At 72.7% G+C, this 57,671-nt stretch carries 49 protein-coding genes and 1 pseudogene (2 of these 50 running past the window's edge); 36 read left to right on the forward strand and 14 right to left on the reverse strand.

Annotation, left to right across the window (positions count from 1 at the left end; genetic code table 11):
* The 18 genes from ACTYVM_RS15890 to ACTYVM_RS15975 all read left to right on the forward strand — a co-directional run.
* Nucleotides 1-226: the 3' end of a DUF2617 family protein gene (locus ACTYVM_RS15890; RefSeq protein WP_445526496.1), read on the forward strand. 302 nt of this gene lie to the left of the window's left edge; only the last 226 of its 528 coding nucleotides appear in the window; its start codon lies beyond the left edge, outside the window; the stop codon is at nucleotides 224-226.
* A gap of 89 nt (nucleotides 227-315) precedes the next feature.
* The gene (locus ACTYVM_RS15895) at nucleotides 316-1,968 is read left to right on the forward strand and encodes a polyamine aminopropyltransferase (RefSeq protein ID WP_445526497.1); all 1,653 of its coding nucleotides are present in this window, start codon (nucleotides 316-318) and stop codon (nucleotides 1,966-1,968) included.
* Between the two features lie 200 nt (nucleotides 1,969-2,168).
* On the forward strand, nucleotides 2,169-3,182 hold the full coding sequence (locus tag ACTYVM_RS15900) for an SRPBCC domain-containing protein (protein ID WP_445526498.1): 1,014 nt from the start codon (nucleotides 2,169-2,171) through the stop codon (nucleotides 3,180-3,182).
* A gap of 316 nt (nucleotides 3,183-3,498) precedes the next feature.
* Nucleotides 3,499-4,296 (forward strand): aldose epimerase family protein, encoded by a 798-nt coding sequence (locus tag ACTYVM_RS15905; protein WP_445526499.1) that lies wholly within the window; start codon nucleotides 3,499-3,501, stop codon nucleotides 4,294-4,296.
* Between the two features lie 10 nt (nucleotides 4,297-4,306).
* Entirely contained in the window at nucleotides 4,307-4,855 is a 549-nt protein-coding gene (gene pyrE / locus ACTYVM_RS15910; protein WP_445526500.1) for an orotate phosphoribosyltransferase, read from the forward strand.
* 163 nt (nucleotides 4,856-5,018) lie between these two features.
* Entirely contained in the window at nucleotides 5,019-6,050 is a 1,032-nt protein-coding gene (fbaA, locus tag ACTYVM_RS15915; protein WP_445526501.1) for a class II fructose-bisphosphate aldolase, read from the forward strand.
* A 146-nt stretch (nucleotides 6,051-6,196) separates the two neighbouring features.
* Nucleotides 6,197-7,699, forward strand: coding sequence for an MFS transporter (locus ACTYVM_RS15920; RefSeq protein WP_445526502.1), 1,503 nt, complete (start codon nucleotides 6,197-6,199; stop codon nucleotides 7,697-7,699).
* 75 nt (nucleotides 7,700-7,774) lie between these two features.
* Nucleotides 7,775-8,188, forward strand: coding sequence for a DUF3151 domain-containing protein (locus ACTYVM_RS15925; RefSeq protein WP_445526503.1), 414 nt, complete (start codon nucleotides 7,775-7,777; stop codon nucleotides 8,186-8,188).
* 146 nt (nucleotides 8,189-8,334) lie between these two features.
* Nucleotides 8,335-9,192 carry a tryptophan 2,3-dioxygenase family protein gene (locus tag ACTYVM_RS15930; RefSeq protein WP_445526504.1) on the forward strand — a complete coding sequence of 286 codons (858 nt, stop codon included), beginning with the start codon at nucleotides 8,335-8,337 and terminating at the stop codon, nucleotides 9,190-9,192.
* Nucleotides 9,185-10,381, forward strand: a complete 1,197-nt coding sequence (gene kynU / locus ACTYVM_RS15935; RefSeq protein WP_445526505.1) for a kynureninase — start codon at nucleotides 9,185-9,187, stop codon at nucleotides 10,379-10,381. The genes ACTYVM_RS15930 and kynU overlap by 8 nt, the downstream gene beginning before the upstream one ends.
* Before the next feature lie 274 nt (nucleotides 10,382-10,655).
* Nucleotides 10,656-11,633 (forward strand): alpha/beta hydrolase, encoded by a 978-nt coding sequence (locus ACTYVM_RS15940; RefSeq protein WP_445526506.1) that lies wholly within the window; start codon nucleotides 10,656-10,658, stop codon nucleotides 11,631-11,633.
* Nucleotides 11,634-12,300: 667 nt separating this feature from the next.
* Complete coding sequence (locus ACTYVM_RS15945; protein ID WP_445526608.1) at nucleotides 12,301-13,200, forward strand: alpha/beta hydrolase; 900 nt, start codon at nucleotides 12,301-12,303, stop codon at nucleotides 13,198-13,200.
* 25 nt (nucleotides 13,201-13,225) lie between these two features.
* Nucleotides 13,226-14,410, forward strand: coding sequence for an acyltransferase family protein (locus ACTYVM_RS15950; RefSeq protein ID WP_445526609.1), 1,185 nt, complete (start codon nucleotides 13,226-13,228; stop codon nucleotides 14,408-14,410).
* Nucleotides 14,410-15,840, forward strand: a complete 1,431-nt coding sequence (locus ACTYVM_RS15955) for a sensor histidine kinase (RefSeq protein WP_445526610.1) — start codon at nucleotides 14,410-14,412, stop codon at nucleotides 15,838-15,840. Before ACTYVM_RS15950 ends, ACTYVM_RS15955 begins: the two co-directional genes overlap by 1 nt.
* Nucleotides 15,837-16,511 (forward strand): response regulator, encoded by a 675-nt coding sequence (locus ACTYVM_RS15960; RefSeq protein WP_445526507.1) that lies wholly within the window; start codon nucleotides 15,837-15,839, stop codon nucleotides 16,509-16,511. Before ACTYVM_RS15955 ends, ACTYVM_RS15960 begins: the two co-directional genes overlap by 4 nt.
* A 101-nt stretch (nucleotides 16,512-16,612) precedes the next feature.
* Nucleotides 16,613-17,980 (forward strand): sensor histidine kinase, encoded by a 1,368-nt coding sequence (locus tag ACTYVM_RS15965; protein WP_445526508.1) that lies wholly within the window; start codon nucleotides 16,613-16,615, stop codon nucleotides 17,978-17,980.
* Nucleotides 17,977-18,651 (forward strand): response regulator, encoded by a 675-nt coding sequence (locus ACTYVM_RS15970; RefSeq protein ID WP_445526509.1) that lies wholly within the window; start codon nucleotides 17,977-17,979, stop codon nucleotides 18,649-18,651. Before ACTYVM_RS15965 ends, ACTYVM_RS15970 begins: the two co-directional genes overlap by 4 nt.
* Before the next feature lie 106 nt (nucleotides 18,652-18,757).
* A complete protein-coding gene (locus tag ACTYVM_RS15975; protein WP_445526510.1) occupies nucleotides 18,758-19,978 on the forward strand; it encodes a cytochrome P450 in 1,221 nt (406 codons plus the stop codon).
* A 51-nt stretch (nucleotides 19,979-20,029) separates the two neighbouring features.
* Here ACTYVM_RS15975 and ACTYVM_RS15980 read toward each other — a convergent pair whose 3' ends face one another.
* Complete coding sequence (locus ACTYVM_RS15980; RefSeq protein WP_445526511.1) at nucleotides 20,030-21,646, reverse strand: ABC transporter permease; 1,617 nt, start codon at nucleotides 21,644-21,646, stop codon at nucleotides 20,030-20,032.
* A complete protein-coding gene (locus ACTYVM_RS15985) occupies nucleotides 21,643-22,596 on the reverse strand; it encodes an ABC transporter ATP-binding protein (RefSeq protein WP_445526512.1) in 954 nt (317 codons plus the stop codon). The genes ACTYVM_RS15980 and ACTYVM_RS15985 overlap by 4 nt, the downstream gene beginning before the upstream one ends.
* A gap of 112 nt (nucleotides 22,597-22,708) precedes the next feature.
* Here ACTYVM_RS15985 and ACTYVM_RS15990 point away from each other — a divergent pair, with 112 nt between their 5' ends.
* Entirely contained in the window at nucleotides 22,709-23,206 is a 498-nt protein-coding gene (locus ACTYVM_RS15990) for a GbsR/MarR family transcriptional regulator (protein WP_445526513.1), read from the forward strand.
* A gap of 31 nt (nucleotides 23,207-23,237) precedes the next feature.
* Here the strand turns inward: ACTYVM_RS15990 and ACTYVM_RS15995 are convergent, their stop codons facing one another.
* A complete protein-coding gene (locus ACTYVM_RS15995; protein WP_445526514.1) occupies nucleotides 23,238-24,101 on the reverse strand; it encodes a diacylglycerol kinase family protein in 864 nt (287 codons plus the stop codon).
* A gap of 197 nt (nucleotides 24,102-24,298) precedes the next feature.
* On the opposite strand from ACTYVM_RS15995, the gene ACTYVM_RS16000 reads away from it, so the two are divergent.
* Together ACTYVM_RS16000 and ACTYVM_RS16005 are read left to right on the forward strand one after the other, a co-directional pair.
* Nucleotides 24,299-25,582, forward strand: a complete 1,284-nt coding sequence (locus ACTYVM_RS16000) for an adenylosuccinate synthase (RefSeq protein ID WP_445526515.1) — start codon at nucleotides 24,299-24,301, stop codon at nucleotides 25,580-25,582.
* Between the two features lie 258 nt (nucleotides 25,583-25,840).
* Nucleotides 25,841-26,146 (forward strand): annotated as a pseudogene (locus ACTYVM_RS16005) (5'-nucleotidase C-terminal domain-containing protein); the annotation flags it as partial.
* 33 nt (nucleotides 26,147-26,179) lie between these two features.
* Here the strand turns inward: ACTYVM_RS16005 and ACTYVM_RS16010 are convergent.
* The 4 genes from ACTYVM_RS16010 to ACTYVM_RS16025 form a co-directional block, all read right to left on the reverse strand.
* Complete coding sequence (locus ACTYVM_RS16010) at nucleotides 26,180-26,830, reverse strand: putative DNA-mimic protein (RefSeq protein WP_445526516.1); 651 nt, start codon at nucleotides 26,828-26,830, stop codon at nucleotides 26,180-26,182.
* A gap of 80 nt (nucleotides 26,831-26,910) precedes the next feature.
* Nucleotides 26,911-29,340, reverse strand: a complete 2,430-nt coding sequence (locus tag ACTYVM_RS16015) for a glycosyltransferase (protein ID WP_445526517.1) — start codon at nucleotides 29,338-29,340, stop codon at nucleotides 26,911-26,913.
* Complete coding sequence (locus ACTYVM_RS16020) at nucleotides 29,337-30,038, reverse strand: GntR family transcriptional regulator (RefSeq protein WP_445526518.1); 702 nt, start codon at nucleotides 30,036-30,038, stop codon at nucleotides 29,337-29,339. The genes ACTYVM_RS16015 and ACTYVM_RS16020 overlap by 4 nt, the downstream gene beginning before the upstream one ends.
* 114 nt (nucleotides 30,039-30,152) lie before the next feature.
* Nucleotides 30,153-31,508, reverse strand: coding sequence for an aspartate aminotransferase family protein (locus ACTYVM_RS16025; protein ID WP_445526519.1), 1,356 nt, complete (start codon nucleotides 31,506-31,508; stop codon nucleotides 30,153-30,155).
* 256 nt (nucleotides 31,509-31,764) lie between these two features.
* Here ACTYVM_RS16025 and ACTYVM_RS16030 point away from each other — a divergent pair, with 256 nt between their 5' ends.
* Nucleotides 31,765-33,915 (forward strand): serine/threonine-protein kinase, encoded by a 2,151-nt coding sequence (locus tag ACTYVM_RS16030; protein ID WP_445526520.1) that lies wholly within the window; start codon nucleotides 31,765-31,767, stop codon nucleotides 33,913-33,915.
* A gap of 28 nt (nucleotides 33,916-33,943) precedes the next feature.
* Here ACTYVM_RS16030 and ACTYVM_RS16035 read toward each other — a convergent pair whose 3' ends face one another.
* Nucleotides 33,944-34,693: an SLATT domain-containing protein gene (locus ACTYVM_RS16035; RefSeq protein WP_445526521.1), complete on the reverse strand. Its 750-nt coding sequence runs from the start codon at nucleotides 34,691-34,693 to the stop codon at nucleotides 33,944-33,946.
* A gap of 257 nt (nucleotides 34,694-34,950) precedes the next feature.
* Here ACTYVM_RS16035 and ACTYVM_RS16040 point away from each other — a divergent pair, with 257 nt between their 5' ends.
* From ACTYVM_RS16040 to ACTYVM_RS16070, 7 genes are all read left to right on the forward strand, one after another.
* Nucleotides 34,951-35,295 carry a YbaB/EbfC family nucleoid-associated protein gene (locus tag ACTYVM_RS16040; protein WP_445526522.1) on the forward strand — a complete coding sequence of 115 codons (345 nt, stop codon included), beginning with the start codon at nucleotides 34,951-34,953 and terminating at the stop codon, nucleotides 35,293-35,295.
* A 58-nt stretch (nucleotides 35,296-35,353) separates the two neighbouring features.
* Nucleotides 35,354-35,953: a recombination mediator RecR gene (gene recR / locus ACTYVM_RS16045; protein ID WP_445526523.1), complete on the forward strand. Its 600-nt coding sequence runs from the start codon at nucleotides 35,354-35,356 to the stop codon at nucleotides 35,951-35,953.
* Nucleotides 35,946-36,605: a DUF5063 domain-containing protein gene (locus ACTYVM_RS16050; protein WP_445526524.1), complete on the forward strand. Its 660-nt coding sequence runs from the start codon at nucleotides 35,946-35,948 to the stop codon at nucleotides 36,603-36,605. The genes recR and ACTYVM_RS16050 overlap by 8 nt, the downstream gene beginning before the upstream one ends.
* A 191-nt stretch (nucleotides 36,606-36,796) precedes the next feature.
* A complete protein-coding gene (locus ACTYVM_RS16055) occupies nucleotides 36,797-38,074 on the forward strand; it encodes an aspartate kinase (protein WP_400030111.1) in 1,278 nt (425 codons plus the stop codon).
* Nucleotides 38,071-39,174: an aspartate-semialdehyde dehydrogenase gene (locus ACTYVM_RS16060; protein WP_445526525.1), complete on the forward strand. Its 1,104-nt coding sequence runs from the start codon at nucleotides 38,071-38,073 to the stop codon at nucleotides 39,172-39,174. The genes ACTYVM_RS16055 and ACTYVM_RS16060 overlap by 4 nt, the downstream gene beginning before the upstream one ends.
* Before the next feature lie 508 nt (nucleotides 39,175-39,682).
* Entirely contained in the window at nucleotides 39,683-40,258 is a 576-nt protein-coding gene (locus ACTYVM_RS16065) for a SigE family RNA polymerase sigma factor (RefSeq protein ID WP_400030796.1), read from the forward strand.
* On the forward strand, nucleotides 40,255-41,415 hold the full coding sequence (locus tag ACTYVM_RS16070) for a hypothetical protein (protein ID WP_445526526.1): 1,161 nt from the start codon (nucleotides 40,255-40,257) through the stop codon (nucleotides 41,413-41,415). Before ACTYVM_RS16065 ends, ACTYVM_RS16070 begins: the two co-directional genes overlap by 4 nt.
* Before the next feature lie 7 nt (nucleotides 41,416-41,422).
* Here the strand turns inward: ACTYVM_RS16070 and ACTYVM_RS16075 are convergent, their stop codons facing one another.
* Nucleotides 41,423-42,229, reverse strand: a complete 807-nt coding sequence (locus tag ACTYVM_RS16075; RefSeq protein WP_445526527.1) for an SURF1 family protein — start codon at nucleotides 42,227-42,229, stop codon at nucleotides 41,423-41,425.
* Between the two features lie 232 nt (nucleotides 42,230-42,461).
* On the opposite strand from ACTYVM_RS16075, the gene ACTYVM_RS16080 reads away from it, so the two are divergent.
* Nucleotides 42,462-44,294: a S9 family peptidase gene (locus tag ACTYVM_RS16080; RefSeq protein WP_445526528.1), complete on the forward strand. Its 1,833-nt coding sequence runs from the start codon at nucleotides 42,462-42,464 to the stop codon at nucleotides 44,292-44,294.
* A 101-nt stretch (nucleotides 44,295-44,395) separates the two neighbouring features.
* On the opposite strand, the gene ACTYVM_RS16085 is transcribed toward ACTYVM_RS16080, so the two are convergent.
* On the reverse strand, nucleotides 44,396-46,366 hold the full coding sequence (locus ACTYVM_RS16085; protein WP_445526611.1) for an NAD-binding protein: 1,971 nt from the start codon (nucleotides 46,364-46,366) through the stop codon (nucleotides 44,396-44,398).
* A 297-nt stretch (nucleotides 46,367-46,663) separates the two neighbouring features.
* Here ACTYVM_RS16085 and ACTYVM_RS16090 point away from each other — a divergent pair, with 297 nt between their 5' ends.
* A complete protein-coding gene (locus ACTYVM_RS16090) occupies nucleotides 46,664-47,251 on the forward strand; it encodes an RNA polymerase sigma factor (protein WP_400030101.1) in 588 nt (195 codons plus the stop codon).
* Complete coding sequence (locus ACTYVM_RS16095; RefSeq protein ID WP_445526529.1) at nucleotides 47,241-48,023, forward strand: hypothetical protein; 783 nt, start codon at nucleotides 47,241-47,243, stop codon at nucleotides 48,021-48,023. The genes ACTYVM_RS16090 and ACTYVM_RS16095 overlap by 11 nt, the downstream gene beginning before the upstream one ends.
* Before the next feature lie 23 nt (nucleotides 48,024-48,046).
* On the opposite strand, the gene ACTYVM_RS16100 is transcribed toward ACTYVM_RS16095, so the two are convergent.
* From ACTYVM_RS16100 to ACTYVM_RS16115, 4 genes are all read right to left on the reverse strand, one after another.
* Nucleotides 48,047-49,927 (reverse strand): ABC transporter ATP-binding protein, encoded by a 1,881-nt coding sequence (locus ACTYVM_RS16100; protein ID WP_445526530.1) that lies wholly within the window; start codon nucleotides 49,925-49,927, stop codon nucleotides 48,047-48,049.
* 14 nt (nucleotides 49,928-49,941) lie between these two features.
* Nucleotides 49,942-50,112 carry a hypothetical protein gene (locus tag ACTYVM_RS16105; RefSeq protein ID WP_445526531.1) on the reverse strand — a complete coding sequence of 57 codons (171 nt, stop codon included), beginning with the start codon at nucleotides 50,110-50,112 and terminating at the stop codon, nucleotides 49,942-49,944.
* A 209-nt stretch (nucleotides 50,113-50,321) separates the two neighbouring features.
* A complete protein-coding gene (locus ACTYVM_RS16110) occupies nucleotides 50,322-50,738 on the reverse strand; it encodes a YeeE/YedE thiosulfate transporter family protein (RefSeq protein WP_400030093.1) in 417 nt (138 codons plus the stop codon).
* The gene (locus ACTYVM_RS16115) at nucleotides 50,738-51,499 is read right to left on the reverse strand and encodes a YeeE/YedE family protein (RefSeq protein ID WP_445526532.1); all 762 of its coding nucleotides are present in this window, start codon (nucleotides 51,497-51,499) and stop codon (nucleotides 50,738-50,740) included. The genes ACTYVM_RS16110 and ACTYVM_RS16115 overlap by 1 nt, the downstream gene beginning before the upstream one ends.
* A gap of 1,401 nt (nucleotides 51,500-52,900) precedes the next feature.
* Between ACTYVM_RS16115 and ACTYVM_RS16120 the strand changes: the two genes are divergently transcribed.
* From ACTYVM_RS16120 to ACTYVM_RS16135, 4 genes are all read left to right on the forward strand, one after another.
* Nucleotides 52,901-53,614, forward strand: coding sequence for a Crp/Fnr family transcriptional regulator (locus ACTYVM_RS16120; RefSeq protein ID WP_445526533.1), 714 nt, complete (start codon nucleotides 52,901-52,903; stop codon nucleotides 53,612-53,614).
* 135 nt (nucleotides 53,615-53,749) lie between these two features.
* Entirely contained in the window at nucleotides 53,750-54,517 is a 768-nt protein-coding gene (locus ACTYVM_RS16125; RefSeq protein ID WP_445526534.1) for a hypothetical protein, read from the forward strand.
* Nucleotides 54,510-56,786, forward strand: coding sequence for a hypothetical protein (locus tag ACTYVM_RS16130; RefSeq protein ID WP_445526535.1), 2,277 nt, complete (start codon nucleotides 54,510-54,512; stop codon nucleotides 56,784-56,786). The genes ACTYVM_RS16125 and ACTYVM_RS16130 overlap by 8 nt, the downstream gene beginning before the upstream one ends.
* Nucleotides 56,783-57,671, forward strand: partial view of an SPFH domain-containing protein gene (locus ACTYVM_RS16135; protein ID WP_445526536.1) — the 5' portion only. It continues 185 nt past the right edge of the window; 889 of the gene's 1,074 nt are visible here — the first part of the coding sequence; its start codon is at nucleotides 56,783-56,785; the stop codon falls past the right edge of the window. The genes ACTYVM_RS16130 and ACTYVM_RS16135 overlap by 4 nt, the downstream gene beginning before the upstream one ends.

The following is a 57,671-nucleotide window of genomic DNA, read 5'->3' on the forward strand; positions in this document are numbered from 1 at the left end:
GTTCACCGGTCGCGCCCAGGAGCTGCTGGCCCTCGTCTCCGAGCATCCGCACGGTCTGGCGGGTGTCTTCCCGGGCAGCCCGAACGCGTTCACCGCGATGCTGGCGCAGTGGCGCGACGGCCAGGTGCACTGGCGGACCTGGCACGCCTACCCGCAGGACGGCCAGTTGGTGGCCACCCGGACCAGGGTGGGGGTGCGCCGTTCCGCGCCGGCCGGAGCGAGGTGAGCGCGGGTAAACACGCGCGGCGCGACGACATCCCTTTCCACACATGTGGGTGACGAAGCGTCCCACTTCTGTGACGTAACGTCACGGGTGTGATCGAATCGCACGCCCCGGCCCCGCCCGGCGCGGCGCCGCCCTTCAACGGCCCCGCGCGACTGCCCGTCCGGCCGGGAACCGGCCGGTTCCTCGTCCTCGCGGGTGTCTTCGTCTGCGCGGCCTGCGGACTCGTGTACGAGCTCGAACTCGTGGCGCTGGCCTCGTACCTGATCGGCGACTCGGTCACCCAGGCGTCGATCGTGCTGTCCGTCATGGTGTTCGCGATGGGCATCGGCTCGCTCGCCGCGAAGCGGCTGCGCCGGCACGCCGCCGTCGCCTTCGGCGCGATCGAGGCGGCGCTCGCGCTGGTGGGCGGGTGCAGCGCCATGGCGCTGTACGCGGTGTTCGCCTGGACCGGCGGCTGGGGCGGCGTGTGGGCGAACGGTCCGCGCTGCCTGCTGGTCGGCTTCTCCCTGGCCATCGGCCTGCTGATCGGCGCGGAGGTGCCGCTGCTGATGGAGCTGATCCAGCGGATCCGCCGCCAGGACGCGGGCGGTGCGGTCGCCGACCTGTTCGCGGCGGACTACGTGGGCGCGCTCGTCGGCGGACTCGCGTTCCCGTTCCTCCTGCTGCCGCTGCTGGGGCAGTTGACCGGAGCGCTGGTGACCGGCGCCGTCAACGCCGTGGCGGGCGGCGTCCTCGTGCTCGGCCTGTTCCCGCGGGACCTGACCCCACGCGGCCGCTGGCTGCTGCTCGTCGCCAACGTCGCCGTGCTCGGTCTGCTCGCCTCCCTCACCGCCCTGGTCGGCGACTTCGAACGGGCCGCGCGGCAGGCGATGTACGGCGCGGACGTCCGGGTGGCGCTGCGGACCGGCGAGCAGGAGGTCGTCCTCACCGGCGGCACCCGGGGCCGTCCGCCGCGCCTGTTCCTCGACGGGCGGCTGCGGGGCGGCGGCCGCGACGAGCGCCGCTACCACGAGGCGCTGGTCCACCCCGCGATGAGCGGGCCGCACGCGCGGGTGCTGATCCTCGGCGGCGGCGACGGCCTCGCCGCACGCGAGGTGCTGCGGCACCCCGGCGTCGAGCGGGTGGACGTCGTCGAGCGCGACCCGGCGCTCGTCCGGCTGGCGCGCGGTGACCCGGTACTGGCCGGACTGGGCGAGCACGCCTTCGACGACCGGCGCGTGCACGTGAGCACCGCCGACGCCTTCGACTGGCTGCGTGGGGCGCCGCCGGCGGCGTACGACGTGGTGATCGGTGACCTGCCCGATCCGGGCATCACGGCGAGCGCGAAGCTGTACACGCAGGAGTTCTACGGCCTGGCCCGGCGGGCCCTGGCACCCGGCGGCCGGCTGGTGGTGCACGCCGGACCGGTCGCCTCGCGGCCCCGGGAGTTCTGGACGGTGGAGGCCACGGTCAGGGCCGCCGGACTGCGCACCCTGCCGTACCGCGTGGACGGCCGCGACTCCGGCTCCGCCGCCGGGCCCGACCGCACGGCCGGTGCCTCGCACGCCTCCCGTGACCGGGGCGGTGACCGGGGTGACTGGGGCTTCGTCCTGGCCAGCCGCATGCCACCCGCCCTCCGCCTGGACCCGCGGGCCCCCGCCCCGCGTACGCTCACGCCGGAGTCGCTCGCGGCGGCCGCCCGCGCCGCGTCCCCTACCCGCGTCCCCGGCCTTCCGCCGTCGACGCTGGTCCACCCCCGGTAGACGGGCTGATCCGGGTCCGCCGCCAGTGTGTGCGGTACGTGGGGGCAGCGCGCGGATCGTGGTGGTCCGTGCCGTCCTGCGTGCCGTCCTGCTCGCTGGGAGCCACCCGGCGGCAAGGCCGAGCCCGGGGATGTCCCACGGGGACGGGTTGTGGCCGAGGGGAGGGTAATCGGGGGCGGCACTGGGTACCCTCGGCTGACATGGAGCACGAGGTGTTCGTTCCGGTTCCGGCTCGGCGGCTGCGAAGGGCGCTCGCCGATCCGGCGCGGGTTGCCCGGGCGGTTCCCGGGCTCCAGCAGGACGCGGGTGGCGGGCCCGTCAGCGGTCGGCTCAAGGTGCGGATCGGCAGCCACTCCATCACCTACCGCGGCACCCTGCGCGTCCGTGCGCTCGACGACGGCTCCTACGCCGTCGAGGGCGACGGGGCCGAGTCCCGAGGCACCGGTTCGGTGAAACTCACGCTCACGCTCCGCCTCCGCGACACCGACGGTGGCTCCACCCTCACCTTCGACGGCACCGCTCGTGCTGAGGGCCGCGTCACCGAGCTGTCCCCGGACGCCGTCCACACCGCCACGATCCGTCTCCTGAACCGCTTCGCGGAAAACCTGTCCACCCAGCCGCCCGCCCCCGAACCGGAGGCCCCCGAACCGGAGGCTGCAGACGCGGAGGCCCCTGAAGTGGAGGTGGCCGAACCGGAGGCCGCCGAAAAGTCGCAGTCCGGTGAAGCCGAGGCGCCTGGGGCCGATGGGGTCGTGGGGCTGGCCGAGGAGGCGACCGAGGACTTCGCCCCGTTGGCGAGTGGGGACTTCGAGGCCGCTCCGGACGCGGACGACGCGCCGGCGCCGCCGGTCGGGGACGAGGGCGAGGCGCACCCGGCCGGGCCGGGCGGGCGCGGTTCCGTCTTCGACGCCGAGGTGCCGCCCTCCTCCCTCGACCCGCTGGCCGACGAGGAGGACGAGGACGACGAGCCCCCCGTCTCCGAGGACTTCGCCGAGACCGCCGAGCCGCCCGCCGAGGCGGCGCACGCGCGGCGGACGATGATCGGGCGCAGCGCCGAGGAGGTCGACCACGCCCCGCCCCGAGGCCGTTACGCCCCCGTCCCCGCGCCGCTGACCGTCTCCGCCGGGTCCACCCTCCGTTGGGCGGTGCCCGCGGCGGCGTTGGTCGTGGCGTCGGTGATCGTCGCGGGCCGGGCTCTGAGGCGTCGCCGCTGAGCACCGCCCCTGTGGCGGCCCGCCGCCCCGGTACCCCGGTGGCGGCCCGGCTCCGGTCCTTCCCGCCCGGCGCTCGGCCCGGCTCCGTACCCTTCCCTGTTCGTCGCCTCCGCTCGGCCCGGCTCCGTACCGTTCCCTGTTCGTCGCCTCCGCTCGGCCCGGCTCCGTGCTTCTCCCTGTTCGTCGCCTCCGCTCGGCCCGGCTCCGTGCTTCTCCCTGCTCGCCCCCTCCGCTCGGCCCGCCCCTTGCCCGCGTTCGCGCCCCCGCTCGACCGCGACGCCGAACGTCTTCCTGATCGGCCAAGTAGCCTCGTGGGGTGAGGAACGAAGACATCACGCTGACCGCGGGTGACGCGGAAGCGGTCGTGCAGCCGGGCAACGGCGGGCGTATCGGCAGTCTGCGCGTCGGCGGCCTCGAACTGCTCCGCCAGGGAGAGCGTTTCGGCTGCTTCCCGATGGTCCCCTGGTGCGGCCGGATCCGCGAGGGCCGCTTCCGGGACGGTGCCGCCGTCCACCAGATGCCGCTCAACTCCCCACCGCACGCCATCCATGGCACCGCCCGCGACGGCGCCTGGCGCACCGCCCGCAGCTCCGCGGCCGAGGCGGTGATCACGTACGACCTCGTCGCCCCCTGGCCCTACCCCGGCCGTGTCACCCAGGCCGTCGCCCTGACCGAGGACGCGCTGACGCTGACCATGTCCGTGGAGACGTACGAGTCGTCCTTCCCCGCGCAGATCGGCTGGCACCCGTGGTTCAACCGCACCCTCGGGGGCGCCGGCGCCCAGGACGCCCGCGTCGACTTCCGGCCCGCCTGGCAGGAGGAGCGCGGCGACGACCACCTGCCCACCGGGCATCGCGTCGAGCCCCGGCCCGGCCCCTGGGACGACTGCTTCGGCATGCCCGGCGGCGTCGACGTCACGCTCACCTGGCCCGGGCAGCTGGAGCTGAGGGTGACCAGCCGCGAGGAATGGGTCGTCGTCTACGACGAGCAGCAGGCCGCCGTGTGCGTGGAGCCGCAGACCGGCCCGCCCGACGGTCTGAACACCCTCCCGCGCCTGGTCACCCCGCTGGAGCCGCTGGAGGCCTCGACGACCTGGACCTGGCACCGCGCTTAAGCTGGCTGTCATGAGCGACGTTCGTGGCGAGCTGCTGCAGCAGATCAAGGACAAGGCCGTGGTGCACGGCAGGGTGACGCTGTCGTCCGGCCTGGAGGCCGACTACTACATCGACCTGCGCCGCGTCACCCTCGACGGCGAGGCGGCGCCGCTGGTCGGGCAGGTGCTCCTGGACCTGACCGCCGACTTCGACTTCGACGCGGTGGGCGGCCTGACGATGGGCGCCGACCCCGTCGCGGCCTCCATGCTGCACGCCGCCGCCGCGCGCGGGCGCACACTGGACGCCTTCGTGGTCCGCAAGGCCGCCAAGGCCCACGGCATGCAACGGCGCGTGGAGGGCCCGGAGATCAAGGGCCGCCGCGTCCTGGTGGTGGAGGACACCTCCACCACGGGCGGCTCCCCGCTGACCGCCGTCGAGGCGGTGCGCGAGGCGGGCGCCGAGGTGGTCGCCGTGGCGACGATCGTCGACCGGGCCACCGGCGCGGCCGAGAAGATCAGTGAGGGCGCCGGGGTGCCGTACGTCTTCGCGTACTCGAAGGACGACCTCGGACTGGACTGAGGCGGGCCCGGGTCCGTAGCGCGTGACCCGGTCGTCCACCGGCCGGGCAGGGTGTCCGACACATCCGGCAACGTCTGCGAAGATGGGGCCGACGATGACGTCACTCCCTAGGTCAGGGCCGTAAGTACGCAGAACGCACCCCGCACATACAAGGAGCGGACAGATGCCCATCGCAACCCCCGAGGTCTACAACGAGATGCTCGACCGGGCGAAGGCAGGCAAGTTCGCCTACCCGGCCATCAACGTCACCTCCTCCCAGACCCTGAACGCGGCCCTGCGCGGCTTCGCGGAGGCGGAGAGCGACGGCATCGTCCAGATCTCCACGGGTGGTGCGGAGTTCCTGGGTGGCCAGTACAGCAAGGACATGGTCACCGGGGCCGTCGCCCTGGCCGAGTACGCGCACATCCTCGCCGAGAAGTACCCGGTCAACATCGCGCTGCACACCGACCACTGCCCGAAGGACAAGCTCGACGGGTACGTGCGTCCGCTGCTCGCGATCTCCGAGGAGCGCGTCAAGAGCGGCCGCAACCCGCTGTTCCAGTCCCACATGTGGGACGGCTCCGCGGAGACCCTCGCCGACAACCTGGCGATCGCTCAGGAACTGCTCGTCCGCACCGCTGCCGCCCGGATCATCCTCGAGGTGGAGATCACCCCGACCGGTGGCGAGGAGGACGGCGTCACCCACGAGATCAACGACAAGCTGTACACCACGGTCGAGGACGCGATCCGCACCGCCGAGGCCCTGGGCCTGGGCGACAAGGGCCGCTACCTGCTGGCCGCCTCCTTCGGCAACGTGCACGGCGTGTACAAGCCGGGCAACGTCGTGCTCCGCCCCGACCTGCTGAAGGAGCTGAACGAGGGCGTCGCGGCGAAGTACGGCCGCCCGGCCGGCAGCCAGCCGTTCGACTTCGTCTTCCACGGCGGCTCCGGCTCCACGGAGGAGGAGATCCGCACGGCGCTGGAGAACGGCGTGGTGAAGATGAACATCGACACCGACACCCAGTACGCCTTCACGCGTCCTGTGGCCGACCACATGTTCAAGAACTACGACGGCGTCCTCAAGGTCGACGGCGAGGTCGGCTCCAAGAAGACCTACGACCCGCGCACCTGGGGCAAGCTGGCCGAGGCGTCGATGGCCAAGCGCGTGGTGGAGGCCTGTGGCAACCTCCGCTCGACCGGCACGAAGATCAAGTAACTCCCGGTTCCTCGGGTTCCTTTGGTTCCTCGGGTTCCTTTGGCTCCTTCGGTTCCTCCGGTTCCTTCCGACGGGCCCGGTGCTGCGGCACCGGGCCCGTCGTGTGTCCACTGGCTCAGGGCCGGCCGGCGCGGGATGATCCCCTCATGGCTGTCACCGCACAGCACGCCCCCGTCGTGAGGATCTCCAGTCCCACCGGTCGCTGGATCCTGCTCACCACCGTGCTCGGCTCCAGCATGGCCCTGCTGGACTCGACCGTCGTCAACGTCGCCCTGCCCCGCATCGGCCGCGACCTGCACGCGAACCTCGCCGCGCTCCAGTGGACGGTCAACGCCTACCTGGTCACCCTGGCCGGCCTGATCCTCCTCGGCGGCTCACTCGGCGACCGCTACGGCCGCCGCAAGGTCTTCGTGCTCGGCGTCGTCTGGTTCGCCGCCGCCTCCCTGTGCTGCGGCCTCGCCCCGAACGCGACCGTCCTGGTCGCCGCCCGCGCCCTGCAAGGCGTCGGCGGCGCCCTTCTCACCCCCGGCTCGCTCGCCCTCATCCAGGCCTCCTTCCACCCGGACGACCGCGCAAGGGCCGTGGGCCTGTGGTCCGGCTTCGGCGGCATCGGCGCGGCCGTCGGCCCGTTCCTCGGCGGCTGGCTGGTGGCCGGGCCCGGCTGGCGCTGGGTCTTCCTGCTCAACATCCCACTGGCCCTGGTCTGCGCCCCCGTCGCCGTACGCCACGTCCCCGAGTCCAGCGACCGCACCGCCCACGGCCGCTTCGACGTGCTGGGCGCGGCCCTCGGCGCCCTGTCCCTGGCCCTGGTGACGTACGCCCTGATCGAGGCACGTGGCGGCACCTGGGTCGTCGCCCTGACCGCCGCCGCGGGCGTGCTCGCCGCCGTCGCCTTCGTGTACGTGGAGAAGCACCGCCGAGATCCGATGATGCCGCCGGACATCTTCACCTCCCGCCAGTTCACCGCCGTCAACCTGGTCACCCTGTGCGTGTACGCGGCCTTCGGCGGCTTCTTCTTCCTCACCGCCCTGCAACTCCAGGTGGTGTCCGGCTACTCACCGCTCGAGGCGGGTACCGCCCTGCTCCCGACGACCGTCCTCATGCTGCTGTTCTCGGCCCGCTCGGCCGCCCTCGCCGACCGCATCGGGCCGCGCCTGCCGCTCACCGCCGGGCCGCTGCTGTGCGCGGCGGCGCTGCTGCTGATGCTGCGGGTCGGCGCGGGGGCGGACTACCTCACGGACGTGCTGCCGGCCCTGCTGGTCATGGGCGCGGGCATGGTCACCCTGGTCGCCCCGCTCACCGCCACCGTGCTCGCCTCGGTGGACACCGCCCGCGCCGGTCTTGCCAGCGGCATCAACAACGCGGCCGCCCGCGCGGCCGGTCTGATCGCGGTGGCCGCGCTGCCGCTGCTGGCCGGGATGGGCCCGGAGGCCTACCGCTCGGCGGACGCCTTCGACGCCGCGTTCCACCGGGCCATGCCGATCTGCGCGGCGGTCCTGGTGGTGGGGGCGGTCCTCGCCTTCGCCACCGTCCGCCGCCCGGCCCGGGGCTGCCGCCGGCCCGAGTGCCGCACCCACGGCAGTGTGACGACACCGCCGCTGGAGACGGGGCGCGGGGGTGCGGCCTCCGGCACCGCACCGGCCGCGTGAGCCGTAGAACGGGCCGTTCTGCGGCGGCCGGGAGCAGCCGTCACCGCTCACGGGCCATGCAGCAGACTGGACCCCATGACCATTCACGAGAACCTCCTGGGCGGCCCGCCGCCCACCCACCTTCCCGACGACCCGGAGCCGCGTGAGCTCCTCGCGACGGGAACCTCGCCGGCCGAGGTGGCGGCGCGGTACCCGGCGTCGTCGCTGGCCTGGGCCCAGCTGGCCGACGACGCCTTCGAGCGGGGGGCGGCCGTGGAGTCGTACGCGTACGCCCGGACGGGCTACCACCGCGGTCTGGACGCCCTGCGCCGCAGCGGCTGGAAGGGCCATGGCCCGGTCCCCTGGGAGCACGAGCCCAACCGCGGCTTCCTGCGCGCCCTGCACGCCCTCGCGCGCGCCGCCCAGGCTATCGGCGAGCAGGAGGAGTACGAGCGCTGCACGCAGTTCCTGAAGGACTCCTCGCAGACGGCCGCGCACACGCTGGGCTGACCCCGTACGCACGCGAGGCCCGCCGGTGCGACCGGGCGGGCCTTGCGATCTGTGCACGTGATGCGCAGGATGCGGATGGGGACCGGGGCCCCCGTGCCGGCATCGGCAGGGGCGGACCGCTACCCGGAGTACTACAGGAGACAGCGATGTCCCAACCGGCTCACCCGACTCCTCAGCCTGCTGAGGCCTCTGAGCCCGAGACCCCGCATCTCGACTTCGCAGGCACGACGCCGTACGAGGACTACGTCAGGGCGGACGTGCTCACCCACCTCCAGCACACCCTCTCCGACGACCCCGGCGAGATGGTCTTCCTGGTCACCACCCAGGTGATGGAGCTGTGGTTCACCGTCATCGTCCACGAGTGGGAGACCGCGGCCCGCGCCCTGCGCTCGGACGACGTGCCGACGGCGATCGCCGCGCTGAAGCGGTCCGTACGGGAACTCCAGGCGCTGAACGCCTCCTGGACGCCGCTCGCCGCACTCACGCCGGCCCAGTTCAACAGCTACCGCGGCGCCCTCGGCGAGGGCTCCGGCTTCCAGTCGGCGATGTACCGCCGCATGGAGTTCCTGCTCGGCGACAAGTCCGCCTCGATGCTCGTCCCGCACCGCGGCGCCCCCCGCGCCCACGCGGAACTGGAGAAGGCGCTGCACGAGCCGAGCCTGTACGACGAGGTGCTGCGGCTGCTCGCCCGCCGCGGGCACGCGGTCCCGGACGCCGCGCTGCACCGCGACGTGTCGCTGCGCTACGAGCCCAGCGAGGAGGTCGAGGCCGTCTGGACGGCGCTCTACGCCGGTGACCAGGACGACGAACTCGCCCGGCTCGGCGAGGCGTTGACCGACGTCGCCGAACTGGTGTGGCGCTGGCGCAACGACCACCTCGTGGCCACCCGCCGCGCGATGGGCGCCAAGTCCGGCACGGGCGGCTCCGCCGGGGTGGCCTGGCTGGAGAAGCGGGCCCGGAAGAACGTCTTCCCCGAGCTGTGGACGGCGAGGTCCCATGTCTGAGCTGACCCTCCGAGCCGAGAAGCTGGACGGCGCCGACGAACTCGCCGGGCTGCGCGACCGGTTCGTCCTCGACGAGGGCGTCTACCTGGACGGCAACTCGCTGGGCGCGCTCCCGGCGAACGTCCCGGACCACATCGGCGAGGTCGTACGCCGCCAGTGGGGCGAGCTGCGCATCCGCTCCTGGACGGAGGGCGGCTGGTGGACCGCGCCCGAGCGGGTCGGCGACCGGATCGCCCCGCTGGTCGGGGCCGCGCCGGGCCAGGTCGTGGTGGGCGACTCGACCAGCGTCAACGTGTTCAAGGCGCTGGTGGCGGCGGTCCGGATGGCCCGGCAGGACGGTGCGGGCGAGCGGGACGAGATCCTGGTCGACGCGACGACGTTCCCCTCGGACGGGTACATCGCCCAGTCGGCGGCCCGGATGACGGGTTGCGCGCTGCGCCCGGTGACGCCGGCCGAGGTGCCCGGGGCGCTCACCGCGCGCACCGCCGCCGTCCTGCTGAACCACGTCGACTACCGCACGGGCCGGCTGCACGACCTGCCGTCCCTGACGGCCGCGGTGCACGCGGTGGGCGCGTACGCCGTCTGGGACCTGTGCCACAGCGCGGGCGCCCTGCCGGTGGGGCTGGACGAGCACGGGGTCCGCCTGGCGGTCGGGTGCACCTACAAGTACCTGAACGGCGGCCCGGGTTCACCGGCCTTCCTGTACGTCCGCCGCGATGTGCAGGACCGCTTCGACTCCCCGCTGCCCGGCTGGAACTCGCACGCCGAGCCCTTCGGCATGCGGCCCGGCTACGAACCGGCGGCGGGTGCGCTGCGTGGCCGGGTCGGCACCCCCGACATCCTCTCCCTGCTCGCCCTGGAGGCGGCGCTGGGCGTCTGGGACGGGGTGCCGGTCGAGGCCGTACGCGCCAAGTCCCTCGCGCTGACGGACTTCTTCCTGGAGTGCGTCGACGCGTACGTCCCCGCCGGACGCGTGGAGTCCCTGACCCCGGCGGCCCACGAGGAGCGCGGCAGCCAGGTGGCCCTGCGCTGCCCGGACGCCGGTGAGGCGATGAAGCGGCTGATCGAACGCGGGGTGGTCGGCGACTTCCGGCACCCCGACGTCCTGCGCTTCGGCTTCACCCCGCTCTACGTCGGGTTCGCGGACGCGGACCGGGCGGCGCGGGTGCTGGCGGAGGTGCTGGCGTAGATGCCGACGTAGGCGCCGGCCGGCTGACGCGCCGGGTACGCCCGGCTCGCGCGGGCGTAGCCGGGCTCCCGCGGGAGTGCCCGGCTCCCGCGGGCGTACCGGAACGGAGGTTTCCTGCCGCACGGTCCCGGATCGTGCGGCAGAACCGTTTGGCCTCACCCAGCGTGACATCCCCATGTCGGGGCACGTGACGGGCCTGATACCGTCCCGGCCAACGGTCGGTTGATTTCCATTCCGGACCGCCAAACCCGTTTCACCGCTGAGAGGTTGGAGCATGCCGGAAGCCGACGCCCCCCTCCCCCGAGCGCTCGGGTCCGCTCGGGCGGGGGAGACCCCCACCGCCGCGGAACCGGGGAGCACCCCCGGCCGTGACGCGGCCGCGCGTGCCGCCGCGGAGGAGGAGTCGGTCTTCTCGCACGCGCCCGTCGCACCCGACGGCACGGCCGCCTACGGCGACCACCCCGACCAGGTCGTCGACTTCTACCGCCCGCGCAGTGCGGCCGGCACCTCGGGGCCCGCGCCGCGCGCCCCGCTCGTGGTGGTGCTGCACGGCGGCGCCTGGCGGGCCCCGTACGACCGCCGCCACATCACGCCGTTCGCGGACTTCCTCGCCCGCCGGGGCTTCGCCGTGGCCTGCGTCGAGTACCGGCGCGGCAGCGCCACCCCGGCGGCGCCGGGCGAGGACGCGGTCGCGGGCCGCTGGCCGGACACGTTCGACGACGTGGCGGCGGCGCTCGACGCGCTGCCCGGGCTGGCCCGGGAGGCGCTCCCGCAGGCCGACACGCGGCGCACGGTGCTCACCGGCCATTCGGCGGGCGGCCACCTGGCCCTGTGGGCGGCGGCCCGGCACGTCCTGCCCGCGGACGCGCCCTGGCGCACGGACCGTCCCGCCCCGCTGCGGGGCGTGGTCGCGCTCGCCCCCATCGCCGATTTCGCGGTCGCCGAGAAGCTGGACGTGTGCGGCGGTGCGGCCCGACAACTGCTGGGTGGGGAAGAGGGCTTCGTCGAGCGGCAGCCCTGCGCCGACCCGGCTCTGCTGCTGCCGACCGGCATCGCCACGACCCTCGTCCAGGGGCGCGACGACCTGGACGTACCGCAGGTGGTCGCGGAGTCCTACACCGAGGCCGCGGCGAAGGCGGGCGAGGTGGTGGGCCTGACCCTCCTGGAGGGCGTCGGCCACTTCCCCCTGATCGACCCGGCGGCCGACGCGTGCGCGGTGGTGGCGGAGGAGATCGCGCAGCTGGCGTGGTGACTCCGGCCTTCGTCCCGACCGGGACCCGCCCTTCGACCGGGGCAACCCGGTCGTACCCGTAGTACTTGAGAGCTACGGCCGCGAACACCTCCCTGGCGGGACGCGGGCTACGGCCCCGGATCCGTAACTTCCCTTCCAGATCGGCCCGGTGGCCGGGCGGAGCCGGAGGGGATGAGCCGTGGGGAGTGGACGGGAGAGGCGGGGCGGGGCCGCGAGCCCGGGCGGGGCCGCGAGCCCGGGCGGGGTCGCGGGACCGGGCGGGGTCGCGGGACCGGGCGCGGGTTCGGAGACCGGACCGGAGACCGGACCGGAGACCGGACTGGAGACCGGACCGCAGACCGAGCCGGAGACCGGACCGGAGACCGGACCGCAGACCGAGCCGGAGACCGGACCGGATGCCGGTCTCGGTATGGGACCGAGTGCCGGCCCGGGAGCGGACCCGAGCGCGGATCTGGGTGCGGGCTCGCATCCCGGCCTGGGAAGGCGACCGGGGGCCGGTCCGAGTGCTGACCTGGGAGCGGAACCGAATGCCGGCCCGGGAGCGGACCTGAGTGCCGGCCCCGCAGTGGGCCCGAGGCCCGGCCAGGAAGTGAAGCCGGGCGTCGGGGCGAGGGCAGGCGGATGGCGTCGGGCCCTGCTCGCCCTTCTCGTCACCGGCGCTCTCGTGGTGCCTCTGTCGGCCGCGGCCCGGCCCCGGATTCCCGCGCCCGCCCCGGCGACCCTCGCGCCCCTGACCCGGACCGCCCTCGACGCGGCCTACGGGGCGAACAGCGCCGACGCGGCCCGCGCGTCCGGCATGGCCGCGGCACACGGCGACACGCACCGCGCGGCCGTGGACCGGGCGCTGGCGTCACCCTCTCGTCAACTGCTCTCCTTCGACGGCCGTGGTTCCGGCCGCGTGTCGGAGGTGTTCGGCGACCTGGCGCACGCCGACCGCACCGCGGTCCTCGTCCCGGGTTCCGACACCTCCCTGGACACCTACGACCGCTTCCGGAAGGGCGCACTCGCCCTGTACCAGGAGCTCGGCCGCGAGGCCACGGCCGGTTCGCGCCCGGCGGTCGTCGCCTGGCTCGGCTACGAGACGCCGGGCACGGTCAGCACCACGGTGCTCACCACGGGCCGCGCCGAGCAGGCGGCCCCGCATCTGAGGGAGCTGATACGCGACCTGCGCGCCGTGACGGGGCGGGCGCCGCACATCACCCTGGTGTGCCACTCCTACGGTTCGGTGGTGTGCGGGCGCGCCGCGTCCGGCCTGGACGTGGACGACATCGCCTTCATCGGCAGCCCCGGCACCGGAGCGGACTCCGTGCCCGCGCTGCACACCCGGGCCCGTGTCTGGGCGGCCCGCGGAGCCGCCGACTGGGTGGCGAACGTGCCGCACGTCCGCGCCCACCTCTTCGGCACGACCGTCGGCCTGGGGGCCGACCCCATGGACCCCGCCTTCGGCGCCCGCAGGTTCACGGCCGGAAGCGGCGGCCACAGCGCCTACTTCACCCCCGGCTCCCCGTCCCTGACCAACCTGGCCCGGATCGTCCTGGGCGCCACGAGCGAGGTGCAACGTGACTGACCGCCTCCCCGCAGCACTCACCCGCATACGAGCCTCCGCCCACCGTCTCCACATCCAGACCCCACCGCACCGGGACCGGGCGGTGGACGCCCTGCGGGCCCTCGCCATCCTCGGTGTGGTCCTGGGGCACTGGCTGGTCACGGCCCTGGTCGCCGACATCCGCACCCAGCCCCGCCCCACCCTGCACACCGCGAGCCCCCTCCACTACCTGCCCGCCCTGGCCCCGATCTCCTGGGCGTTCCAGACCCTCGCCGTGTTCTTCCTCGTCGGCGGGCACGTCGCCACCCGCAGCCACCTCTCGGCCCGCGCCCGCGGCACCAGCTACCCGCAGTGGCTCCGTGCTCGCCTGTCCCGGCTGTTCGGGCCGGTCGCGGCCGTACTGGCCCTCTGGACGGTCACCGCCACCGCTCTCCTCCTGACCGGCGTGGACCTCGACACGGTCCACACCCTCGTGAAGCTGACTCTGTCCCCCCTGTGGTTCCTCCTGGTCTTCGCCGTACTGACGGCGGCGACCCCCCTGGTCACCCGGCTCAGTCCCCTGTGGCCCCTGGCCGTCGTCCTGCACGTGGACCTCCTCCGCTTCGGCCTCGGCGCCCCCTCCTGGATCGGCTGGCTGAACCTGCCGGCAGGCTGGCTCGTGCCGTACACCCTGGGCGCGGCCTGGACCCGTGGTGAGCTGGACCGCCGCCGCGCGGGCTGGACGCTGCTCATCTGCGGTGCGACGGCGACCGCGGCCCTCGTCGCCTGGGCGGGCTACCCGGCGTCGATGGTCGGCGTACCAGGGGCCGTGGTCTCCAACCTCAACCCGCCGACACTGGCGGCCGTCACCTTCGGCCTGGCCCAGTGCGGCCTGGCCCTGCTGCTGCGCGAGCGGCTGCGTCGCGCGATGTCCCGCCCGCTCGCCTGGGCGGCGGTGGCACTGGTCAACCTCTCCGCGATGACGATCTTCCTCTGGCACCAGACGGCCCTGATGGCGACCACCGCCATGGGCCTGCTCGCCGGCCGCCTCCCGGGCCTGCACACGCTCCCCGACGGTCCCGGCTGGGTGGCGGCCCGGCTGGCCTGGCTCCCGGTCTTCGCCCTCGCCCTGGCCGTCTGCTGGGCCGCCTTCCGTACCTGTGAGCAGGGCGGTGGCCGGCGCCGTTCCCGGGTGGTCAGGGCCCATCGCCCCGGGACGGCCTCCGCGCCAGACCCTAGAGTGGGCGCGTGATGCGAGGGGAAAGCCGCGTCAGGCACGGGCTGCGGGTGCTGCGCGAGGACCTGTGGACCGCACGGCCGGATCCGCTGCCCCCGTCCGTCTGGCTGCGCTGGCTGCCGCACGGCATCGTGTGGCTCGTCGCGCTCGTGGTGCTGCTGGGCGCCGCGGGCCACCTTTGGAGCGGCGCGCGGCTGGCCTTCGGCTATGCCTTCCTCGTCGCGCTCGGACAGGCCGGTGCGATGGCGCTGGCCCTGTGGCGGCCCATCCTGGCGTGGTGGCTGTCCATGGCGGCCACGGTGCTGGGGGCGGTGGCCCTGCACGGCCTGCTGCTCGCCGGCGATCTGCACGGCTTCACCTGGCCCTGGACCACGTCCGGGATCATTGCCCACCTGTTCGTCCTGCTGCTGCTCGCCCTGCGGGTACGCACCCGCGTCGCCGTGGAGGCGCTGGCCCTGACCGCACTGGTCACCTACGTCCTCCAGGGTGTGTGGGGCGCGGCGGACTACCAGTCCACCGGTGTTCTCGCGCTGGCGCTGTTCGCGGTCGTGGTGGTGCTGGGCACGGCCCTGCGCGGCCGCCGCGAGGCCCGTGCGGAACTGGTGCAGCAGACCACGCTCACCGCGGAGGAGCGGGCCCGCCGCACGCTCCTGGAGGAGCGCAGCCGCATCGCCCGCGAGCTGCACGACGTGGTCGCCCACCACATGTCGGTGATCTCCATCCAGGCGCAGGTGGCACCGCACCTCACACCGGACCCCTCGCCGGAGCTGAAGGAGAACCTCCACGGCATCCGGCAGAACGCGCTGGAGGCGCTCGGCGAACTGCGCCGGGTGCTCGGCGTGCTGCGCTCGGAGAACCCCGAGGACCCCTACGGCCTCGGCGAATCCGGCACCAGGGCCGCTCCGGACGCCCCGCAGCCCACCCTCGACCGCCTCGGCGCCCTCGTCGAGAACACCCGCGCCGCCGGTCTGACGGTCACCGTGGACATCGAGGACTCGAGGCGCGAGCGACGTCCGTATCCGCCGGCCGTGGAGCTGTCGGCGTACCGCATCGTCCAGGAGGCCCTGAGCAACGCCCTGCGGCACGCCCCGGGGTCGACGGTCCGTGTGGAAGTCACCCACGTTCCCGACGGCCTGTTCCTGAGCGTGGTGAACTCTCGCCCGCAGCGGCCCGTCCAGCCCTCCCCGGGCGCCGGGCACGGCCTGCTCGGCATGCGCGAGCGGGCGACCATGCTGGGCGGGCACGTCACGGCCGCCAGGACACTCCACGGCGGCTTCGCGGTCACGGCCTTCCTCCCCCACGACGGCATCGCGCCCGCGACCAGCCCGCCCCGCCTGCCCGTCGTCTACACCGACCCGCCCGACACCCCCGTCGTCCACGTCGAACCGCCCGGCGCCGCACCCGCTCCCGGCTCACCGTCCCCGACAGGAGAGGACACTCCATGACGAGCGGCCGCATCCGCGTCCTCATCGCCGACGACCAGCAGATGGTGCGGCAGGGGTTCACCGTGCTGCTCAACACCCAGCCGGACATCGAGGTGGTGGGCCAGGCGGTGGACGGCCTGGACGCCGTCGGCAAGGCCGCCGAGGTCTCCCCGGACGTCGTCCTGATGGACATCCGCATGCCCGAACTCGGCGGCATCGAGGCCACCCGCCGCATCACCACCGCCACCCCGGACATGAGGGTCCTGGTCCTCACCACCTTCGACCTGGACGAGTACGTGTACGAGGCGCTGCGCGCCGGCGCGTCCGGCTTCCTGCTCAAGGACGCCTCCGCGGACCAGCTCGCCGAGGCGGTCCGGGTGATCGCGGCCGGAGACGCGCTGCTGGCACCGGGGATCACGCGCCGGCTGATCGCGGAGTTCTCCCGGCTGAAGGACGCACCGCGCGCCCCGCTGAAGTCACGCATCGGCGTACTGACCGAACGCGAGACGGAAGTGCTCGCCCTGATCGCGCAGGGCCTGTCCAACGCGGAGATCGCCCGGCACCTCGTCGTCGCCGAGCAGACCGTGAAGACCCACGTGGGCCGCATCCTGGTGAAACTGGGCCTCAGGGACCGCACTCAGGCGGCGGTGTTCGCCTACGAGTCGGGACTGGTCCGCCCCTCCGGGTACTGAGCACGGGCATCAGGGCGATACCCGTAGTACTTGAGACGGATCGCGAAGGACCCCCTCGAAGGGGACGACTGCGGCCGCCGCCTGCGCCTACCGTTTTCAGCGTGACCGAGACGACGCAGACGCAAGCGACACCGCCGGACGGCGCCTTCAGTCCGTACAAGCCGCGCAGCCCGGAGTACAGGCTCGCCGAGAAGGTTCTGCGCGGGCTGCGGCAGGGCCTGTTCCACGACGCCTTCGCCTACCGTCCGCTGCGCCCCGTGGGTGTCGACGGCCCGCTGGTCCGGCGGCTGCCCGGCCGCCTGCGTCCGTATGCGGCCTGGAGGCGGCACGCCGTGGTGGTGGGAGCCGGCCTGCTGGCGCTGTTCCTCGGCTGGACGAACGGCATGGGCAGCGGGGCGGCCCCGGTGACGGGTCTGCTGGCCCTCGCCCCGGTGCTGCTCACCCTGACCCGCCCGGTCGGAGCGTTCTGGGTCTCCCTGATGGCGGCCATGGTCTCGTCGTGGCTCGCCGGTATCCACGCGAACTATCCATGGCAGCCCGGCAGTTACCTCGCGCACCTGGCGGTGCTCACGGTGGTGGCGATACGCACCCGGCCGCGCACCGCGGCATGGATGTGGGCGGCCACCGCGTTCTACTCCGTGATCGCCGACGCGCTGTTCGGCTACGCCTACGGCAACAACTCGTCGCCCCTGCTGGTCCTCTCCGCGCTCGTCCTCCTCGCCGTCACGGTCTGGCACATACGCAAGGACGCCGAGCAGGAGATGACCGCCCAGCAGACGGTGACCGAGCACGAGCGCTCCCGCCGCACCCTGCTGGAGGAGCGCACCACGATCGCCCGCGAGCTGCACGACGTCGTGGCCCACCACATGTCCGTCGTCGCCATCCAGGCCGAGGCCGCCCCCTACCGGGTGCAGAACCCGCCGCCGGAGCTGGAGAAGGCCTTCGCCACGATCCGGGAGAACGCGGTGGCGGCCCTCACCGAGCTGCGCCGCGTCCTCGGCGTCGTGCGCGCGGAGGACTACGAGGCCCCGGAGGCCCCGCAGCCCACCCTCGCCGACCTCGGCACCCTGCTGGCGAACGTGCGGGAGGCCGGGCTGACGGTGGAGAGGGTGACGATGGGCGCGGTGCGCGAACTCCCGCAGGGCGTCGAGCTGTCGGCGTACCGGATCGTCCAGGAGGCGCTGAGCAACACCCTGCGGCACGCGCCCGGCGCGAGCGCCCGCGTCGAGATCGGCTACGTCCTCGGCGGGCTGGCCCTGCGCATCGTCAACGGCCCGCCGCCGGAGCCGTCCCTGCTCAAGCCCTCGCCCGGATCCGGGCACGGCATCACGGGCATGCGGGAGCGGGTGTCGATGCTCGGCGGCGAGATGACGGCGGGCCCGGTCGACGACGGCGGGTACGAGGTGGCGGTGTTCCTGCCGGTCGCCGCGGTGGCCGAGCACACGGACGACGACGAGGCCGGCGCATGAGGGCGGGCACGATCCGGGTGCTGGTCGCAGACGACCAGATGATGGTGCGCGAGGGCTTCTCGGTCCTGCTGAACGCGATGCCGGACATCAAGGTCGTCGGCGAGGCCGTCAACGGCCGCGACGCGGTGGAGCGGGTACGCGAACTGGCCCCGGACGTCGTACTGATGGACATCCGCATGCCGGAGCTGAACGGCATCGAGGCGACGCGCGAGATCGTCGCCGCGGACGGCACGGCGAAGGTGCTGGTGCTGACCACGTTCGACCTGGACGAGTACGTGTACCAGGCGCTGCGGGCCGGTGCCTCCGGGTTCCTGCTCAAGGACGCCTCGGCACGGCAGCTCGCCGACGGGGTGCGAGTGGTCGCGGCCGGCGAGGCGCTGCTCGCCCCCTCGGTCACCAGACGGCTGATCACGGAGTTCTCGAAGCTGACCGAGCCCCCGCGGCTGGCGGCCACCGCGCAGGCGGCGTACGGGGAGCTGACCGAGCGGGAGACGGAGGTGCTGGTACTGATTGCACAGGGCCTGTCCAACGGGGAGATAGCCGAGCGGCTGGTGGTCGCCGAGTCGACCGTCAAGACCCATGTCAGCCGCATCCTGGTCAAGTTGGGCCTGCGGGACCGCACACAGGCGGCGGTGTTCGCCTACGAGGCCAGACTCGTCACGCCGGGGTGAGCCGCCCCGGGCCGTCACCGCACCGGGATGCCGGGCGAGGTCTGTGACCGACACCCTTGGCCGGACCCCCTGGTCGGATCGGGGGTGGCCGGGCTAACGTCCGGGCATGTCCGCTCTTTCCGGCCTCGCCTTCGACCCGTGGGACCCGGCGTTCCTCGCCGACCCCTACCCGGCCTACGCCGAGCTGCGCGCGCGGGGCCGGGTGCTCCACTACGAGCCCACCGACCAGTGGCTGGTGCCGCACCACGCGGACGTCTCGGCGCTGCTGCGGGACCGGCGGCTGGGCCGGACGTACCAGCACCGCTTCACGCACGAGGACTTCGGCCGCACACCGCCCCCGCCGGAGCACGAGCCGTTCCACGTCCTCAACGACCACGGGATGCTCGACCTGGAGCCGCCGGACCACACCCGGATCCGGCGCCTGGTGTCGAAGGCGTTCACCCCGCGCACGGTGGAGCGGCTGAAGCCGTACGTGCACGGCCTGGCGAACGAGCTGGTCTCCGCCCTGGTGGAGGCGGGCGGCGGCGACCTGCTGAGGGACGTGGCCGAACCGCTGCCGGTCGCCGTGATCGCCGAGATGCTGGGCATCCCCGAGTCCGACCGGGCGCCGTTGCGGCCCTGGTCGGCGGACATCTGCGGCATGTACGAGCTGAACCCGTCCGGGGAGACGGCGCAGAAGGCGGTGCGGGCGTCGGTCGAGTTCTCCGACTACCTGCGCGAGCTGATCGCGGCCCGCCGCAAGGAGCCGGGCGAGGACCTGATCTCGGGGCTGATCGCCGCGCACGACGAGGGCGACCGGCTGACCGAGCAGGAGATGATCTCCACGGCCGTGCTGCTCCTCAACGCCGGCCACGAGGCCACGGTGAACGCCACGGTCAACGGCTGGTGGGCGTTGTTCCGCAACCCGGAGCAGCTGGCGGCCCTGCGCGCGGACCACTCCCTGATCCCCTCCACGATCGAGGAGCTGATGCGCTACGACACCCCGCTCCAACTCTTCGAGCGCTGGGTGCTGGACGAGATCGAGATAGCCGGCACCACGATCCCGAGGGGTGCGGAGATCGCCATGCTCTTCGGCTCGGCCAACCACGACCCGGCGGTCTTCACCGACCCCGGGCGCCTGGACCTCACCCGCCGGGACAACCCGCACATCTCCTTCAGCGCGGGCATCCACTACTGCATCGGCGCGCCCCTGGCCCGTATCGAGCTCGCTGCCTCCATGGCCGCCCTCCTGGACCAGGCCCCCACCCTCACGCTGGCCGCCGAACCACAGCGAAAGCCGAACTTCGTGATCCGCGGACTGGAGGGGCTGAGCGTGACGGTGTCCTGATGGCTGCTCGGCACCGAGGACCTCAAGGGGTAGGTCGACTGAGCCGGAGGCTCAGCCGCCGCTGATGTCCCGCCTGCGCAGACCCACCAGCCCTCCGGTCACCAGGAGCACCGCGAGCGCGAGCAGGACGCCGACCGGCCCCCACTCCATCCGCCCGCCCGGCAGCTTCGGCAGATGGCCGAAGGGGGAGAGGTCCAGCACCAGCTGGGGGACGTTCAGCGCGGGGCCGATCCAGCCGATCAGCAGCACCGCTCCGGCCACGCCCCACGCGGCCACGGCACCCCGCGGCAGGACGCCGTAGAGCAGGACGGCGACGCCGCCGATCACCCACACCCCGGCCACCTGGACGAGGCACGCGCCGAGCACCGGCCCGACCTGCTTGCCGTGGCCGGCCGCGATACCCAGTCCCGCCAGGAGCATGAGCAGGGCGGAGCCGCCGAAGGCGATCAGCAGATGCCCGGCGGCCCAGCGCAGCCGGCCCACCGCGCCCGCCAGCACCGGCTCGGCGCGCCCGGAGGTCTCCTCGCCGTTCAGGCGCAGCACGGACGCCACGACGTAGAGCGCGGCGACCATGCCCAGCATCCCGGTGATCGCGGCGAGGAAGGCGTCCGTCATGCCGGACTGCCCGCCCATCCGCTCGAAGATCTCCCGCGCCTTGGCGTTGTCGCCGACGAGCTCGGCCGCGCCGTCCGCCAGCCCGCCGTAGACGACTCCGGCGACGAAGAAGCCGATGCTCCAGCCGAGCACGCTGCCGCGTTGCAGCCGCCAGGCCAGCGCGCCCGCCGTGGCGAGGCGGCCCCGGGCCGGTCCCGGCCGGGTGGGCAGGAAGCTCATGCCGATGTCCCGGCGTCCGGCGAGCTGGTAGGCGATGCCCGCCTGGAGGGCCGTCGCCGCCGCGAACAGCAGCAGCACCCACCAGCGCTCGGCGGCGAAGGAACGCAGGTCCTCCAGCCAGCCCAGCGGGGACAGCCAGGTCAGCACGGACGAGCCGTCGTCCGTCCCCGAGTCGCCCGCGGCCCGCAGTACGAAGGCGGCGCCCAGGACGGCGGACGTCAGGCCCCGGGCCAGCCGGGCGCTCTCGGTGAGCTGGGCGACGATCGCCGCCATCGTGGCGAAGACCATGCCCACGCCCGCCGTCCCGAGCCCGAAGGCCAGTGCACCGGCGGCGCCCTGCCCGGCGAGACCGGCCGTGACCAGCAGCGCCAGGACCGCGTTCGCGACCGCCGCGGCCAGCAGCGCCGCCGTCAGCGGGGCCCGGCGGCCCACCATCCCGGACGACACCAGTTCCTGCCGTCCGCTCTCCTCCTCGTCCCGGGTGTGCCGGATGACGACGAGCAGGCTCATGACGGCGGCGAGCGCACCCGCGAACACCCCCACTCGCCAGGCCGTCAGTGCGCCCAGCGAGTCGCCGAACACCGGGCCCACCATGGCGCGCAGGGAGGCGTTCGTCGTCATCTGGCGCACCAGGTCGGCGCGTTCGGCCGGGGTGGCGTACAGACCCTTCAGCGTGTTCGGCATGCTGAGGACCATCAGCGCGTTCACCGCGATCCACACCGGGATCATCACGCGGTCGCGGCGCAGGGCGAACCGCAGCAGGGTGCCGGTGCCGGCCAGGTTGCGGGAGCGGCCGGCGGGCACGGCGGCGGGCGTGGCGACGGCGGCGGTCATCGCGCCACCTCCGCGGCTTCCGCGTCCGTCCCGAAGCCCGTCCCGGCCTCGGCCTCGGCCTCGTCCTGGTAGTGCCGCAGGAACAGCTCCTCCAGCGTCGGCGGGGTCGAGGTCAGCGACCGCACGCCCGACTCGCTGAGCGAGCGCAGCACCGCGTTCAGCTTGTCGGTGTCCACCTGGAGGCGGACGCGGTTGCCCTGGACGTCGAGGTCGTGGACGCCGGGCAGGTGGGCGAGCCCGTTCGGCGGGCCGGCCAGTTCGGCGGTGACGCTGGTGCGGGTGAGGTGGCGCAGGTCGGCCAGCGACCCGCTCTCCACGGTGCGGCCCTTGCGGATGATGCTCACCCGGTCGCACAGCTCCTCGACCTCGCTGAGGATGTGGGAGGAGAGCAGGACGGTGCGGCCGCGGTCGCGCTCCTCGGCCACGCACCGCTGGAAGACCTCCTCCATCAGCGGGTCCAGGCCCGAGGTCGGCTCGTCCAGGATCAGCAGGTCGACGTCGGAGGCGAAGGCGGCGACCAGGGCGACCTTCTGCCGGTTGCCCTTGGAGTACGTCCGCCCCTTCTTGGTCGGGTCCAGCTCGAAGCGCTCGACCAGCTCCTCCCGGCGCCGCCGGTCGAGGCCTCCGCGCAGCCTGCCGTACAGATCGATGACCTCTCCTCCGGAGAGGTTGCGCCACAGGGTCACGTCGCCGGGCACGTAGGCGATCCGGCGGTGCACCTCGACCGCGTCCGCCCAGGGGTCGCGGCCCAGCACCCGCGTGGCGCCCGCGTCGGCGCGCAGCAGGCCGAGCAGGACCCGGATGGTGGTGGACTTGCCGGCACCGTTGGGGCCGAGGAAGCCGTGCACCTCGCCGGCGGCGACGTTCAGGTCGAGGCCGTCCAGGGCCCGCGTGGAGCCGAACGACTTGTGCAGGCCGGACACCTCGACGGCGCAGTTTGCCTTGGTCATGCTTTGGAAGGTACGTGAACTTCACAAAATTGTGAAGTTAAGGAAGCGTATAAAAGCAAGGTTAGACTCGACGGTGGCGTCCGAACAGGCGGAGCAGGGGAGAGGGGCCGGGATGACGGAACGGGAAGCGGCGGTGGAGCGGGACCCCGAGGTGGTGTCGCAGTTCGTGGAGCACTTCGCGGCCCAGCTCGTCGAGGCGGGCGTGCCGCGCATGCCGGCCCGGGTCTTCGCCGCGCTGCTCGCCTCCGACGCCGGCGCCCTGACCTCCGCCGAACTCGGCGACCGGCTGAGGATCAGCCCCGCGGCCGTCTCCGGCGCGGTGCGCTACCTCGCCCAGGTGCACCTGGTCTCCCGCGAGCGGGAGCCCGGCTCGCGGCGGGAGCGCTACCGGGTCCACAACGATCAGTGGTACGAGGCGCTCACCAGCCGTGACGCGATCATCAAGCGGTGGGAGGACGCCCTGCGCGAAGGCGTGGTCAGCCTGGGGGCCGAGACCCCCGCGGGCCGTCGGCTCGCCGACACGCTGGCCTTCTTCGAGTTCATCGAGCAGGACATCGCCGGAATACTGGAGCGCTGGCGCCGGTACCGGGAGGAGAACCTCCGCGGGTGACGCGACCGGACGGCGCCCGGCTCCGGCCGGCTCACCCCGTCACCGGCAGCGTCAGCCCCCAGGCCCCCTCCACGACCCGCCACGTCCGCGTCCGCACCGGCCCCGACACCACCGCGTCCGCCCGGTAGCGGAAGCCGGCTCCCGAGACGGTCACCGTGCGCCCCCGGGCCAGCAGCGGCGAGGCCTCCGCGCCCACCGACAGCGGTCGCACCTCCACCTCGGCCTTCCCCGTGCCGCCGCCCGGCGTGACCGAGACCGCCTCCACCGGCTGCTCCAGGTCCACGACCGTCTCCCCGTCGACCTCCACCCGCAGCCGGGAGGGGCCGGGACCGGCGGCCGCCGCGGCCCTCGGCGGCCGGGTCACCAGCGTCCGTACGAGGGACTGGCAGGTCCGCAGCCAGGGATGCCCAGCTCCGGACGGGACCGCTTCGGAGCCTGCCGGATCCTGCTGACGGGGAGAGACCGGCGGGATGCGGAGCGTGCCCAGCACCACCCCGTCGCTGTCGTCGACGAGCAGGTCCAGCCGCCGCTCGGCGCCCTCGAGGACCGCGCGTGCCGCCGCCACCGGCCCCGACGGCACCCCCAGCGAACGGGCCAGCGACAGGGTGCCTCCGACCGGCACCACGGACAGCGCGCACGCGGCCAGCTCCCGCTGCCGGTGCAGCGCCGACACCGCCCGCAGCAGCGCCCGGTCGTCGCCGACCACCACCGGCCGCCGCGAGCCGCGCCGCGCCAGCGCGCGGGTGAACTCCTCGGGACCGTCCGGCAGGCACACCTTGGCGGCCGCACCCGCGCTGAGCACGTCTTTCGCGATCCGTACGGACTCCCCGTCCGTCCTCCGGGCGACCGGGTCGATGACCACCAGCAGCTGATCGGACGTCGGATAAGTCGCCACCTCGGTCCTGCCTCGCTTCCTCGGGTAGCATCTTTGTGCAAGAGCCCCTTTGCGCTATTGCGCCGGGGGCTTCGTCTATTCCGGGGCATCCGGTCCAACGGTTGAGCGGCCGACGACGGTCGCGGTGCACGCGGCGGTCAACCCTCCGCGTGCGCCCCTGACCCTGGACATGCCCCGCCCGGAAGGGGTGTACGCGCGTGCCCGCACTTGTGCTGCTCGGTGCTCAGTGGGGTGACGAGGGCAAGGGGAAGGCCACCGACCTGCTCGGTGGCTCGGTGGACTATGTAGTGCGATACCAAGGCGGCAACAACGCCGGCCACACCGTCGTCGTCGGTGACCAGAAGTATGCACTGCACCTCCTCCCTTCCGGAATCCTCTCCCCTGGTTGCACGCCTGTCATCGGCAACGGTGTGGTCGTCGACCCGTCGGTCCTGCTCTCCGAGCTGAGCGGTCTGAACGAGCGCGGCGTCGACACGTCCAAGTTGCTGATCAGCGGCAACGCACATGTCATCACGCCGTACAACGTCACCGTCGACAAGGTGACGGAGCGCTTCCTCGGCAAGCGGAAGATCGGCACCACGGGCCGCGGCATCGGCCCGACCTACTCGGACAAGATCAACCGCGTCGGCATCCGGGTGCAGGACCTGTACGACGAGTCGATCCTCACCCAGAAGGTGGAGGCGGCCCTCGACGCCAAGAACCAGATCCTCACCAAGCTGTACAACCGGCGCGCGATCGCCGTGAACCAGGTGGTCGAGGAGCTGCTGGGCTACGCCGACCAGATCAAGCCGTACGTCGCCGACACGGTCCTGATCCTCAACCAGGCGCTGGACGAGGACAAGGTGGTCCTCTTCGAGGGCGGCCAGGGCACGCTGCTGGACATCGACCACGGCACGTACCCCTTCGTCACCTCCTCCAACCCGACCGCGGGCGGTGCCTGCACGGGCGCCGGCGTCGGCCCCACGAAGATCAGCCGCGTCATCGGCATCCTCAAGGCCTACACCACCCGTGTCGGCTCCGGCCCCTTCCCGACCGAGCTGTTCGACGAGGACGGCGAGGCGCTGCGCCGGATCGGCGGCGAGCGGGGCGTGACGACGGGCCGCGACCGCCGCTGCGGCTGGTTCGACGCGGTGATCGCCCGCTACGCCACCCGGGTCAACGGCCTGACCGACTTCTTCCTCACCAAGCTCGACGTCCTCACCGGCTGGGAGCAGATCCCGGTCTGCGTCGCCTACGAGATCGACGGTGAGCGCGTCGAGGAACTCCCGTACTCCCAGACCGACTTCCACCACGCGAAGCCCGTCTACGAGTACCTCCCCGGCTGGCAGGAGGACATCACGAAGGCCAAGACCTTCGCGGACCTCCCGAAGAACGCCCAGGCCTACGTCAAGGCCCTGGAGGACATGTCCGGCGCCCCGATCTCCGCGATCGGCGTGGGCCCGGGCCGCGACGAGACGATCGAGATCAACTCGTTCCTCTGACGCCTTGCCCTTCCGGGAGACTTGCCAGGGCGGCCGGTGCGGTGAACCGCACCGGCCGCCCCGCATCGTTTTGACAGCCTTCTGCACTGAACCCACCTACCGGAAGGGCGCGAGCCCCCGAGGCAGGTGCCCGGAACGGGCCCGGCAGGCTTCATCCGTGCCACGTACGTTGTGACGTCGGGTCCGCCTCAAGGTGCCCGGAGTGGGCCCTGCGTCGCACTCGTCGGGAACAGTGCCAAGCTGCTGCAGGCCGACGACGACACCGCCGCCGGCGTCGACTACGAGATCGACATCGCCCAGCCGGAGGGTTCGAGGATCAAGAACCTCTCCTGCCAGGGCGTACCGGTCACCGACGACCAGGTCTTCGTCGTCGCGGTGAACAACTACCGTGCCATCGGCGGCTCCGGCTACCCGCACATCTCGTCCGCCCCCATCGCCCACAGCTCCACCGACGAGATCCGCCGGCTGATGATCGACTACGTGACCTCGAAGGGCGCCCTCGACCCCGCCGACTTCGCTGACGTCAACTGGCGCCTGACCCAGGCCGGCACGCCGGTGTTCTAGCCGGCCGGCCAACCCCCCCGGCCGCCCCCGGCCTCAGCTGAAGACGATCATCGAGCCCTGGGCCAGGCTTCGGGTCGCCGCCGCGTGGAGGCTCAGCCAGACGTGGCGCTCGCGGGCGAAGGGGCTGGGGTCGTACGGCCCGGGGGCGGCCGGCTGTTCCAGTTCCGTGGGGCCGAGCGGGGGGTCGGGGGCGGCCGGGGGGTTGGCCGGGTCGATGCCCAGGGACGGGGCGACGTGCTCCAGCTCGCGCAGCAGGGTCTGCGAGGAGCCCAACGGGCCGCCGCCGGCCAGGAGGTCCTCGTTGGACAGGGGATGCGGGAAGTCCACCGGGACGTAGGCGCCGGCGTGGTCGAAGTGCCAGACCAGGTGGGACTGCTGGGCCGTCGACTCGAACATCTCCAGCAACTGCTCGTAGTCGCCGCCCAGTTCACCGACCGGGGTCAGCGGCAGGCCGCAGACCTGAAGGAGGTAGGCGCGGCGCAGGAAGTGCAGCGCGTCGTAGTCGAAGCCGGCCACCGGCGCCACCTCCCCGGACAGGCCGGGCATGTACTGGTACACCGGCACCGGGGGAAGCCCGTTTTCGGCCAGCACCTTGTTGTACTGCGCGAGTTCCTCGGCGAACGGGTTGTCGGGGGTGTGGCACAACACGTCGACGAGCGGTACCAGCCACAGGTCACAGGCCAAAGAGGGCTCCTCGGGGAGGGCAGGGCTTCCAGCGTGTTCGGTGGTCGAAGAGTGTAGAAGCGTAGTCGGTGCGGGACCGCTCAGCTCCCCTCGTGCAGGTCCCATACCCACACCCCGCCGGTCCACGTGCCCGGACGGCCCACCAGCTTCGTCACCGCCTCCCGCAGCGGGTCCTCCTGCGGCTGGGGTGCCAGCACCAGGACGCCCGCGTGCCAGTGGGCGAAGTCCTGCCGCGCCTGGGCCCGCCAGTCCTCGCCGATGGCCGGTACGGACCCGGTGTAGCTCACGTCCCGCAGCATGTCGGAGGTGCGGCGCGGGGAGGCGCCGTAGATGCCGACGCGGTCGGGGCCGTAGGGACCGTTGAAGTAGCCGCCGGGCAGCTTGAAGCCGAGGTGGGCCGCGGTCTGCCAGTGCAGGGCCTCCGCGTTGCTCGGGTCGGGCAGCGGTACCGGCACCAGGGTCTCGCCGTCACGGACGTAGGGCTTCCACAGGCCGGCCGTGATGAACTCCGGCACCGGGGCGCGGTCCACGGCCTTCAGCGGCGCCGGGACCAGCGGCAGCAGCGCGAGGCAGACCGCCAGCAGGCCGCCGTAGAGCGTGCCGAGGCGGCGGTTCGCCGTGATCCTGGCGACGGCGAGGGCCAGCAGCATGCCCAGCGCCGGCGCGCAGATCATCGCCACGCGCCCCTCGATGACCGACTCGAACAGCGGCAGGTGGGCGAGCGGCGCCCACGGCCCGGGGTAGACCGTGTCGGTCAGCGGGATGCGGAACTTCGGGCCCAGGGACAGCAGGGCCGCTCCGGCCACCGTGATCGCCAGCGCCTTCACCAGCGCGTGCTCCCACAGCCGTACGGCGATCCCGAAGGCGAGCAGGAGCAGCGGCCAGCCGTAGAAGGCGTTCTGCTCGGTGGGGTTCAGGGAGAGGGCGTTCGCCTTCGCCGCGTCGCCCGCGAACAGGGAGCGCTCGGCGAAGGAGATCAGGGCGAGCGGGCTGTTGCCGGCGTTGTCGCCGTGCAGCACGCTCTGGTAGCTCTGCGGGCCCGCGAACTGCCAGTACAGCGGATAGGCGACGAGGGGCAGGCACACCGCCGCCGCGATCAGCATGCCCTTCAGCAGGGGCCGCCAGGCCGCCCGCGCGACCTCCCTGCGGACGAGCCCGTAGGCGGCGGCGAACAGGGCCATGCCGATCGCGGCGAGCAGCAGCGGCTCCTCGCCGAGGAAGATCTGGTACGCCGTCATCAGCCCGAGCACGATCCCGTCCCGCCGCACCCGGGAGCCCTCGGCCAGGCGCAGCGCCCGGTCGACGATCAGCGGGATCATGAACAGGACCACGAAGTTCGGGTGCGCGTTGGCGTGGCTGACCATCGGCGGGGCGAAGGCGGCCAGGCAGGCGCCGGTGAAGGCCGCGCCCCGGTGCCGTACCACCCGCCTGACGATCAGCCAGTACCAGGCGGCCGCGGTGGCCGCGATCCCCAGCGCCATGCAGACGCTGAGCGAGACCGCCGGGCCGAAGGCCAGCGTGAGGGGGGCGAAGGGGACGGACATGCCCAGCATGACCGTGTTGGCCATGAGGTTCACGCCGTCGGGGAAGCCCTGCAGATCGGTGAACAGGGGGTTGCGCAGGTGGGCGACGTTGTCGGCGGTGACCGCGAAGAACCACTCCCACTGGTTCTGGTCCTGGAGGGAGTCGGGGAGGTAGCGGTGGCCGGGGTCGAAGAGGCGGCCCGAGTAGAGGGTGACCGCCATCAGCAGGAAGAGCGCGATGGCGAACAGGTCGGCCGGGCGGACGGAACGGGCCTTGAGGCGGCCCAGTTCGGCGAGGACCGTGAGGTAGTCCAGCGGGCCGACCTTCGAACCGCTCTGGTGCGACCAGCGGACCGGCACCTCGGCCACCGGCCAGTCCTGGCGGCGGAAGTGCTGGAGGACCTCCACGTCGATGCCCCAGCCGCTCAGCCTGGAGGCGGCGAAGGCCTCGCGGGCCCTCTCGCCCTCGAAGAGTTTGAAGCCGCACTGGGTGTCGCGGATGCCAGGCACCGCGATGCCCCGTATCAGGAAGTTCCCGGCGCGGCCCAGCAGTTCGCGCACCCGGTGCTGGCGCCTGGCTATCGTCGCGCCCGGCACCGAGCGGGAGCCGATCGCGGCCGTGCCGCCCTCGCCGAGCGCCTTGTCGAGCTGTTCCAGCTCCTCGATGGGGGCGGCGAGGTCGGCGTCGGTGACCAGCACCCGGTGGCCGCGGGTGGCGGCCACCCCCAGGCGCAGGGCGTGGCCCTTGCCGCGGTTGCGGTCGCCGGCGACGAGCCGGACGCGCGGGTCACGGCGGTCCGTGACGAGGCCGCCGGTGCCGTCGGTGGACCCGTCGTCGGCGACGACGACCTCCCACGCCCCGAAACGGTCCTCGTGGTCGGTCAGGTACGCCGTGACCGCGTCGAGGGTGGGGCCGAGCCGCCGTTCCTCGTTGTAGGCCGGAATGACGACGGACAGGTCGACGGCCTCGGTGGCGGTCCCGCTCATGCGGTGGCCAGCCGCTCGACGAGGGCGAGGTCGTGCGCGTTGTACGCGGCGATGATCGCGCGGGCCGCCGGGGTGTCGCCTCTTGCCAGGGCGTCGACGAGTTCGGTGTGGGCGGACCACAGCAGGCCGCGCAGATCGCCGCGGCGGCGCAGGTGCTGCACCGCGCACACCCAGAACTGCACGCGCAGCCGGTTCAGGAAGTCGGAGAGGTAGGGGTTGCCGAACAGGGCGCCGAGCTCCCGCCAGAAGCGCAGGTCGTAGCCGATCAGGACGGTCAGGTCACCGGCGGTGGCCGCGCGCTGCGCCTCCTCGCCGCGCCGGCGCACCCCGGTGAGCGTGGTCCTGACGCGCGGGTCGTCGGGCCGGGGGAAGCCCCGCGGCGCCGACTGGGCGGCCTGGAACATGCCGTCGGTGACCAGGGCACGGGCCCTGATCATGTCGTGGAGGTCGTGCAGCGAGTATTCGCGCACGTGGAAGCCGCGGTGCTGGTCGGCCTCCAGCAGGCCCTGCGCGGACAGGTCGACGAGCGCCTCGCGCACCGGGGTCGCGGACACCCCGTACTGCTCGGCGATCTCCTTGACCGTGAACTCCTGCCCCGGCTGGAGCCGCCCGGCCAGCACCTCGTCCCGGAGCGCGTCCGCGATCTGCTGCCGCAGGGTGCTGCGCGTCACGGCGCCGGTGCCGCTGATGCCGGGCATGGTCGGGGCGTCTCCTTGCGCGTGCGGGTGGCGTACTCGTACGTCCATGTCTACGAGCACGCCACCTTACGCGTTCGGGATGCCTCCGAATCCGGCTCGCCGGGGCCCGCGCCGCTACGCGGTGTGCTCGTCGGCCACCGTCAGCGCGGCGTCGAGCGCCGCCAGGCCTTCCTTCAGCTCGGCCTCGGTCGCGTTGCACGGCGGGACGACGTGCGTGCGGTTCATGTTGATGAAGGGCCACAGACCGTTCGCCTTCGCGGCGGCGCCGAAGGCGGCCATGGGGGCGTTCGCCTCACCGGCCGCGTTGTAGGGCACCAGCGGCTCACGGGTCTCGCGGTTCCTCACCAGCTCCAGGGCCCAGAACATGCCGACGCCGCGCACGTCGCCGACGCTCGGGTGCCGCTCGGCCAGCTCGCGCAGCCCCGGCTCCACGACCTCGGCGCCGAGCCGCTTGGCGTTCTCGACGACGCCCTCCTCGGCCATCACGTTGATCGTCGCGACGGCCGCCGCGCACGCCAGCGGGTGCCCGGAGTACGTCAGACCGCCGGGGTAGGCCCGCTTGCCGAAGGTCTCCGCGATCCTCCCGGAGATGGCGACGCCGCCCAGCGGCACGTATCCGGAGTTCACGCCCTTGGCGAAGGTCATCAGGTCCGGCACGACGTCGAAGAGGTCCGCCGCGAACCACTCACCGGTCCGCCCGAAGCCGGCCATGACCTCGTCCAGAATGAAGACGATCCCGTACTTGTCGCACAGCTCGCGCACTCCGGCCAGATAGCCGGGCGGAGGCACCATGATCCCGGCGGTTCCGGGGATGGTCTCCAGGATGATCGCGGCGATGGTCGCGGGACCCTCGAAGGCGATCGTCGCCTCCAGGTGCTCCAGCGCCCGCGCGCACTCCTGCTCCTCGGTCTCGGCGTAGAAGCGGGAGCGGTAGAGGAAGGGCGCCCAGAAGCGCACGACCCCCGCCGAGCCGGTGTCCGACGGCCAGCGCCGCGGGTCGCCGGTGATGTTGACGGCCTGCTGCGTGCCGCCGTGGTACGAGCGGTACGCCGAGAGCACCTTGGGCCGCCCGGTGTGCAGCCGCGCCATGCGCACCGCGTGCTCGACGGCGTCGGCGCCGCCGTTGGTGAAGAAGATCTTGTCCAGGTCGCCGGGGGTCCGCTCGGCGATCAGCCGCGCCGCCTCGGACCGGGCCTCGACGGCGAACGCCGGCGCGAACGTGGCCAGGGTGGCGGCCTGCTCCTGTATCGCGGCGACGACCTTGGGGTGCTGATAGCCGATGTTGGTGAAGACGAGCCCGCTGGTGAAGTCCAGGAAGCGTTTGCCGTCGTAGTCCCAGAAGTAGGACCCTTCGGCACCGGCCACGGCCGGCGGGTCGATGAGGTCCTGGGCGGACCAGGAGTGGAACACGTGCGCCCGGTCCGCGGCCTTGACGACTGCGCCGGCTTCGGGATTCGGCTGAGGGGTCATGCGGCCGAGCGTAAACGGCGCGGGCAGGGGCGCGACATCGGCGCCCTGTCTGTGGACCGGGGGTTTTAGCGACAGGTTGTCGGGAGCGGCAGGCCGTCGGAAGCGGCGGGTCGCCGGGGGGGACGGCCCGTACGGGGCGGGGCGGACCTGTTACGGAACCGTAGACACCGGGGCCGCCCGGGGGGCGGGGCCGCCGCACTATTCTCGGTCTGACGCACAGGGGCGTATCGGGGGATACGGGGGAGGCGGCTCTGCCATGGAGAGGCTGGGGGCTGACGATCCACAGGAGATCGGGGCGTACCGACTGCTGGCGCGGCTCGGGGCCGGCGGCATGGGGCAGGTGTTCCTGGCCCGGTCGGACCGGGGGCGCACCGTCGCCGTGAAGCTGGTGCGGCGGGAGCTGGCGCAGCAGGAGGAGTTCCGGGCGCGGTTCCGGCAGGAGGTGCGGGCCGCGCGGCAGGTCGGCGGGTACTGGACCGCGCCCGTGCTGGACGCGGACACCGAGGCCGCCGTGCCGTGGCTGGCCACCGGGTACGTGGCCGGGCCGAGCCTGCAACGGGCCGTCGGGCACGACCACGGCCCGCTGCCCGAGCGGTCGGTGCGGATCCTCGCGGCCGGGCTGGCGGGCGCGCTGAAGGACATCCACGCCGCCGGCCTGATCCACCGCGACCTCAAGCCCTCCAACGTGCTGGTCACGATCGACGGGCCGCGCGTCATCGACTTCGGCATCGCCCGGGCCCTGGAGACCGTCACGGACGGCGGGCTCACCCGGACCGGCGCGCTGGTGGGCTCGCCCGGGTTCATGGCGCCCGAGCAGGTGCGCGGCGACCGGGTCACGACCGCGTGCGACGTCTTCTGCCTGGGGTCGGTCCTCGCGTACGCGGCGACCGGGGCGCTTCCGTTCGGCGGCGCCGACAGCGGAGTGCACGCGCTGATGTACCGCATCGCCGAGAAGGAACCCGCCCTCGGGGCGCTGCCCGAGGGCGTCGCCGACCTCGTCCGCGCCTGCCTGAGGAAGGACCCGGCGGCCCGTCCCACCGTGGACGAGATCATCCGGCGCACCGGCGCCGAGGAGACGGTCGCCGACGGCCGCCTGCGCGATCCGTGGCTGCCCGGCGCCCTGGTCGCCCAGCTCGGCCGCCACGCGGTCCAGCTCCTGGAGGTGGAGAGCCCGGAGCCCCCACGAGACGCGGCGGGCACCGCCCCCAGGGCCCTCGGCGCGGACCCACCGACCGGCCTGCCCGGTCCCCAGGGCTCCTTCGGCCCCCAGGGCCTGCCCGGAGCCCCTGGGGTCGCGCCGGGTGTGCCTGGTGCCCCGGGCGCGCCGGGTGCCGCCGGGGATCCAGGCGGGGCTGGGGGTTTTTCCGGGGCGGCTGTCGACGCGGCCGGGAGCCAGGAGGCGGTCGGGGGATCCGGGAAACCGGGAATGCCCAGAGCCGCGTCGGGGGTGCCTGCCGCCGGGACCGGGGCCGCCGGGGCGCAGTCGTACGGCTCGCCCGAGCACGCGCCGGTCTCCGACGGCTCCGTGCCGCCGCCCGAACAGCCCGTTGGTGGGGGGCACACCCCGGTGGATCACCTGCCCACCATGATCGCGGGGCAGGTGCCGGCGCCGGGCCCGGCGCCCGCTCCCGGGCCGTACGGCTACCCCCAGCAGCACCCGCAGCCCGCCGCCTACGGCTACCCGCAGCAGCCCGGCGCCTGGGGCGCGCCGCCCGGGCATCACCCGTACGGCGGCCCGGGCCCGACCCCGCCGTACGGTCCGCCCCCGATCGGCTCGACCCCGCCGCACGGCCCGAGCCCGCTCCCGGAGCGGGAGCCGCGCCGCCGCGGCCGGTCCACCGCGGCGCTGATCGCGGTGGCCCTGGTGGTGGCGCTCGGCGCGGGCGGTTCCGTGTACGTCCTGATGCGGGGCGGCGGCAGCGACGACAAGGGCGGCGGGTCCGGCGTCACGCCGGCCGTCAGCGTGCCCACCACGCACGACGCCACCGGCCCCGACGGCTCCGACCCGTCCCCGGCGGCCTCGCAGCCGAAGTCCCCGTCCCCGGCCGACGGCGTGGTCCCGGCCGGCTACCTCGGCAGCTGGAAGGCGACGATCGACAACGCCTACGGCGCGAACAGCCGCCGGCTCATCCTCACCCAGGGCAACGTGGGCGACACCGTGCTCACTCTCGTCGCCGACGGCCCCACCGACAGCGGGAGCACCTACCACTGCGTGTTCGAGGCCCGGCTCGTCCGGCGGCCGAGCGACGGCGGCCCACTGGAGATCGGCCCCTCCGTCGTCACGAGCGGGCGGCAGAGCGAGGGGTGCAACCCGGGCGCGGCCACGGAGGTCACCCTGCTGCCGGACGGCAGGCTCCAGCGCCTGAACACCGGCAGCGGGGAGAAGCTGACGTACACCAGGCAGTGACCGGCGTCGGCGCCACCGGGCACCGGCGTCAGCGCGGCTCCGGTGGCCGCTGCCGGGGCATGTTCGGCCGTGCGGCGCCCGGTGGCAGCGGCAGGCGCCCGTGCCCGGCGCCCATCTCGGACCGCCCGGCGGCCCCCGGCCCCACCGCCTGAAGGCCCACCGGCGCCGAGCCGATGCGGAACTCCACCATCCAGTCGGCCGTCTCCGAGCGCACCAGCTCGGTCACGTCCTCCGAGAACCGCCGCAGCACCCCCAGGCACCGCTCGGCGGCCTCACCGGCCGTTCCCTCCGCCGGGCCCAGGACCTCCCGCACGCTCTCCGACGCCCAGTCGAACTGCAACGCCTGCAACCGGCGCTGCACGGCCTGCGCGGTCGCCACGTCCCGCATCCACCCGGCCGTCACCCCGAAGTACCGGTCGATCCCGACGCACGCCACGCCCAGCAGCAGCGCCACATACCCCCACGGCGCCACCCCGTCGGCCGCCCCGGTCAGATCGAGCAGGGGCAGCGCCGCCCCGGTCACCGCCCCCGCCGCGGCCCCGATCCGCAGCGCACGCGCCCCGCGCCGCTTCCACACGCGCTCCCCGAGATACCAGGCCACGGTCTGCAGCGCCCCCCGCTCCACCCAGCGGTACAGCTCGTCCAGCCGCTGCGCCGGCTCACCCCAGTCGCCGAGCGGGAACGGCCGCCCGGTCAGATCGCCCGGCCGCAGCCCGGCCGCCCCGTCACTCCGCCCGTCCTGCGGCGGACGCTCGGGCTGCATCTCCGGCTGACCCACCCGGCACTCCCTACTGATCACGATCCGTGACGCTGGCTGACAACGCCGGCCCCCTTCCTACCCCCCAATGGGTGGCGAGGCGCTGGGAAGCACGGCTTTTCCGCCCGTAAGAGGGCCTTGATCAGGTATAGGGCTCATCCAAGACTCACTCGAAAGAGTGGCGGGGCGCTGCCTGCCCGGACCACGTAGGCTCGTGCCAGCGGGAAACCGGTGCATCGGTCCCCGCCCGGACAGCCGTATGAAAGCAGGAGCTGATCGTGATTCCCGGTGGTGGCCAGCCCAACATGCAGCAGCTGCTCCAGCAGGCCCAGAAGATGCAGCAGGACCTTCAGCGGGCCCAGGAGGAGCTGGCGCGGACCGAGGTCGACGGGCAGGCGGGCGGCGGTCTGGTGAAGGCCACCGTCACCGGCGCCGGCGAGCTGCGCGCGCTGAAGATCGACCCCAAGGCGGTGGACCCGGAGGACACCGAGACCCTCGCCGACCTGATCGTCGCCGCCGTCCAGGCGGCCAACGACAACGCCCAGGCCCTCCAGCAGCAAAAGCTCGGCCCGCTGGCCCAGGGCCTCGGCGGCGGCAGCGGAATCCCGGGGCTGCCTTTCTGAGGCGGGCACCGGGCAACTACCGTACGTACCGAAGCGACCCAGGAAGGACGGCAGTCCGTTGTACGAAGGCGTGGTCCAGGACCTCATCGACGAGCTCGGGCGGCTGCCCGGCGTCGGTCCCAAGAGCGCGCAGCGGATCGCCTTCCACATCCTTCAGGCGGAACCGGCGGACGTACGGCGGCTCGCCCAGGCCCTGCTCGAGGTGAAGGCGAAGGTCCGCTTCTGCGCGACCTGCGGCAACGTCGCGCAGGAGGAGCTGTGCGGGATCTGCCGCGACAGCCGCCGCGACCCCTCGGCCATCTGCGTGGTCGAGGAGCCGAAGGACGTCGTCGCCATCGAGCGCACCCGCGAGTTCCGCGGCCGTTACCACGTCCTCGGCGGGGCGATCAGCCCCATCGAGGGCGTCGGCCCGGACGACCTGCGGATCCGGGAACTCCTGGCCCGTCTTGCGGACGGCACGGTCACCGAGCTGATCCTGGCCACGGACCCGAATCTCGAAGGCGAGGCGACGGCGACGTACCTCGCCCGCATGATCAAGCCCATGGGTCTGAAGGTCACCCGCCTGGCCAGCGGCCTTCCGGTGGGCGGAGACCTGGAATACGCGGACGAGGTCACCCTCGGCCGCGCCTTCGAGGGGAGACGACTCCTAGATGTCTGACGCCACGCTGCACGCCACCAGCCAGAACCCGGACGACTTCGCGGTCCAGATCGCCGACCAGGTGGAGAGCTTCCTGGTCGCGGTCACCGAGATCGCCAAGGGTGACGAGCCGGACTCGGCGGTGCCCTTCCTGCTGCTGGAGGTCTCCCAGCTGATGCTGGCCGGCGGCAGGCTCGGCGCGCACGAGGACATCGTCCCCGACGAGCGCTACGAACCCGACCCCGGTCCGGAGCAGGACGTGGACCAGCTCCGCGAGAACCTCGCGCGCCTGCTGGAGCCGATCGACGTCTACTCCGAGGTCTTCGACCCCTACGAGCCGCGCCGGGCACCCGTGCCCGCCCGCATCTCGGACGACCTGGCGGACGTCATGGCCGATCTGCGCCACGGCATGGCCCACTACCGTGCGGGCCGCACCACCGAGGCCCTGTGGTGGTGGCAGTTCTCCTACTTCTCCAACTGGGGCTCCACGGCCTCCGCCACCCTGCGCGCCCTCCAGTCCCTGGTCGCCCACGTCCGCCTCAACCAGCCCCTGGAGGAGCTGGACGGCCTGGACACCGACCAGGGCATGGGCGACGAGACCCTGGAGTTCGAGGCCGGCAAGGTCATGGCACAGGAGATCGCGGACCCGCTGGGACTGCGCCGGGTGCGTTGACCGCCGGGTGTGACCCGGCGCACTTTTCCGAGTGGTGTTCCACTGCTTGGGCATGAGCCGTTCTGACCAACGGGCGCCGGGTATCTCACCATGCGATATCGCGAAAGGGAAATTCGGACGCTCGATAGACTGAGCCGACCGCACCGCATATTGCGTGAGTGCGATGGACACGGACTGAGCGAGGAGCGCACGTGGGCCTTGTCGTGCAGAAGTACGGAGGCTCCTCCGTAGCCGATGCCGAGGGCATCAAGCGCGTCGCCAAGCGAATCGTGGAAGCCAAGAAGAACGGCAACGACGTGGTTGTCGTGGTTTCCGCGATGGGCGACACGACGGACGAGCTGATCGATCTCGCCGAGCAGGTTTCCCCGATGCCTGCCGGGCGCGAGCTCGACATGCTGCTGACCGCCGGAGAGCGGATCTCCATGGCCCTGCTGGCCATGGCGATCAAAAACCTGGGCCACAAGGCACAGTCGTTCACCGGCAGCCAGGCAGGCGTCATCACCGACTCGGTGCACAACAAAGCCCGGATCATCGACGTCACGCCAGGCCGTATCCGGACCGCGCTGGACGAGGGCAACATCGCCATCGTCGCCGGCTTCCAGGGCGTCAGCCAGGCGGGCAAGGACATCACCACGCTGGGGCGTGGCGGGTCCGACACCACCGCCGTCGCGCTCGCGGCCGCCCTCGACGCCGAGGTGTGCGAGATCTACACCGACGTCGACGGAGTGTTCACCGCCGACCCGCGGGTGGTGGCGAAGGCCCGGAAGATCGACTGGATCTCCTTCGAGGACATGCTGGAGCTGGCGGCGTCCGGCTCCAAGGTGCTGCTCCACCGCTGTGTGGAGTATGCGCGCCGGTACAACATCCCGATCCACGTCCGCTCCTCCTTCAGCGGGCTGCAGGGCACGTGGGTCAGCAGCGAGCCGATTCAGCAAGGGGACAAGAAGGTGGAGCAGGCCATCATCTCCGGTGTCGCACACGACACCTCCGAGGCCAAGATCACGGTCGTGGGCGTGCCCGACAAGCCCGGCGAGGCGGCCTCCATCTTCCGGACGATCGCCGACGCCGAGATCAACATCGACATGGTCGTGCAGAACGTGTCCGCCGCCGCCACCGGCCTGACGGACATCTCCTTCACGCTGCCGAAGGCCGAGGGCCGCAAGGCCATCGACGCGCTGGAGAAGAACCGGTCCGGCATCGGCTTCGACTCCCTGCGCTACGACGACCAGATCGGCAAGATCTCCCTGGTCGGCGCGGGTATGAAGACCAACCCCGGGGTCACCGCCGACTTCTTCACCGCGCTGTCCGACGCGGGCGTGAACATCGAGCTGATCTCGACCTCCGAGATCCGTATCTCGGTCGTCACCCGCCAGGACGACGTGCCGGGGGCCGTGCGCGCCGTGCACAGCGCCTTCGGGCTCGACTCCGACAGCGACGAGGCCGTCGTCTACGGAGGCACCGGGCGATGAGCGACCGACCGACGCTCGCGGTCGTGGGAGCGACCGGAGCCGTCGGCACGGTGCTGCTCCGGATCCTGTCCCAGCGCGCGGACATCTGGGGTGACATCCGCCTGCTCGCCGCTCCCGCGGGCTCACCTCCGGGTCCCCGCCCCGGTGCGAGCGGCGGGGAGCCCGAGCGCGCGGTCGGCCGCAGGCTGACGGTGCGCGGCGAGGAGGTCGAGGTGGCCGCGCTCGCCGAGGACGCCTTCGACGGGGTGGACATCGCCCTGTTCGACCTGCCCGACGAGGCCACCGCGCACTGGGCGCCGCTCGCCGCCGCCCGGGGCGCGGTGGTGGTCGACAACTCGGGCGCCTTCCGTACGGACCCGGACGTGCCGCTCGTGGTGCCCGAGGTCAATCCGCACGCGGTGCGGCGGCGCCCGCGCGGGATCGTCTCCAACCCCCACTGCACCACCCTGTCCATGATCGTGGCGCTGGGCGCGCTGCACGCCGAGTTCGGCCTGCGCGAGCTGGTCCTCTCCTCGTACCAGGCGGTGAGCGGAGCCGGGAACGAGGGCGTGGAGACCCTGCGCCGGCAGTTGTCCCTGGTGGCGGGCACAGACCTGGGGACCAGCCCCGGTGACGTGCGGCGGGCCGTCGGGGACGACACCGGTCCGTTCCCGGAGCCGGTGGCGCTGAACGTCGTGCCGTGGGCCGGGGCGCTGTGCGACGAGGGCTGGTCGTCGGAGGAGATGAAGCTGCGGGAGGAGTCCCGCAAGGTGCTCGAGCTGCCGCGGCTGCCGGTCGCCGTGACCTGCGTGCGCGTCCCGGTGGTCACCACGCACTCCCTGACCGTGCACGCCCGCTTCGAGGACGAGGTCACGGTCGGCAGGGCGCGGGAGATCCTGGCCACCGCGCCCGGCGTGGTGCTGTACGACGACCCGGCCGCGGGCGAGTTCCCCACGCCCGCCGATGTGGTGGGCACCGATCCGACGTGGGTCGGGCGGGTGCGCCGGGCGCTGGACGATCCGACGGCGCTGGAGCTCTTCGTGTGCGGTGACAACCTGCGCAAGGGCGCGGCGCTCAACATGGCGCAGATCGCGGAGCTGGTGGCGGCCGAGGCGCCGTGACTTCTGTCGTGTGAGGGGGCCGCCGCCGGAAATCCCGTGGCCAGGGGCCTGTCCGTTGGCCGGATCCGTGGGAGAATCATGGTCCGGCCGACGGGCTTGGCCACTTGATCCATGCCGTTCGGCGGCTGATGATGTGCCTCCCCGTCCTGTGCAACCGCGCGAAGGGCGGGGAGCGTCTTTGCGGTCGCCCTTCGGGGGGCGTGGGGACGCTGCGGGACGTGGGGACGTCCCGGCGATTCAGGCATAGGGGATGAGCGGGACGTATGAGGGCATACAAGGCGCATTCGGTTGTGCCGCCTGCCGCGAGAACGTTGCCGGACGTGTCACATGGCGCAAATGTCCTGCCCGGCACGTACAACCTCGGTGGGGGGAGACGTGTCCAACTGGCGTGGCAGAGGTTCTCGAGTTGGCCCCCAAGTTCTTCGAGCGGGGGCAATCCCCGGCGGCGGCCCGTGGCACGGCCCTGCGGCCGCCCCGCGCGGCGCGCTCTCCGCGCCTGCCCGGTGGCATGCCGGTGATCGCGCCCATGCCCGCCGCGCGGCCCGCCCGCATACCCAGTCAGCGTGAGGCCGCCGAGGAGACCGTGGCGGCCGGCACCACCGTCGACCACCTCACGGACACCTACCGCACGCACTACCGGTCCCTGCTGGGCCTGGCCGCGCTGCTCCTCGACGACACCGCCTCCTGCGAGGACGTGGTCCAGGAGGCGTTCATCCGGGTCCACTCCGCGCGCAAACGCGTCCGGGACCCGGAGAAGACCCTCGCCTATCTCCGGCAGACGGTCGTCAACCTCTCCCGTTCGGCCCTGCGCCGCCGCATCATCGGCCTGAAGCTGCTGTCCAAGCCGATGCCGGACATGGCCAGCGCCGAGGAGGGCGCCTACGACCAGCTGGAGCGCGACTCCCTGATCAAGGCGATGAAGGGCCTCCAGCGCCGCCAGCGCGAGGTCCTGGTGCTGCGCTACTTCGCGGACATGACCGAGGCGCAGGTCGCCGAGACCCTCGGGATCTCGCTGGGCTCGGTCAAGGCGTACGGCTCGCGCGGCATCGCGGCGCTGCGGGTGGCGATGGGGGCGTCCGCATGAGGAAGCACGAAGAGGACCGCGCCGCGGACGAGCCGGACGAACCCGACGCGTCGCGCGAGCCGGACCACCAAGAGCACATGTCATCGCACGCTGGGAACGGAACCGTGAACCACAGCCCCGACGAACTCGGCCTGGAAGGGCTCGACTCGGACGAGCTGGCACTGCGTAGGATGCTGCACCAGGCGGTCCAGGACGTCGAGCCGCGGGACGGCACGCTGGAGCACCTGCGCCGCGCCGTCCCGGCGCGGCGGGCCCGCAAGCGGCAGGCCGCCGTCGGCATGGCCGCCGCAGCCCTGTTCATCGGCACCGCAGTTCCCGCCCTCGTGCACGTGTCCCACACCGGCGACTCCGACGCCAACCCGGCCATCGCCGGCCAGGCCTCCCAGGCCCAGGGCGGGGCGAGCCAGGGCAAGGACCCGGAGGGCGGCGAGAGCGGCTTCGGCGGCTCCTCGGGCAAGGCCACCGGCGGGGGTGCGGAGAACCGGAAGGACGACCCCGAGAGCAGTCCGGGCAGCGCCGCCGACAGCGGACCCACCGGCGACCCGGACAGCTCCTCGTCCCCCTCCGGCAGCGACGCCCCGGTGTGCACGGCCGCCCAGCTCGGCTCCGCCGCCGCCACGGTCGACACACCCGACTCGGCCGGTGTCGTCTACGGCACCTTCCACGTCGCCAACGTCTCCACCGGCAGCTGCCGGGTCGGCGGCGCCGGCTCGGTGAGCACCCTGGCGCAGGGCGAGGCCGACGCGGGCCGGATCACCGTGGTCGCGCACACCTCCGGCGACGCGGCGGCCGGGCTGCCCGACCCCTCCACCGAGGCGCCCGGGCTGCTCCTGCCGTCCGGCTCGGCGTACGAGGTGAAGTTCGCCTGGGTGCCCGCCCAGGCTTGTCCGACCACCGGCGGCGGCAGCACCGGCGGCAACGAGACCGGCGCACCCTCGTCCGATCCGTCCCCCACCCAGGGTGTGACCACCACGGGTGCGACGAGCCCCGGCACCGACTCCGGCGTCACCACCCAGATGCTCCAGACGGACGGCACGGCAGACGGCAGCGTCGTGGTCTCCCACACCCCGGAGGCCGGCTCGCCCTCGGCGTCCGTGACGGTGCCGAACGCGTGTGCGGGGACGGTCTACAGGACCGGGGTGCTCCCGGAGTCGTAGCGGCTGGTCAGGCGCCGGACGCGCTGCTCGACGCGGACGCCGGCACCGGGGCCTCCTCGGGCGAAAGCCCCAGCTCCGCGTCCCGTACGGCCTCCACCTCGCGGCGCAGCAACCGGAACCACATGAAGACCACGAAACCGGCGAAGACGAACCACTCGCCGGTGTAGCCGAGGTTCTGGAACGCCTTCAGGTCAAGACCGGTGTTCTCCGGGGCCTTCGCCGGCACCGCCTTCATCCCGGAGTCGGCGTGGTCGAGGGTGATCCAGGCGTCGTACACGCCGTACGGCACGAGGTTCACCAGTGAGGCCGCGCTGATCGCCGCGGTCTGCCCGGACGGCAGTCCGCCCTGGGCGCTGACCCCGTTGTCACCCGGCGTCTCCGAGGCCTGGAGCGCTCCGGTGACCGTGACCTCGCCCGCGGGCGGCGCGGGGGCCCTGGCCGGGTCGGGGGTTCCGGGCAGCCAGCCGCGTACGACCGGCAGCGCCTTGCCGGAGGCGGTGCGCAGCAGGGTCAGCACGTAGTACCCGGTCTTGCCGTCCAGCTCGCGGTCCGGGACCAGCAGCTGCTCGCCGTACCGGCCGGTCGCGGTGGTCTGCATGCCGGACGTGCGCTTGTCCACGGGCAGCAGCCCGTCAAGCGGGCGCGGTGCCTCCTCGCGGTGGGAGGCGGCCTGCTCGGTCGCGGTCCGGTGGTCCTGCACCCGCGCCTCGAACCGGCCCAGCTGCCAGGACCCCATGAACACGCAGAAGGGGATGGCGAGCAGTACGAAGACGTTGATGCCCCACCAGCGAGGTGTCAGCAGAAACCGGTACACGCCCTCAACGGTACGGTGCCGCCCGCCGTGCGCCCGGCGCGGGGTCGGCCCGGCGGGGCTTTCGGCGGGCGGGGCGCGGGACGCCCGGTGGGCGGAAAGGGAGCGGGAAGGGAGTGGGAGGGTCGGGAAGGGTGTGGAAAAGGCAAGAGGATGCGAAGGGTCCGGGTGGAGTTGTCCACAGGCTGGGGAGACCGGACAGCGCCATGTCGGCGGGACCGTGCAGTATGGGGTCATGACTGAGAGCAACGGGTCCGACTCGCCGCAGCAGCTCGACCGGCGGGCACTCATCGAGGAGATGCCGGACTGGGAGAAGCGCTTCCGCGCGCCCCGGGTGTCCCTGCCCGACTGGGCGGAGGACTCACCGGAGCGCTCCCTGTTCGTGTCGAACGCGACCGGGACGTACGAGCTGTACGCCTGGGACCGGACGACGGACGGGCAGCGGCAGGTAACCGACCGGCCGAACGGCACGACGGACGGTGTGCTCTCGCCGGACGGGCGCTGGATCTGGTGGTTCGACGACAAGGACGGCGACGAGTTCGGCGTCTGGCGGAGGCAGCCCTTCGAGGGCGGCCCGGACGAGGAGGCCGTGCCCGGCCTCGGGGCGTCGTACCCGGCGGGACTCGCACTCGGCCGGGACGGCCGCACGGCGGTCGTGGGGCGCTCCACGGACGAGGACGGCACGACCCTGCACGTGGCCCGCGCCGGCCAGGTGACGGAGATCTACCGCCACCGCGAGTCGGCGGGCGTGGGCGACCTCTCGCACGACGGCTCGCTGATCGCCCTGGAGCACACCGAGCACGGCGACGCGATGCACTCGGCGCTGCGCGTGCTGCGCCCGGACGGCACGACGGTCGCCGAGCTGGACGACACCAAGGGCGGGACGGTCGAACTGGGCCTCGAGGTGCTGGGCTTCGCCCCGGTCGACGGGGACACGCGGCTGCTCGTCGGCCACCAAAGACGCGGCCGGTGGGAGCCGCTGGTGTGGGACGTGGCGACGGGCGAGGAGCACGACCTGGCGCTCGACCTGCCCGGCGACGTGAGCGCCGAGTGGTGTCCGGACGGCCGCGGCCTGCTCGTGGTGCACGGCTTCGAGGCCCGCAGCGAGCTGTTCCGCTACGACCTGGCCGCCTGCGAGCTGACGAGGATCCCCACCCCGCCCGGCACGGTCTCCGGTGCGAGTGCCCGCCCGGACGGCAGCGTGGAGTACCTGTGGTCCTCGGCGGCCGAGCCCTCGGCGGTCCGCTCGACGCACGGCGGGGTGGTCCTCGACCCGCCCGGCATGAAGTCCCCGGGTTCGGTGCCGGTGGAGGACGTGTGGGTGGAGGGCCCCGGCGGCCGCATCCACGCCCTGGTGCAGAGGCCCGCGGGCGCGACCGGGCCGCTCCCCACGGTCTTCGACATCCACGGCGGCCCCACCTGGCACGACAGCGACTCCTTCGCCGCGGGCCCGGCCGCCTGGGTCGACCACGGCTACGCGGTGGTCCGGGTCAACTACCGCGGCTCGACGGGCTACGGCCGGGCGTGGACGGACGCGCTGAAGCACCGGGTGGGCCTGATCGAGCTGGAGGACATCGCGGCGGTCCGCGAGTGGGCCGTCGGCTCGGGGCTGGCCGACCCGGCCCGCCTGATCCTCACCGGCGGCTCCTGGGGCGGCTACCTCACCCTGCTCGGTCTCGGCACCCAGCCCGACCTGTGGGCGCTGGGCATCGCCGTGGTCCCGGTCGCCGACTACGTCACGGCGTACCACGACGAGATGGAAGCGCTGAAGGCCATGGACCGCACCCTGCTCGGCGGCACGCCGGAGGAGGTGCCGGAGCGCTTCGAGGCCTCCTCGCCGCTGACCTACGTCGACCAGGTCGAGGCGCCTGTCTACATCTCCGCGGGCGTCAACGACCCGCGCTGCCCGATCCGCCAGATCGAGAACTACGTCAGGCGCCTCGAGACGCGCGAGGCCGTCCACGAGGTGTACCGCTACGACGCCGGCCACGGCTCCCTGGTCGTCGACGAACGCATCAAGCAGATCCGTCTGGAACTGGACTTCGCGGAGCGGCACCTGCCGAGGTAGCCGAAGCGGGGGCCGCGGGGGCGCGGGTGACCCAGGACCGCGTCCTGAGCCGCCCGTCCGCTCCGCACGGTCCCTCACGGGCTCCGCACGCCCCCGCACCTCTACGTTCCCTGCGTCCCCGTTCCTGTCCGCCCCGTCCGCTCCCGCGACCTGCGGCCCAGCAGCTCCGCCAGCCCGCGCCGGGTCGCCGCGAGCACCACCCGGTCCTCCTTCCGCAGGACATAGGTGCCGGGCAGGTTCCACACCAGCCCCGAGACCCGGTCGGGGTGCTCGGCCGCCGCCTCCGGAGCGGCCGGTTCCCGCCGTTCGCCCGCGATCATCCCCACGTCCAGCGCCAGCACCCGCCAGTACCCCGGCCGGAAGGCCTCCGCGACCGTCCTGCCCTCCAGCTGCGGATGCCCGCCCACGCCCACGGACGCGAACAGCAGCACCCGCCGCTCCACCGGGATCGCCCCCAGGATCTGCCGGCCGAACATCGCACCGGCGAACGCGGGCGCCGCCAGGTGCGTCACGCTCCGGCTGCGCGTCAGGGCGTGCGGGTGCGCGGCCCGCAGGGTGCGGTACACCGCGGTGGCGAAGTCGTCGTCGTACAGCCGCAGCACCACCCGCAGGTCGGGGCGCACGGACCGCGCGTACAGCACGGCCTCCAGGTTCGTGGTGTCCGCGCTGGTCACGGCGAGCAGCGCGTGCGCGCGGTGGATCTTCGCGGCCTCCAGGACGCCCTCCTGCGTGACGTCCCCGAGCACCACCGGCACCCGCAGCCGCCGCGCCGTGGCCACCCCGCGCGCCTCCGGGTCCGACTCCACGCACACCACGGGAATGCGCAGCTCCCGCAGCCGTGTCAGCACCCGGGTGCCGATCTTGCCGAGTCCCAGCAGGACGACGTGCCCGCCGAGCCCCCGCGGCGGCCTGCGCAGTGCGGACGCCGAGCGGAACGTGCCCAGCGCCTCGAGCACCGCGGCCAGCACCACGGGCAGCAGCAGCACGCCCACCAGCCCGGTCAGCAGTTGCAGGAGCTGCCGTCCGGCCGGCTCGCCGAGCGCGGGGTCGTCGATGGCGAACAGGTCGAGCAGCGTCAGGTACACCGCGCCCAGCGGATGGACCCCGGCCACCAGCCACAACGCCACCGCGAGCGCGACCACGCACGCCGCCAGACCCGCCACCGTCCACCGCAGCCGCCGTGAGAACAGCGACGTCAGCGGCGGCACGGCGGCCGCCACCACGCGCCGCGCGGACAGCGGCTCGGCGGCGTAGGAGACCTGCTCCAGCACCACGGTCCCGCGTCCGGTGGCCGCCCGTACCGCCGCCTCGTCCGGCAGCAGCTGCGGCCGCTGGTCGCCGCTGTCCTCGGAACCGTCCGCGCCGGCCGGGTCGCTGGCAGTGGCGGACAGCAGCGCCAGGGTGCACAGTCCGGGGTCGGCGACCTGCCCCGGCGCGGGCGGCGGCCGTTCCACCGCGCGCAGCAGAAGCGCGTCGGTCTGGACGACCTTGCTGGTGCCGACGACGGCACTGGCGGCCAGCGCGGGCGCGGCGGTGTCCGCGTCGGACAGCACGGTCGTGGAGGCGTCGGCGCCCGCCGCGGCGTCGCCGCCGACCGCCAGCGCTGCGGCCTGGTCGAGGAGCTCCTCGATGTGCTGGCCCAGCCGCCGGTTGTACAGGCGCACCACGAGCCGCAGCCGAGGGTTGAGGCGGCGGGCGGTCAGGGCGGCGCGGATGTTGGTCTCGTCGTCGTCGTACACCAGGGCCAGTGCCGCCGCCCGCTCCACACCCGCCTCCGCGAGCACGGCATCGGTCAGTTCGGCGGCCTCCACCAGCCGGTCCCCGTCGGCCGGCGGATCACCGCCGCGTGCGCCGCCCGCACCGGGTCCGCTTCCGCCGTTGCCCGACGTCCGGTTGACGGCCGCGCTCACCACCCGGTCCAGCAGCGCCGAAGCCGTACGGACCCGGCCCGCCCCCGGCGGCTGGACCCTCCGCTCGGAGGGCGGCACGACCAGCGTCACCTGTTCGCCGTACACGCCGCGCAATTCCGCGGCCAACCGTTGTGCGAGCCCGTCGTCCCCGCACACCACCATGTGCGCGCCCGAGCCGGCCGGCACCCCACCCTGATACGGAACGCTCCCCACGAGGGAAGAGACTGCCTCAGCGGGACCGGTGGTTCCACCATCCACCCCGGGCCGGCGATCTCTTTGACGGTCCGGTGACACCGCACGACGGGTACGACCGGACGTGGAACCGGTAAGAAAATCGCAGGTCTGCCGTCCGTACGGTCCGACCGACCGGCGGGGGCGGCCGTCTCGCGAGAGAATCGGAGCATGGGATTCCGTTTGGGACGGGCAATCCGCGGACGGGGATGGCCCGTATATACGGATGTGTCACGGTTCCGCTTCCCGGCGGGCCGCCTCCCGGACGAGGCTCTGCTGTCCGGGTTGGCCACCGGGGATCCGGACCTGGCGGTGAGTTTCGTCCGCAGGTTCCAGCACCGGGTCTTCGGTGTGGCCATCGCGGTCACGGGAGATCCGCAGCTTGCCGAGGACATCTCGCAGCAGACCTTCGAGAGGGCGTGGCGTCATGCACAGATCTACGACTCGCGGCGTGGGTCGGTCACCACGTGGCTGACCACCATCGCGCACAACCTCGCCATCGACACCGTACGGTCCCGGCGCCCTGAGCCGGTCGCGCCGGAGGACCTCGACGCGATCCTGGACGTCGTCAGTGAGAGCCCGGAGCGGTACGCGCTGGCCGACGAGGCGTCCTCCCGGCTGCGGGCCGCCGTAGCCGAACTGCCGCCCGAACAGGGCCGTGCCCTGGTGCTGGCGGGTATCTACGGCATGACCGCCCAGCAGGTCGCCGACTGGGAGCAGATTCCGCTGGGCACCGCCAAGACGCGGATCAGGACGGGAATGGGAAAGCTGCGGACCACGCTCGCTTCCTTCCAGCGAGGGGACCATGTCGAGTGAGTTCACCTGTGAGCGCCTGCGCGAGATCGGCGCCGAACTCGCTCTCGGTGTACTGCCGGGCCGGGAGCGGGCCGGTGCCGTCGCGCACCTGGACCGGTGCGCGGACTGCCGTGAGTACATCCGCCAGCTGACCCTGCTCGGCGACCGGCTGATCGGGCTGCTTCCGTGCAGTGAACCGCCGGTCGGGTTCGAGAGCCGGGTGGCGCAGGCACTGCGGCAGCGGGCCGCGGGGCCGGGCCGGCAGGCGTCGGCGCCCGAGGGGCGCCCGCACGACCGCGGGTCACGCGTCACGCGCCCGGGGCCCTTCGGCCGGATCAGGCCCCAGGTCGCCGCCGCCTCGGGCGCGCTGGTGCTCGCGATCGGTTTCGGCGGCTGGGCCATCGGTACGGCGATCGAGGACACCATGACCGGTCCCGCCCCCGCGGTCGCTGCCGGGGCGGGAATGCTGTGGGGCGGGCTCGTCTCCGCCGACGCGGGCAAGCCGTCCGGCGAGGTCTACGCCCACCGTGGGTCCCCGGGCTGGGTCTACATGACCGTCGAGCTTCCACCTCAGGCCGGAGACTCCCCCTACGACGGCAAGGTCACCTGCGTACTGGTGCGCAAGGACGGCAGCACCGTCCGCCTGGGCGACTTCACGTTGCACGGTGGCCGCGGCTCCTGGGGCGGTCCGGCCGCCATCGACCCCGCGACCCTGGCCAGCGTCCGGGTGACGGCACCCGACGGCACACCGCTGGCCAGGGCACATGTCTCCACGGGTACCGCCGTGTCATGACAGTCCCGTCATGACACGTCCCGTTATGACAGCACGGCGCCGTTCGGTGGTATGCCGGTCTGCCCGGTCTGCGGGGGAGAGGCCGCCTGCAACCGGTGCAGCTGCGTGTACGCACCACCGCGCAGGAACAGCTCGTCGTGGGTTCCGGACTCGACCACCCGCCCGTGGTCGAGGACCACGATCCGGGTGGCGTCGCGGACCGTGAGCAGGTTGTGGGAGATGACGATGGTCGTCCGGCCGGACATGAGCCGGCGCAGCGGTGCCATGATCCGGTGGCCCGACTGGGCGTCCAGGCCGGTGGTGGGCTCGTCGAGGAGCAGCACGGGCGCGTCCCTGACCATCGCGCGGGCGATGGCGAGCCGCTGGCGCTGCCCGCCGGACAGCATCCGGCCGCGCTGGCCGACCACGGTGTCGTAGCCCTCCGGGAGCAGCCGGATGAACTCGTCGGCGTCGGCGGCGCGGGCCGCCTCCACGATCTCGGCGTCGGTCGCGTCGGGCCGCCCGTAGGCGATGTTCTCCCGCACCGTGCCGTGCAGGACGAGCGTCTCCTGCAACACCACCGCGACGTTGTCCCGTACGTCGGACAGGACCAGCTCCCGCAGATCGGTGCCGTCGAGGCGGACGGCGCCCTGGTCGGGGTCGTAGAACCGCAGGAGCAGTTTGGCCGCTGTGGACTTCCCGGCGCCGCTCGCCCCCACCAGTGCGAGGGTCTCGCCGCGGCCGACACGGAACGACACCTCGGACAGTGCCCAGCGGGAGGTGTCGGGGTAGCGGAAGGACACGCCGTCGAACTCGACCTCGCCGCGTGCCCGGCCGGTCCGCCGGGCGTCCGGCGCCTCGTGCACCTGGGGCCGCTGGTCGAGCAGCTCGGCGATACGTTCGGCGGAGGCGGCCGCGGAGAAGAAGGCGGGGCCGAGGTGGGAGAGGCCGCGGACCGGGGTGTACAGCTTGCCGATCAGGGCCAGGAAGACCAGCAGTCCGCCCAGCGTGAGCTGGCCCTGGGCCAGTTTCCAGGTGCCCAGGCCCATGACGGCGAGGCCCCCGCACACCTCGATGAGCTCCACGAGCGGCTGGTAGACGGCCCGGATCCGTGTCGAGGCCATCGTGGCGCGGAACTGGCCCAGGTTCTCGCGCTGGAAGCGGTCCTGCTCCCAGACCTGACGGTTGTACGCCTGGACCAGGGTCACGTTGCCCAGCGACTCCTCGGCGACCGCGCTGAGCGAGCCGCTGCGCCGCGTGCGTTCCCGCGACGCCTCCTTGGTCAGCCGGGCGAAGTGACGCGCGGAACACCAGAACAGCGGCACGATGACCATCGCGAGGAGAGTGAGGTCCCAGCGCAGGTAGAAGAGCAGGCCGAGGAAGACGCCCAGCTGGAGCACGTAGTAGAGCACGTCCGCCAGACCGGAGAGCAGGAGCGTCTCGACGGTGTCGACGTCCTCGGTGAGCCGCGCGAGCACGTCTCCCAGCCGCCGCCGTTCGAAGAATCCCGGCGACAGCCCCTGGACGTGCCGGAAGGTGTCGGCGCGCAGGGCCACCATGAAGCGTTCGCTGACATAGGCGGAGATCATGTCGTCGGCGAAGCCGATGATGCCGGACAGGACGATGAGCCCGACGTACGTCGGCGCGATCCAGAGAAAGGCGGAGAGGTCCCGCGGGACGAGTACCTCGTCCACCACGATCTTGAACAGCCACAGTTCGGCCGCGGCGACGAGGGGCTCGAGCAGACTGAGCAGGATCACCGGTACCAGCCAGCCGCGGAGCCCGCGTGTGTAGGGCCAGAACCGTCGGAAGGTCTCGCGCGCGGGCAGCGGCGGCGCCGCGTCGACCACGGCGTCCGTCTCGTCGCTGTCGACGGACAGCAGCCGCACGACGAGCCGACGAAGCGGACCGGCTCGCTCAGACACCGGTCCGCTCCGTATCACTTGTCGTGGCCAAAGCCGGTCGCCCTAGTAGCGCCCGCCGCGTCCGCCACGTCCGCCGCGTCCGCGTCCGCCACGTCCGCCGCGCCCGCCGCGTCCGCGTCCACCGCGTCCACCGCGTCCGCCGCGTCCGCCACGTCCACCGCGCCCGCCGCGTTCGTCGAGGTCACGGTCGAGGGTCGGGAAGAGAGCGTTGAAGATCGCCATTGAGTCCTCCTGTGGAACATGTCTGAAACATGCCTCGTGAGTAGATACGTCCCGGAGGCGGAATTGGATGGCGTTTTTGGTAAAGGTGGGGCAAATGTGTCTCCCGCCCGGCGCGGCGCGCATCGGGCGGGAGACCTGAGGCCTTACGGCCGACGGGAACGGCGTCCCCTCGTCACAGCCCGCAGGAGCCGCGGTCCAGGTGGAAGAAGCGGGCGTTGGCCCAGCGGCACAGCCAGATGCCGACGGCGACGCCGGCGATGGTCACCGCGGCGGGCAGGTAACCGCCGGCGACCTGGATGATCGGGATCGCCGGGCAGCCGCCCGAGATCGCCCACCCCGTGCCGAACAGCACCGCTCCGGGGATCACACCGGCGTGGATCCGCCCGGGGGTCCGGCGCACCCGCAGCAGGGCGAACGCGAGCACGATGATCACGACGGCGCCCGCGAAGGACAGGAACATCCGCAGGTCCTGGAAGGTGAACATGCGGTTCAGCTCGGCGTAGTCGCCGAAGCCGATGTTGGAGACGGTGAAGCCGAGGGCCAGGCCGGTGATGATGTTGGCGAGCAGGATCGCGCCCCGGGTACGCATCAGATCACCTTCCACAGGAGGAACGACACCGCGACGGCGGTACCGAAGAACACGGCGGTCGCGACGATGCTGACCGGCCGCAGCCGGCCGCAGCCGCTCAGTCCGTGGCCTGAGCTGCACCCGCCGGCCAGCCGGGTGCCGAAGCCGACCAGCACGCCGCCCAGGAACAGCAGGACGACCATGGTGACCGGATCGCCGGTGACCAGCTCCCGGAAACCGGGGCCCATGTCGTAGCGCAGCTCGAACCGCCCGGACACGAGCGAGGCGATCAGTCCGCCCAGGAAGATCGACACCAGCAGGGCGGCCTGGGTGATCAGCGGGGCGGGGCGCTGGCTCGTGACCGAGGAACCTTCGGAGGCCACGGGGCCGGCGTCGGGCGCCGGCGGCTGCGTCGCCCCGTAGGCGGCCGACGGGTCCGCGTACGGGACCTGCTGCCCGTCCGGCGCGTACGGCGACTGCGGGTCCGCGTACGGGGACTGTCCCGGGTACGGGGACTGCGGGCCCGCGTACGGGGAATGGGGCGAGGCCGGTGCGCCGGGCAGCGTTCCGAAGTGCTCCGCGGTGGCCGCGGCGAGCGCTTCGGCGAGCGCCTCGTCGTCGGCGAACTCATCGTCCATCTGTTCGAGACGGCGTTCGCTGCGCCAGTGCAGCACGCGGTCCCAGGCCGAGGACACCCCGAAGGAACGGTCGGTGGTCAGGGTGTAGTTGACGGTGACCAGGGCGAGCCCGACCGCGCCCGCCCACCAGGGCCAGTAGTTCATGCCGGACCTCTCATCCAGTCGGCGAGCCGCCCCAACAAGCCGCGCTTCGCGCTGGCCGCCTGCCCCGACGGCCGGGCGGTGCGGCCCGACGGCTGAGGAGTCGGCGGGTGCGGAGCCTGTGCGTGGAATGACGGCGTGTAGGCAGCGAGTGTGTGGGGTGATGGTGTGTGGGGCGATGGTGCGTGGGGTGACGGCTGGCCGGACGGGGCCGGCGCCGCGGGCGCCGCCCCGAACCAGGCCGCGCTCCCCGGTTGTTCGGGTCCTGGCGAGGCCGGCTCGGGCGGTCCGGCCGGTATCGACTGTGACCACGCGTCGGGCTGCGGCTGCGGCTGCGGTTGTTGCGGCGGCCGCGGAGCCTGCCGGGGTGTCTGCGCGGAGTTGGTCGCGCTGGACCGGCTCGCACCGGACGTGCCTTCGAGGTGCCGCGCGGTCGCTCCGTTGGGCAGCAGGCTGATCGGCACGCGCTCACCGGTGAGCGACAACTGGTAGCGGGCGCAGTCGTGCCACTGGTCCACGCTGTCGCAGTAGTAGTCGCGCCAACCCTGCAAGCTCGCCCTGAGCAGGGGGAAAAGGGGGCATCCCTCGGCGTGCGAGCAACCCACGTTGCTCCCTCCTGACCGGCGCGGACCGCCCGTTCGCAAAGGGGCGGCCGCCGCTTCTGGTTCCTGTCCTTGTCGCGCCCGCTCGACGATCAAAAGCGCCGGGGAATATCGACACAGAGCCGAATTGTGACTGCCAGTCACCGCGTTCAGCCGTGATGGAACCACTTTCCCGGTGCCCCGGGCAACCCGACTGGGTTTTCTGGCCGAACCGCTTGACATTGCTCAGTGAGATGCGCCACGTGATATGCCTGTCCGCCTACCTCAGATGTCCGGATATCTGCCGGTCGCCAGGAGGTCTTGATCGCGATTCGGTCTCATGATCCCGGCCGACGTGGGCGCGTATCAGTTGTTTGTGGAGGGGGTGCGAATGTTCGGCAGGGTTGTGACGGGGCCGTGAAAATTGCAGATCAGCTCGCCATGTGTCATGCGGAGATCAATCACCGCATACGGAATGTGAGCCCCTTTCCAGTGTCTCGCCTGAATCCCGGCCGAAGGCCCGCACGGGGGAATTCGGCATCCGCGAGACTTTCCTGGCCGCCGAATTCACCCGCGCCGCCCGCGGGCTGCCCACCAGGGTCCGAGCGCACGCACCATAGGCACCCGCAGGCACCCACGCGAAGGGTCACGGCTAGGACAGGCGTTCGCATATCGCTGTATATCGAATGCATGTTCGGTCGATTCCGGCTGGGGCGTGGGAAAACAGGCCACATCCCGTCCTGTCTGTTTGCCGGCGCCCGCCTCGGCGGCAGCATGGTCGGGCCTGGGCGGCGTGCTGCGCCGCAGAGTGAGATCGCCGGGGGTGCTGGTGAACCACGCATGGCCGCCGTCCACATTTCTCGGCCGGCTGCGGGACGCGACGCGGGAAGAACTCCTGAGCCAGAGCACCCCGAAGGCCTATCCGCCCCATCGCGCCCTGCTCCAGCAGGGCGAAGACAACCGGCACGTCCTGTTGATCACGAGCGGCGTCGTGAAGGTCGTCGCCAGCGCGGAGAGCGGTTACGACATGCTGCTCGCCGTACGCATAGCGGGCGAACTGGTCGGGGAGATGGCGGCCTTCGAGGAGCGCCCCAGGTCCGGCACGGTGGTCGCGTGCGGTGAAGTGACCGCGCGGGTCATTCAGGTAGGGACACTGGAGGCCTTCCTCACCCACCACCCGGACGCCATGCGGGCCGTCCTCCACATGCTGTGCTCCCGGCTGCGCTGGGCCAACCAGCGCCGGATCGACTTCCAGGCCTACGACTCGCTGACCCGGCTGGCCCGGGTTCTCGCCGAGTTGTGCCAGGCCCATGCGCGGCCTGCGCCGGACAGCGACGGCAAGCGGTGCGACCTGGGCGTGACGCTGACACAAAAGGAGCTCGCGTCGCTGGCCGGCCTCAAGCTCAACACGGCCGAAAAGAGCCTGGCCACGTTGACAGCTCGGGGGCTGGTGGAGCGCAGTTACCGAAACATAACCATCTGTGACGTTCCGAGGCTGCTCGAATTCGCCAAACTTGTTGCTGACAACCCGTACTGATACGGGATCACTTCGGGCGCGTTCTCCTAGCCTCTCGGGCAGCACTTCGTGGGCAGTGTCTGCCCATCGCCTGCCCAGAGAGGAAATGACCGGGTGGCTGCGTGGCCTGACTTTCATCCCTGTACCTGCATAGCCGTGGACGCCCAGGCCTACGGAAGCAACAACGACCGTAGGCAGTCCGAAATCCAGCACGATCTGCCGAGGCTCCTCGACCGCGCCGCCAGGGGCGCCGGCCTGGACCGCTCGCAGTGGCAGATCCAGCACAAGGGCGACGAGCAGCTGGCGGTGCGGCCCGTCGACGGCAAGGAACCGCGTCTGGTCGACGACTACGTCCGCCATCTCGTCGCCGAGCTCCGCGAGTACAACGCCCAGCGAGTTCCCGAGGCCCGCATGCGGCTGCGGGCCGTCATCCATCAGGGGCTGGTGGAGCTGGCCGACAACGGCTTCGCCGGCACGGCCGTTGTGGCCACGGCGCGCCTGCTGAACGCGCGTCCGCTCTACGACGCCCTGGCCGCACACCCCGGGGCCGACCTGGTGCTGCTGCTGTCCGACGAGGTCTTCCGGTCCACGGTGGCGGGCGGTCACACGACCCTGACTCCGGGGGACTTCACCCGCGTCACCGTCCAGGTGAAGGAATACGAGGCCACGGCCTGGCTGCGCGTGCCCGCGCCCGGCACATCGGCCGCCGCCTCGCACGAGCCCGGGACCGCGGAGACGGGGAAGCCCGCGGCCCCGGCATCGGGGGAGCCCGCGGCGGTCCGGCCGGGACCGGCCGCCGCGGGCGGAGCCGGCGGAACGGGGTTCAGCAACGAGTACCGGGCCGACAACATCAGCGTCACCAATGTGGCCGGCCCCGTGGACGCCCGGGGCGCCGTCTTCGGCTTCGGGAGCACCGGTGGCTGACGAACCGGACCGGGACGACGGGCTGTCCGTACCGCCCGTACCCGCTCCCGACGAGGACGCAGCGCCGGCCGGACCGGACGGCGCCGGGGTCGCGCCGGACGCCGGGGAGGACGCCCTCGGCGCGGATGCCGGACCGGACGCGGCTCCTGGGCGGCGGCAAGAGCCGGACGAACGAGAGGAGGTCGACCGGGGTTACGCCGATCTGCGTCGCGTCCACCAGCTCGTCAGCAACAACTTCTACGGCGCCGTCGACGCCACCGGAGCGGCGTTCGGCTTCGGCACCGTCTCGTCCCCCGGTCTTGCCCCGGGCACCATCGAGCCCGAGGAGGCGGACCGCGCCCTGCGGTTCTACGTCCCGCCGCGGCCCTGCTTCGACGAGGCGCTCGGCATACTGCGCGAGCACGCCCTCGTCGTGCTGACCGGTCAGGACAACTGCGGCCGGGGTGCGGGCTCCCTCGCCCTGCTCAGAAAGATCCTGGGTGACAAGGCCGGACTGCGCAGCCTGTCGCCCGCCAACGCCCTGGCCGAGCTGGCCGCGTCACGGGACCTCAAGCCGGGGCAGGGGTACGTCATCCTCGACTACGTCGGCGAGGTGCGTCCCGAAGCCGTACAGGCGTACGAGATCGGGCGGCTGAGCGAGGAGCTCGGCCGACAGGGGTCGTACCTGGTGATCACGGCGGGTGACACGGCCCGCCAGCGGCTGGCGCTGCGCGACCACTGCGTGCCGTGGCAGGCCCCTGATCCCGCAGAACTGTTCGGGTACTGCCGGCGGAAGCTGCCGCACACGGGTCTTGAGCCGGACATCGAGAGGGAACTGCTGGCCCGGGTAGCCGAACAGCGACGGCCGGCGGACGTGGTCGAAGCGGTCCTGGCCCTGTCCCGGCAGGGCGCGGAGGCAGCGCTGGACACTCTGCGGGACCGGCACCGGGAGCGGGTCCAGGAGTGGTTCCGCAAGCGGCCGGCCGCGGGCGACCTGCTCCCGCTCGCCGCCCTGGCCTTCCTGGAGGGCATTCCCGAGCGGACGTTCGAGAAGGAGTGCGCCGCTCTCGCCGCTCATGTGCGCAACTGGGAGCAGAGCGGCGAGACGCCGGTCGCGGAGTCGGACGGCTCGACCGGAGCACCGTTGAGCGGTGCGGTGGCCGACCAGTCCCGGGCGCGATGGCGGGAACGGGCGGTGGGGCTTGTGACCACCGGGTCCCGGCCCGGCCCGAGCCGGGACGCCGGTCGCAGCGAGCGGTGCCTGGTCTTCACCTCGCCGCGCGTCCGCGAGCTCGTCATGGCAGAGCTGCACGAGCTGTACGGCTACGGACTGTGGTACCCACTGCGCCAGTGGCTGGGCGAGCTGGCCCTGCTCGGCGACCTGGACACCCGTACGGAGGTGGCCCGCGGCGTCGCGCTCCTGGCCCGGCACGCGCTCGTCGAGGTCGACGAGAACATGCTCAAGGTGTGGTCCGAAGGGCTCACCAGCCAGCGGGTGACAGCCGCGCTGACCCTGCAGTTCATGTGCGACGTCGAGCATCTCGCGCCGCAGGCCCTGAACATCGCCCTGAGCTGGACGGACAACAGCGGGCCGCGCCGCGCCGTGACGGCGGCCATGGCGCTGACCGGCCGCCTGGGTTCCCTCTACCGCCTGCAGGCGCTCAACTGGCTCTGGCTCATGACGCACAGAGGGGAGCGGATCGCGTTCTCGGCCCGCCGTTCGCTGGTCCTGCTACTGCAGACCGCCGAACAGGACCCGGAACGCGCGCTGTTCATCCTTCGGTACGTACGCACCGTGATCGCCAAGGCGCCGGCGGGATCCCAGGAACGGTCGATCGCGCTCCGGACCGCCGTTCAACTCCTGGAAGCGGCCCGTCTGGAGACCCCCGAACCAGTCGCCGCGGCACTCCTGCGCAGCGTCCCGGACAGTGCCCGCCACCTCGGGTCCCTGTGGGCGGACGTCCTGTACAGCAACAACCGGAGCCGCGCGGTCCGCGCACTGTGCGGGACGCTGGTGCAGTTGCGGGACGACCCGTCCGTCACCAGCGCTGTACACGAAATCGGCGAGGCCATGCGGACCTCCATGAGTGGGCGCCAGTGGGCCCTGCTGTGCCACCACTTGTCCATCGCCCTGAAGCACCCCGACTACGCGATCCCTGGCGCTCACCAACTGGCGCAGGTGCTCCTCGGGTCACTGCGCGACTGGCCGCCGGCGGGCCCCCGGCGCTCAGCGGAGTCCCTCATACCCACTCCTCCCCTCACTTCTGCTCAAGGAGGACGAAGCAAGTGAACTACCCGGTCATCGACGAGCGCATCCTGGCCACGGTCCAGAGCACCTGGTGGTCTCGGCGTCGTCACCGCGGGGACGTGCCGCCGCTGCCGCCCGGTGCGGTCTACGTCTTCAGGGTCGGCGGGAACTACTGCCTCTTTCCCGAGGGCATGGTGTTCGACCCGACCCACCCCGACGTGCTCGACGCCTCCTCGGTCAGCTTGGTGGACACCCGTGCACGCCTCGTCGATGTGGAGCGCCCGCTGCCGTCGGTGAGCGAGGCGGACAACTTCACCGTGCGGGCGTCCTTCACCTGCCAGGTGACCGACCCGGTCGTCATCGCCCGGCAGGGCATTATTGACGTCACCGTCCCGCTGCGCGCATACCTGATGGGCGACGGTGACCTCCCGAGGGTGAGCGCCGCGTACCGCGTGGAGGAGGTCAACGCGGTACGGACCGAGGTCAGCCACCGTATGACCGCCTACAGCACGATCGTGCCGCCGCGGGTCGCGGGCATGAGCGTGGAGTTCGTCAGCGCCGAGGTGCACGCGTCGGACGACCTGCGGGACTGGGAGCAGAAGATGCGCGACGAGCGGCGCTCCTGGGAACTCCAGCGGGGTCAGCGCGACTTCGAGACCCAGGACGCCCTCCGGATCGCGGAACTGCTCTCCCAGGGCTCCGACCACGTGGACGCCTTCGGCATCGCCCGGAAGGAGATCGACATCACCGCGGCGGCGGCCCGCATCCACCGGACCACCGAGCAGGAGTCGGCCCACCGCCACGAGGCAGAGACGTCGAACCGGGCCCACGCGCAGGCGCGGGAGGCGGCGGACGCGCAGATGCGCCGCGACACGGTGCTGACACTGCTGCGGCAGATGGGTGGCAGCGAGTACGTCGACTATCACC

The organism is Streptomyces cyslabdanicus, assembly GCF_052663305.1.

Coding starts and splice junctions, on each gene's coding strand:
- ACTYVM_RS15900 (WP_445526498.1), top strand. CDS start 2,169: ATGGAGCACGAGGTGTTCGTTCCGGTTCCGGCTCGGCGGCTGCGAAGG.
- pyrE (WP_445526500.1), top strand. CDS start 4,307: ATGAGCGACGTTCGTGGCGAGCTGCTGCAGCAGATCAAGGACAAGGCC.
- fbaA (WP_445526501.1), top strand. CDS start 5,019: ATGCCCATCGCAACCCCCGAGGTCTACAACGAGATGCTCGACCGGGCG.
- ACTYVM_RS15920 (WP_445526502.1), top strand. CDS start 6,197: ATGGCTGTCACCGCACAGCACGCCCCCGTCGTGAGGATCTCCAGTCCC.
- ACTYVM_RS15925 (WP_445526503.1), top strand. CDS start 7,775: ATGACCATTCACGAGAACCTCCTGGGCGGCCCGCCGCCCACCCACCTT.
- ACTYVM_RS15930 (WP_445526504.1), top strand. CDS start 8,335: ATGTCCCAACCGGCTCACCCGACTCCTCAGCCTGCTGAGGCCTCTGAG.
- kynU (WP_445526505.1), top strand. CDS start 9,185: ATGTCTGAGCTGACCCTCCGAGCCGAGAAGCTGGACGGCGCCGACGAA.
- ACTYVM_RS15940 (WP_445526506.1), top strand. CDS start 10,656: ATGCCGGAAGCCGACGCCCCCCTCCCCCGAGCGCTCGGGTCCGCTCGG.
- ACTYVM_RS15955 (WP_445526610.1), top strand. CDS start 14,410: ATGCGAGGGGAAAGCCGCGTCAGGCACGGGCTGCGGGTGCTGCGCGAG.
- ACTYVM_RS15960 (WP_445526507.1), top strand. CDS start 15,837: ATGACGAGCGGCCGCATCCGCGTCCTCATCGCCGACGACCAGCAGATG.
- ACTYVM_RS15970 (WP_445526509.1), top strand. CDS start 17,977: ATGAGGGCGGGCACGATCCGGGTGCTGGTCGCAGACGACCAGATGATG.
- ACTYVM_RS15975 (WP_445526510.1), top strand. CDS start 18,758: ATGTCCGCTCTTTCCGGCCTCGCCTTCGACCCGTGGGACCCGGCGTTC.
- ACTYVM_RS15980 (WP_445526511.1), bottom strand. CDS start 21,646: ATGACCGCCGCCGTCGCCACGCCCGCCGCCGTGCCCGCCGGCCGCTCC.
- ACTYVM_RS15985 (WP_445526512.1), bottom strand. CDS start 22,596: ATGACCAAGGCAAACTGCGCCGTCGAGGTGTCCGGCCTGCACAAGTCG.
- ACTYVM_RS15990 (WP_445526513.1), top strand. CDS start 22,709: ATGACGGAACGGGAAGCGGCGGTGGAGCGGGACCCCGAGGTGGTGTCG.
- ACTYVM_RS16015 (WP_445526517.1), bottom strand. CDS start 29,340: ATGAGCGGGACCGCCACCGAGGCCGTCGACCTGTCCGTCGTCATTCCG.
- ACTYVM_RS16020 (WP_445526518.1), bottom strand. CDS start 30,038: ATGCCCGGCATCAGCGGCACCGGCGCCGTGACGCGCAGCACCCTGCGG.
- ACTYVM_RS16025 (WP_445526519.1), bottom strand. CDS start 31,508: ATGACCCCTCAGCCGAATCCCGAAGCCGGCGCAGTCGTCAAGGCCGCG.
- ACTYVM_RS16030 (WP_445526520.1), top strand. CDS start 31,765: ATGGAGAGGCTGGGGGCTGACGATCCACAGGAGATCGGGGCGTACCGA.
- ACTYVM_RS16050 (WP_445526524.1), top strand. CDS start 35,946: ATGTCTGACGCCACGCTGCACGCCACCAGCCAGAACCCGGACGACTTC.
- ACTYVM_RS16060 (WP_445526525.1), top strand. CDS start 38,071: ATGAGCGACCGACCGACGCTCGCGGTCGTGGGAGCGACCGGAGCCGTC.
- ACTYVM_RS16065 (WP_400030796.1), top strand. CDS start 39,683: ATGCCGGTGATCGCGCCCATGCCCGCCGCGCGGCCCGCCCGCATACCC.
- ACTYVM_RS16070 (WP_445526526.1), top strand. CDS start 40,255: ATGAGGAAGCACGAAGAGGACCGCGCCGCGGACGAGCCGGACGAACCC.
- ACTYVM_RS16080 (WP_445526528.1), top strand. CDS start 42,462: ATGACTGAGAGCAACGGGTCCGACTCGCCGCAGCAGCTCGACCGGCGG.
- ACTYVM_RS16085 (WP_445526611.1), bottom strand. CDS start 46,366: ATGGTGGTGTGCGGGGACGACGGGCTCGCACAACGGTTGGCCGCGGAA.
- ACTYVM_RS16095 (WP_445526529.1), top strand. CDS start 47,241: ATGTCGAGTGAGTTCACCTGTGAGCGCCTGCGCGAGATCGGCGCCGAA.
- ACTYVM_RS16110 (WP_400030093.1), bottom strand. CDS start 50,738: ATGCGTACCCGGGGCGCGATCCTGCTCGCCAACATCATCACCGGCCTG.
- ACTYVM_RS16115 (WP_445526532.1), bottom strand. CDS start 51,499: ATGAACTACTGGCCCTGGTGGGCGGGCGCGGTCGGGCTCGCCCTGGTC.